We start from the raw sequence: 57,671 nt of genomic DNA on the forward strand, positions 1-57,671 counted from the left end.
CAGTTTTTTATTAGAAAAATTAGTATGCATAACTATGTCTTTAACATACTTTTTACTCGTTACACCAGCAACCAGGACAACATCTCTAAGACTATTTTTAAACTTAGATTTTTTTCTAAAATTACGAACTTGCCTTGTAACCGTATTATACAACTCAACCCCTTTGTCTCCATAAAGAATTTTTACTTCATCGAGAGCAGGTATTATAGGTTTATCATAAACATATCCTTTTTCATAAACTCGATGAAAAGGTATCTGTCTAGACCTTAATTCATCCAAATACTTTTTAGCTTCAGCATCATCTAAGCCTTTCAGTTTTTCAGCAAGCTCCTCTACTTCTATTTTAGAACCTCTAAAAACTTCTTTCCCTTCTTTTACTAAAGCATATAGATTATCTCCAACAGGCACAGGTATACCACTTGCCAAAACGGGCTGCTGAGGTACTTTTTTAATGGTAATACCTAGTTTTTCATATAATTTATAAACATCATCCGAAAAAACTCGGGTTATCTTAGCTAAACTTTCAATAAACTCATCAATCCAACCTTTTAAAGTATCAATATGCTTTGGGATGTTTTTGATAAAGTAAGCAATAACAGCAATCAATCTAGTAAAAGTATCAATACCAAATTTTACTGTTTTCCCTACCAATCTCCCTGCTTTAAAAGGCATCTGAATGAGTGCTTTGTACGATCGTAATGTTTCTTTTAAAACTTTAGCAATCGTCCCAGTTCCTCCTGTTAAGAAAATTAATTATTTTGGAGTTTTTAAAAGAAGAACCACCTTAATTCATTATTAATATGGTTCTTCTGAAGTGTTGTTATCCTATTACATACCTTGCACAGATTACAAATCCATACTATCTATAGCCTAAAGCATTCATTCTTCTCAATACTCGATGTATAAACACTATTTCAATCCTTCTATAAATTCTTCAAAAGAACCACAAACATACTGTAAACTACTCCCATCCCAGTAATGCAGATAAACGGTACCATAATCCTCATCCTTAGTAGAAATACAATAAGTTGCTCCGCCCGAATTCTGTCCAAAAGGATATAAAAATTCAGATAACTCTTTCTCTTCAATCTGATAATCGTCAATAATTTCATTAACAGTTACTAGGTCATCTAAAGCATCTAGTACATCATTGCCTTTATATTCTAGATCAATTGAATAGAAAAAATCAAAATCAAAGTCCAATCCCACTTTTTTAGAGTAAAAATTAGATTTATCAGGGTACCCTCCGTTATTTTGAAGAATAAACTCCGTGTATGAGTTTGGTAAGTTTAAATCATATACTTTTACAAATTGTCCAAACTTATCTGGTGAAATTTTTTCAATACTGTCTGTTATTTTCATTTTTTTCATATTTTACATTATTATGATTTTGACCTTGCAATACCAAAAAATAACTCTATTATACCAGGAGCTCCTTTATGAGGAAAACATGCTGTATGTATTTTTGTCTTTACTAATTGCATAGTACACTCTCCTGTAATGGGATCATAATCATCCATATGATGCCATGTATACCTATTTGGTTTATTTTTACCATTTAGCACATACTTTTTAGTAAATCCAGGCATAAACTTTTCTACCGCTTCATTACAAAGACGGAAATCATCACTGTCTATTCCTGTTACTTTTATCTTAATCTTACCAAACCTTTTATCAGCATTAAATAAATACTGCGGTGTATGTAGAAAATCTGGTACCAAACCTCTTCCTTTTTCAATTCCTCCTTTAAGCCCACTTTTTAAAATATTAATTCCTTTATTTCTATATTTTATTAATGCTTTTTTTAACGGGTTAAATCTTTTGGAATCACTCTTAACAGCTATTTTAAGTACCCTATCAAATTCGGAAATAATCTCCTCATTGCTCTTTTCCATTTTTTTAAGATATTTCTCAATATCATCTTGTTTACCTTTCATTATAATATCCCCTTCCGTATCTAGAACTGAAATATTTGTGCTAGCTCCTTTTTCCCTTACAACTTTTAAACCTCTTTCATTTAAAACATTACTATACTTAATACTCAAATCCTCTGCCAATTTATCCAGATAATGTTGAACTTTCTTCTTAGTATTTCCTCCACTAGTACGAATCTCATCAATTCGTTGTGCAAATTTCCTGATAGCATCTTCAGTACCCTCCAAAATGGTTTTCCCATTTTGTTTTACGGTATAAATTGCTCCATCGACACCTTGAACCAGTACTTCCCCTGTATTAGGATCTATTTTTTGAGCAATCACAACACCTAGGTCATATAGCAAATCAAGGGTAGCTTCTAAACCTTTGAATATCTGATTTTCAAAACCTTTTAAACTATTGATAAACTCATCAATCCAACCTTTTAAAGTATCTAAATGCTTTGGAATGTTTTTGATAAAGTCAGCAACAACATCAATCAATCTAGTAAAAGTATCAATACCAAACGTTACTGTTCTATTAAATAGTCTTACTTCATTCTAAAAAGTTTTTGAGCATAGTATTAAAAAAGCACCCTTTTTACGAGTGCTTTAGTGTTACTCTTGTTCCCAAGGACGATTTGTTGGTCGATCATCCGTCAATAACCCGAATTCTTCATTTTCCATAAAGGATTTGAAATTCATTAAATAAGAATAAACTTCGTCATTTGTAAATTTTAATTTCCCCCTTACGGGAGCATTTTCCATTATTGATTCAAAATGAAAATCTGGATGATCTTCTGCCCATTTAAGCATTTCATAAACACCTTTTCTATCATTTAACTCATCATAATCTTTTATTTTTTCACCTAACTTTTTGTCAAATCTGACATCTTCTATTTTCTTTACTTTATAAAGATATAAAATAGGTGTCATTAGATAAGCTTCTATTATTCTCATTAGTTGTAATTATTTTATAAATTAATATTTCTTATTTTAAATTCCATCTTTTATTAATACTATGTTCAACGCACAAGCACAACACACTTATTTTTTTTGGACCTCAAAAGACATCTTCTCTTTTTTCTAATATTTCTATTCACAAACTTTATCCAACTTAAAAAATATTTTTACACAAAAACTACCCTACAAAAACTTGTAGGGCAGCTTTACAATTAATACGTTATTTACAATTCTTTTAACCCTTCTAGAAACTCTGTAAAAGAATCAGTCAACTTATGCATTTCTCCATCTGAATAATAAACATGAATACTACCATAATCGTCTTTTTTCACAGACAAAGATATTGTTCCTCCCTGAACATGTCCAATAGATAAATGACCATTAGGGAAATCATCTAAACCTCCAATATTAGCTCTTTCAAGATTATATTTCCCATATTTGATTGGTAATAAATATTCAAAATACAATTCCTCTTCCCATACTTCCGGTTTAAAAAAATAAGCCCTTAACAACCTCATTCCATTATTTTCAAGCATAAAACTCTTATAACTTTCAGGCAATTCTATTGCATAAAATCTTTCGAATTCTAACACTTCTTCTAAAGTTAAATTTTCTCCTTTTGCTTCGAATTTTATATTAGTAATCTTCATCAAACCTTTTATGCTATTCGACTTCATATATCTGAGTCTTGTACTTCTATATTTTTCAAAAAGCTTTTGAAAGAACTTGCTACTTTAAATGGTAATTCATCTGAAAAATAAAAATAAATCTCTCCATAATTACCTTCTTTATACCCTAGAGCAATATATCCAATAGGCAATAAATTAGGATAAAGAAAATTATGTTTGTTGTTGAAATAATCTTTCACATTACTAGCCCCATTTTTTATAGGATAAAACCCACTCAAACAAAATTCTCGATTATCATGTCGTATAATATATTCTTTTTCAAATGAAACCTTACCCCCATTGGACTTTAACACATGTTCCCTATAATCGTTAGGTAGTTTAGCCATAATTAACTTCTCTAATTCTTCTATTTCTTCTATACCTATATCGCCATTATAATTTTTAAACTTCTTCATTTATGATAATATTTAATTGTTTGTAAACTTCATTTTACACAAAAAACTACCCTACAAAAACTTGCATGGCAGCTTTACAATTAATATATGTTATTTACAATTCTTTTAAACCTTCTAGAAACTCTGAAAAAGAACTAGCTAACTTATGCATTTCTCCATCTGAATAATAAACATAAATACTCCCGTAATCATCTTTTTTTACAGACATAGAAAAATTACCTGTTCTTGACCTCCCAATAGAAATTTTCCCTTCTGGATAATCATTTAAACAATCTTTTGTGTTATACTTTTCAAAAGTACTTGAACCGTATTTAATTGAAAAAACATTAAAAAACTCTATCTCGTCATCCCATTCTTCCGGCTTAAAGTATAAGTCAACCGTAGACGAAAAACCATTCATCTCTAATATTTTTTCTTTGTAATCTTCCGGTAATGAGATACCATATTCCAACTCTAAATTCAAAATCTCCGATTCAGAAATCAATTTTTCTTCTCTTTTTTTAAATTTCATCCTTTATTAATCAATTAATTTCAGAAGCTCCTCTATTTGTTTGTTACTTTAGAAGGCACTTTTCCTTTTTTACAACACTCTCTAAACAAACTTTATCCAACTTAAAAAACATTTCATTTTTACTCAAAAAAACTACCTCACAAAAAATTATAAGGCAGCTTTTCAAATAATATATCGTTATTTACAATTCTTTTAACCCTTCCAAAAATTCCGTAAAAGAATCCGCCAACTTATGCATTTCTCCATCTGAATAATAAACATGAATACTACCATAATCGTCTTTTTTCACAGACAAAGATATTGTTCCCCCTTGAACATGTCCAATAACTAAATTACCTTTAGGATAATCATCGATACCTCCTATGTTAGCTTCTTCTACAATATAACTACCGTATTTAATCGGTAATATATATTCTAAATATAATGTATCCTCCCATATTTCTGGTTTAAAAAAATATTCTCCTAACGGATTCATACCGTTACTTTTTAGCATAAAGTTTTTATAACTCTCAGGTAGCTTCACGGAATACAAATTTTCTAATTCAATTAATTCCTCTCTAGTTAAATCATTTCCTTCTGCTTCGAATTTTATATTATTCATAATATCAGTTATTTTACCAAATTTAAAATCTCTTTTAGTTGTTTATGACTGCCCATATGTTGGGTTGTTTGCTCATGAACCTCTCTAATAACTAATTGTAAAGAGCTTTTCAAATCAGAATCTAAGTCATCCATATGATACCATGTTAACTCTAATACACTATTTAAATCACAACCTAAAGAAGGGTTTATATCTAATTCTACCCAACTGTTTGTGAAATCAGGGATCCTATTACACGTAATATTTACCTTGACAATACCTTTTTTTTATTTTGTCAAAAGCACTATTAATATCTTCTAAACTATACCCTTTAATCTTATCATAGTCGCCATTACCCAACTTACCCGCTATTGAAAACATGCTTCCTACCTTAAAGGAAAAGTGAGAGGTAACGCTATTACCTTATCAAATCACGCAATCTTTTCAGTTCCGCCTAAAAAAAACCACTTCAGAAACTACAAATAAGGCTATCTATGAAAAGTCAAGATAGCTTCTCTCAATAATGAATCAATTTTGTTTTATAACTAAAATTAGCCTTTGCGAAGTTTTTTTTAATAGCAGAACCCTATATATCTACCTCTACTTCTTTAAGCTCACCAATAAAATCGGAAAATGAACCAGAAATCTCAAAAGGCTCTTTATCAGAAAAATAACAAAAAACTTTTCCAAAATTTTGCTCTTGATACCCTAATGCTAAAAAACCTCCCACAATTGTTCCAATAGACAATAAATTTGGAAATAAAAAATTATGTTATGAGCATAATAATCCTCAAGATTCCCCTCACCATATTTAACCTGATGAAACCCTTCTAATACTAATTCATTCTCATTGAAATTAAAAACATATTCCTTATCAAGAGGTACCGTACCTCCGTTAAATTTAAGCATATGTTTTTTATAATCAGAAGACAGCTTAGCTTTTAATAAGTTTTCTATTTTATCTAAATCCTCATGATTTATTAACTCGTAATCTATACCAAATTCCTTCATTTAATATCTTTTATTAATCTATTAATATCAGATGATTCTCTATTTCTTTGATACTTTAAAAGGCACTTTTCTTTTTTTACAACACTCTCTAAACGAACTTCATCCAACTTAAAAAATATTTTTACACAAAAAACTACCCTACAAAAACTTGTAGGGCAGCTTTACAATTAATATACGTTATTTACAATTCTTTTAACCCTTCTAGAAACTCTGTAAAAGAATCAGTCAACTTATGCATTTCTCCATCTGAATAACAAACATAAATACTTCCGTAATCATCTTTTTTCACAGACATGGATATTATTCCTCCTTGAACATGTCCAATAACTAAATTACCTTTAGGATAATCATCGATACCTCCTATATTAGCTTCTTCTACAATATAACTACCGTGTTTAATCGGTAATATATATTCTAAATATAATGCATCTTCCCATATTTCAGGTTTAAAAAAATAATCCCTTAACAACCTCATCCCATTGTTTTCAAGCATAAAATTCTTATAACTTTCAGGTAATTCTATTGCATAAAACCTTTCGAATTCTAACACTTCTTCTAAAGTTAAATTTTCTCCTTTTGCTTTAAATTTTAAGTTATTCATAGTATAAATTATTTTATTAAGTCTAAAATGACTGCTAATTGTTTATGACTTCCCATATGTTGCGTGGTTGCTAGATGAACCTTTCCAATAACTAATTGCAAAGAGCTTTTTAAATCTGAATCTAAGTCATCCATATGGTGCCATGTTAACTCTAATACACTATTTAAATCACGTCCTAAAGAAGGGTTTATACCTAATTCTATCCAACAGTTTGTGAAATCAGGGGTCCTATCACTCGTAATATTAACCTTGACAATACCTTTAGCTTTTTTTATTTTTTCAAAGGCTTTTTCAATTTCTTCCACACTAAACCCCTCGATATCATTGTAATTACCATTACCCAACTTACCCTCTAATGAAAACATACTTTCTCCCATTACAGAAAAATCAGGCGTAACACCATTACCTTTGCCTATGCCACCGGATGATGCAGGTACATCTACATTGTAACCTATCTTTCTTAACTTTGCATTGGACTCTTCTTTTTTATAGGATTTACCAACATTCTCTTCAACCTTAGCATACATTTTCTCCAATAAATCCTGTTTCTCATCAGGTGTCAATTTAGAGTATTTAATATACTTTTCAATACCTATTTCATTTTTAGTTCTAAAAAGAACAATATCTTTATCTTCATCAATTAACTCTATTTTACTCCCTCCAGGCGTCCTCCTTACTTTCCATTTTCTTGCTCCTAAGAAATCTTTAAAAATAGCATTAAATTTTTCCGCTTCAAAATCAATATCCTTTTTCATTTTTTTTAAATACCTATTAAGCTCTTTCTCATTGTTAAACTTTTTAATAGATATTCCCTTATAAACAACTTCAAACTCTTTATTTTTAATTTCTAATTTAGGGATACCTATACCAGGTGTAGCAGAGCTTAAAGGAAAGTTTGTATCGAAACTTACATTTACAGAAATCCCTTCTTTTTTTAATTCTTTTAAGATTTTATTATCAATCTTAAAAAGCAACATATTTCTTACTTCTTTGAAACGCTTAAATAGTGCCTTACGAATTTCATTTATTTTTTTTACGGATAGAATTACTGTTTTAGAACCTAATACAATATTAATAGCTATTTCTATTAATTTTGGGAAAAACTTCCCCAATTCATACGCTTGTTTGTATTGGTTTTCTTCACTCCAGAAAGCAAACAGTTTTTGAAGCTCACCTATGATAAATCCTTTAACAATTGACCAATCAAAATTTTTAACAAGCTGCTGAATAGCATTTACAAATTCTTTTAAGTTACGATAGTTAAATAACCCAATTATAAAACCGAAGCCTTCAAAAATACCAGCAAGAACATCGATACAACCGTTAATGAACCCTACTATAAAAGCATTGTTCTTTTTTATGTATTCATTTAAAGCTTTTAGAGGCTCAAGAATAACATCTTTAAAAACCTCTAAAATTTGTTTCGCTATGTTTCCGAATCTAACAACAATACTATTTACTTCGTCATATTGTGTAGATTGGATACTGAAAGAGCTTAATTGATCAAAAACCGCCGTGATCCCTTCTTCAACATTAGAAAAATCTTTAAAAATTGGATTATAATTAGATTTTCCTTCTTTGTCTTTGCTTTCTGGATTCCATTTAACTTCTTTTAATTTTAGTTTTTTAATCTCCGCAGCTAACGCATTAAAAACCTCTTCAGACAAATATTTAGCAATATCATTTATTCCAATTACCCCTAAAGAGACACAATCTTGCATCAACTTAAAAAACTCTTCATAAACTTTTTCTGGTTTAAAGATTTCAGAAGGATAATTTATCGCAAAATCTTGAATATATTTGTATAGTAAGCTATACGTTTCTTCTTCTCCAGATTTTCGAACATTTAACCAATTAAACAGATCATTTATAATAACCTCTGTATTCTTCTTTTTGTTTTCATTTTCTATAGCCTTTACTAGATTTTCTCCTAATGTAACTCCGTGAATCTTTCTAAAATCATTAAATAATATTCCAGAGTCATTTAATTTTTCATATTGTCCTTGTTGCTTTTTTATTCCTTTTTTAAGCTCTATAAAAACCCTAAATTTGTTCGGGTCGTTTTTCAGTAAACCGAATTTTTTTTTAAAGTCAACTTCATCATCAACCCAAATTATTCCGGTCTTTACTAATTTTTGATTTAAGATTATTTTTTCTTTAAAAACATCAAATTCTTGTTCTTCAAGCGTCTTAAAATCAAACGGAGGCGTAAAATCAAATTTATCAGCAAACTTAAATTTGTTACTCATGTATTTTACTTTTTTTAAATATTGTAGCTTAATACGACCCTAAGTTTATAGGGTCGTATGATTCTATAACAATAAGAATTAATGAATTATACTACTTCATTAGTTTGACCTACAATATCGAAGTCAACACCATCAGGTGATGTTTTTACCGTATCAAACAATCCATTCCCTTCACATGTTGGATTACATGGCAAACCACCTTCATTTAACGCTACAGAATCTGCCTGCAAAACAGTTAATGATGTTGGAACCCTTGTTTCCCAGGTATCTTCAACTTCTCCTTGAATAGTTTGTAATTCTTCCGCTATAGACAGATACAAGTCATCATCCATATCAGTAACCATTCCTTTACCATTCCAGATTTCGCCAGTTTTCATAAACCAGTTAACCGCATCTTCAAACCCAGAACGAACAGGAATTACAGCTCTTGCCATAGCACTTTGTAAAAAGGCTTTAAAAATAGGATCATTCCCCCCTTCAATCTTTACAGCTGTTTTCCAGTTATCTTGAGCCCCATAAAAATAAGGATAGAAGGTATACGCCATAATTTCCCAATCGAATGCTTGTTCGAAAAACTTCACGACTTCAAGATGATTCTGAAAACGTTCGCCTGTTTTTACCGTCTTATAATTCTCGTTCTCATAATGACTCTTCGCCGTTTTAATATTAAACGGTTTAGTCATCAAATCAATAGCTACGCGCTTTAACTCTCTTTTTTCAATAATTCTATTTGACAATGAACTTTTTCCTAAAGCTGAACCTTCCTTTTCCCTTTCTTGCTTTTCTTTCTCAGTTTTTTGTAAAATTAATTTAGATTCATATTCCTCAAGATCTATTTTATAATCCCGTAACATTGTGTTATAGCCATCTATTATTTTTTTATAGGCTTTCCTTTGCCATTCAATTCCGGCTTCAGAAGTAAGATTACAAGTTACCTTAAGACTCAGGTCAAAAGCACCAATATCCCATGTTCTAATAGAATAATGAAGCTCTCTTTTAATCTTATTCAGACTACCAGAATTATGAAAACTCTTATGCCCCCATTTACCAGCTCCTTCTCCACCAACTATAGCTCCCATACCACAATTTCTATCTACACCTCCTTGAGCGACACCTCCCGAAATAGCAACCTCAAAGTAATCAACCGAATACCCTTCAGGGATCTGAAGCACATAACTCGCCGATCCTCCCATTCTTTGGAAAGTACCTGTTTGCGCTGCATTTATAGTTTGTGAAGAAACATTTGGTGTATCAATATCAACATTGTAAATACTTTCGAGCAGCTGATAATTGGCATTTTTAATATCGGATGAATTAAGTATTGGATTGTTTTCTAAATCCTTTGGGTGTATTGGTTTTTTAGGAGGCTGAATAACTAACCCGTCATTCTGACCATCTTCTTTACTATTTAACAAGAACTTTGCTGGTTCAGGCAAGGCAAACTCATACATTAATCGCTTACCATAGTTTACCATTTTGTTCTTGTACACTTTATCCACCCATCGGTAAACTCCATTAATATGCCTCTCTCCTTTGCTGTTATCAAAGCCATGAGAATTATTCTCCTCAAACTCTTGAAGCATTCTAGAAGTTCTTTTAACACTAGTTTTCTGAATGACACGTTCCAATGCTCTCTCCGTAACATCCTGTGCATATGTTTTCGCTTTTAAGTTTGAATCCGAAATCGAATTATTTGAAGAACTCCCATAATTCAAACTGACACTAGCACCAAATCCAGAATATCCCGCACTTGCACCAAAAGTAGTTGCTGAATCTTTATTTACAATGGAAGTCGTTTCGTTTTGAAGTTCATTTCTTTCGGTGGAAGTTGTATCTGTTAAATTCTCCGATTCTTTTTCTGAATTTTTTTCAGTAGTACTTTCATAACTTATCAGGTTACTTGTTGATCTCTCTTTGTACTCTCTTGCCATGATATTCTCAATATGCGAGACTTCCCCAGGCACATAGCAGCAAATTTCTTGCTCAACTCGTCTAAAATCAGCAATACCTAATTGAGAAACGCCATATAACACACCTTCACCTCCTTCATTGGAGTCAGCATTACCAACCTCAATACATCTACCAAAGATTCCGCTAGATTCAAGATACCCATCATCAGCAAAAACCTTAAAATCATCAGGACCGAACTCTAAAGAAATACCATTACTAAAAGAAAAAGAAGCCTTTAATTTATACACTCCTTTATTAATAATATTGTTTTTATCTGGAAATAACTCAATAACCAAAGTAGTATCGGAAATACTTCTATTTAGTTTCACTGTAGTACCAGAAAATAAAACATCACCATTCACATTAGTCAATTCATAATTTGAAGAATTGACATCTAAAGCTAGAGAGTTTTCAACCTTCAATCTAATAAAAACACTGAAAGATTTATCTTTATTAGCATCTATATGACCTGTATAAGAATATAATGGTTTTTGATTTTCAACATTAACACTAACACTCTCTCCTAAAACATTCAAGTTTTTAACTCTCTCCGGTGTAGAATTAAAAATCGTTTTATACTGTGTTTTAATCCTTTCATTAAGCACCTCCTTAACTTCGTCAAATGTTTCGAGAGGTTTGATTTCTTCAAGATTTAAAAAATCAAGTGTTTCAGATGAGAATTGTAAATCAGCATCAGGTATATTTATTCCTCGATCAATTTCTTTAGCTTTAATATATTCGAATGCTGCAAGATCTAAATTTGGGTAGGTTTCAAAAGATTTCTCCAATCCAGACTCAACATCAAAATACCTATGCACTGTTGGTTTGGCGGCTTCCTTTACTGAGGCCACTTCGGCATTATAAGCATTTAAGGCAATTTTATACCTAGAATCTTCTTTTCTTCTGTAGATATTCTCTTTTTTCTCAATCTCCGACAATACCTGCTTATATTGATCTGCTCTTTTTTTGGCTTGCTCAACCTTTAAATCAGCTTTCATATAGTTTGTCAGACTAGTAGAAAGTGTTGGCTTTTGATTTAATGTCTGTTCCTTACTCGATAAAACAACTTCTTTCGGAATCACAACACTAGCATTAGCCCTACGTATGAAATTCTTCTCATCCTCATCAGTAAAAACAATTTCTCCCACTAATTCAGGTGAAAACCCAGCTTCAAAATCCCTGAAGGCTTTTAAAAACTGATTCGTTACTAACAACTGAATTAAATACTCTCTTATACTTACCGACGCCTTATTGATCGTTTGATAAAATAAATTATCCCAAACTAAACGCTCTTCATCAAGGGTAAGTACCTGAGCATTATTAAGGTTAGATGCGATAGCAGCATATGACAAGTCGTTTTTATGACGAACTAACCAATTTGAAAACTCATAAAGACCAGCATGCAACCCTTTTACTTCTTCTTTCTTCTCTATCGGAATAAACCCAGTATTGAATGCAGACTTCAATGCTTGTTTTCTTTCCTCTTCTTTTGATACGTTTTGAACAGCTTTAAAAGCTAAACTCTCTCCTTTTTTTGACTCAGGAAATTCAACAAACCCCTTTTCTTTGTCTTCAATAGTTTGCGCACCACGCAACGTTACAAACCTAAATAGGTTTGATTTGATTGGTTTCTTACTCATTTTTAATATTTTTTAAATTATTAACTAAGCCCTTTAGAGCAACTGTTTATTGCTTACCTAACAGCTCATTAGCGAACTTAATTCAATAAAATGTTTGAAATTTTGAGTGAGATTTTAAAAAAATGAAGAAATTCAAGTTAAAACCTCTAAAACACAATCACTAAAACTACACAAATGTTTGATTTTTACAATTTTTTCGTATATTAGCAATCAAATTACAATGCAAATATATAACATTTTACAGAAACACACAAACAAAAGTTACTCTTTTTATTGTAAAATGTTTCAACCTACTTAAACATGCAGCCGGATGGAAATCTCACAACGAATAACAGCTATCAGAGATACTTTTAACCTTAATAATTTTTCGTTTTCTAAACGCATTGGTGTCACGGGAACTACTGTAGATAGTATCATTAACGGTAGACCTCAGCCTGATGGTAGCCGAAAAAGAACAAAGCCTGGTTATGATGTTTTAACCGCTATTATTAACGAATTTGATATTAATCCTGATTATTTATTTGGAAAAAGTGATACGATGTTAAAGTCAGACACTACTCAAATTCAAACATATTCTGGAGTTCCTCAGGTGGTCGCTGTTAATCCGACTGGAAATGAAAATATAATCTATGTACCTATTCAAGCCAGAGCAGGCTATTTAAATGGATATGGTGATGCCAATTATATTGAACAACTTCCTTCTTTTCACATGCCGCACCTTAATAACGGAACCTATCGTTGTTTTGAAGTTCAAGGAAATTCAATGGTTCGTACTTTTTTCGATGGAGATTTAGTTTTTGGAAAATATGTTGAAAATCTTCATGACATTAAAGATGGCCGTGTGTATATTATCGTTACTAAAAACGATGGCATTGTTTTAAAACGTGTTATTAACCGAATTGAAGAACGTAGCAAATTAATATTAAAAAGCGATAACAAAACAGGTAATTACCCTACCTACACTATTAATGCCGAAGAAATTATGGAGGTTTGGTATGTTACTATGTTTGCATCAAAACAAATGCCTGAACCCGTTGATGTTTATGACAGGCTACATGACCTGGAAAGCAAGGTGGTTGAGTTAGAGCAACAAATTGGTAGCCCTAATTAACGATATGCGTAGTTTTAGTTGTTTTTGTTTCATTCTGGTGTGTTTTTCCTCAAACGCACAATCTAGCTGGCAACAATTTAAAAGGCTATCTGCACCAAAAAAAACTTGGGTACTCTTACACCCATTTAAAGCTAAAAGAGCTTTTCTAATATCAAACGAAGCAAAAAGAGTTGCTGATTCTATGCGGACTTCTCCACTTTTAGACAAAGACGCTTCTGGTGGACAAGTCGATGCTTTTAGACATGCTTATTGGATGGCTCGTTTACAAGTAGAAATAGGAAAGAAGGCAGCTAAATCGCTGGGTATAGCTCATGAAAAAGACAACTATCTTACCTTTAAAAAACAAGGTTTTGAAGATGGCACCGCTCCAGATGAGATTTCAAGTATAATGGATTTACACAATAATGAAATTGGATTAACTCTTACTTCACAGCGAAACAAAAAATCGAAGTCAGGTTTAATTTACAAGATTATTAATGCTATTCACCAAGGGAAGTTTAAGGTTATCAAAAAAGGAGAAAACGGGCACTTTTTAACATGTTCTGGAACCGAGATTAAACCAGATTCTCTTAAAGGCAAATGGAAAAACAACAAATGCCTAATTGCTTCTAATTTAAAATAGTAACATGACAAACGTATATTTTATTTCTGGTACCATGTGCACTGAGGATTTATGGCAATTTATTTTTCCCTATTTAAAAAATAGCACACCAATACATATTGATATTACATCTGCTTCCTCTTTTGAAGAAATAAATAACATTATTCTAAAAACTATAGAATCTCCTGCCATAATTGTGGGATTTTCGTTAGGTGGATTCTCAGCAATGAATTTTGCTTACCAATATCCAGAAAATGTAGAAAAACTGATTATTGTCGCTGCTAATTCTAAAGGATTAGATTCGCATGAGATTAACTTAAGAAAAAGTACTATTAAGTTTTTAGAGAAACATAGTTACAAAGGAATTTCGCAAGCAAGAGTTCAACAGTTTTTACACCCCAATAATCATCATAACCAAGAAATTGTATCTATTATCAAAAAAATGGATGCCAGTTTAGGTAAAAATGTACTCATCAAACAATTAAAAGCTACTTCTAAAAGAATAGACATTACACAACACTTAAGCAACTTGAACAAACCTATATTATTTGTTTCTGCAGAAAACGATTCATTGGTCAATCCTTTAGAAGTAAAACAACTATCAAATAAAATACCGAAATCCACCTATGTAAATTTAAAACAGTGTGGACATATGATTCCTTTAGAAAAACCAAAAGAATTAGTATACCTATTGTCGTCTTTTCTAAATTTATAATTGTTTTAGAAAGCATTATCTTTGCAAAAAAGCACCTTCTGAATATAATACTAGATAAGCTTGGGATATGGAGTTGAATACTATTTTTGAAACTTTAAATGAAGCACTTGAGATATCTCTATCATATTTAATTAGTCCAAAGCGAAGAACTTACTTTATATATCTCGTCACATCAGCTTTATTAGCATATTACGTTTATTTTAGGTCTAAAAACAAACAAGGCTTCTTACAATATCTGTTTCCTAAAAAAGTATGGTTAGGAAAATCGGCCTTTGTAGATTATAGTATGGTGATTTTCAATAGCCTGTTTAAGGTCATTTTTATTGGCCCTTATCTAATTCTAGGTCTATACATTGCTTTTTACACCAATGAATTTTTATTAGAAAAATTTGGTTATGCTACTGTTAACTTAGGTAAAACCGAAACTATTATTTATTACACTATTGCCTTAACTGTAATGGGTGATTTTTTCACTTACCTTATTCATCTTTTAATGCATAAAATTCCGTTTTTGTGGGAATTTCATAAGGTTCATCATTCAGCAACGGAGCTTAACCCTTTTACTCAATACAGAATTCATCCGATTGAATTACTAATTAACAATGCCAAAAGTCTTTTCGTTTTCGGTGTTCTAACAGGTATATTTGATTATCTATCAAATCATCAAATTAACAAACTTATTTTTCTTGGAGTAAATGTTTTTGGCTTTGTATTCATGTTTTTAGGAGCAAATCTAAGACATTCACATATCAAGCTCACTTATCCTACCTTTATAGAAAAACTATTAATCAGTCCGTTTCAACATCAAATTCATCATAGCAATTCGCCAGATCATTTTGACAAAAACATGGGCTCGAAACTTGCCATTTGGGATTGGATGTTCGGCACATTAGTTCTCTCCAAAACTACCAAAGACATTGAATTTGGTGTAGAAGAAAGTCATGATAAATTCAGCACATTCTGGGGGAACCTAGCAACTCCTTTCATAAACATTTATAATTCTTTCCGAAAATTGTTTAAATAATCAGACGATGTGCGTAACACCTCTTCCAATTTGAAACAACAAGTTGGTGTGAAATATGAAATTAAGATGCACAAACAATCCGTAAGACATTAGATTTCTGTATTACTAAAATATTATTTAAACCGATTCTAAATATCCAACAAAACAAATCCGAAAGTTTGTGCAAGTAAGGCGTAGCTCTTAAATTTGTAGCTATTATTTAATCAACATACAAAATAATGAGCGGATTATTAAAATCTTCTATCGGAAGAAAAATCGCCATGGCACTTTCGGCATTTTTCCTAATGTTCTTTTTGCTACAACACTTTGCGATTAACATTACTTCTATTTTCCCAGATAATGGAGCTACTTTTAACAAATTATCTCACTTTATGGGAACCAACCCTGTCATACAGTATGCGATGCAGCCTGTACTGATCTTTGGAGTTGTTTTTCACTTTGTAATGGGGTTCATTTTAGAATTAAAGAACAACAGTGCTCGTCAAATAAAATATGCTAAAAACAATGGTGGTGCTAACTCTACATGGATGAGTAGAAACATGGTGTATAGCGGTCTTGCCATTTTAGCGTTTGTGGTTTTACATTTTATTGATTTCTGGATTCCTGAATTAAACACAAAATTCATTCAAGGAGATTGGACAGGAATGCATAATGGAGAATTTAGATACTTCCATGAATTACAACACAAGTTTGTAAATCCAATAAGAGTAGCTGCTTATGTTATTGCTTTTGTTTTCTTGGCGCTGCACTTATTACACGGTTTTAATTCTGCTTTTCAATCAGTTGGATTGAATAATAAATACACTAGAAGTTTGAAAACTTTTAGTAAAATTTATGCGATTGGAATTCCTGTAGGATTCATTATTATCGCATTGTTTCACCATTTTGTTCATTAATAAAACCACTTAAATTATGGCAATTTTAGATTCAAAAGTACCAAAAGGTCCATTAAAAGATAAGTGGACAACTTATAAAGATAAAATTAACTTGGTTAACCCTGCCAATAAGCGTTCAATAGACATTATTGTTGTTGGAACTGGTTTAGCTGGTGGGTCTGCTTCTGCTACTTTGGCGGAACTAGGATATAATGTAAAAGCATTTGCTTATCAAGATTCACCTCGTAGAGCGCACTCTATTGCAGCTCAGGGAGGAATCAATGCTGCAAAAAACTATCAAGGAGATGGTGATTCAAAATACCGTTTATTTTACGATACTGTAAAAGGAGGTGATTATCGTTCTCGTGAGGCAAACGTATACCGTTTAGCAGAAGTTTCAGCAAATATTATTGACCAATGTGTTGCTCAAGGAGTTCCTTTTGCTCGTGACTATGGTGGTTTGTTAGACAACCGTTCGTTTGGTGGTGTATTAGTATCTCGTACTTTCTATGCGAAAGGACAAACAGGTCAGCAATTATTATTAGGTGCTTACTCTGCAATGAACCGTCAAATAGCTCGTGGTAAGATTGAAATGTTCAACCGTCACGAAATGTTAGATGTTGTTATCGTTGATGGAAAGGCACGTGGAATTATTGCTCGTAACATGGTAACTGGTGAAATTGAACGTCACTCAGCCCATGCTGTAGTAATCGCCTCTGGTGGATATGGAAACGTATATTTCTTATCTACGAATGCTATGGGGTCGAACGCAACAGCTGCTTGGAAAATTCATAAAAAAGGAGCATTCTTTGCAAATCCATGTTTTACACAAATTCACCCGACGTGTATCCCTCGTTCAGGTGATTATCAATCGAAACTTACGCTAATGTCTGAATCATTACGTAATGACGGTCGTATTTGGGTTCCTAAGAAAATGGAAGACGTTTTGGCTATTAGAGAAGGTAAATTAAAACCTACTGAAATTGCTGAAGAAGATAGAGATTATTACTTAGAACGTCGTTACCCTGCCTTCGGTAACCTTGTACCTCGTGATGTGGCATCTCGTGCCGCTAAAGAGCGTTGTGATGCTGGTTATGGTGTTAATGCTACGGGAGAAGCTGTTTATTTAGATTTTAAATCAGCTATTCAGCGTTATGGTAAAGAGCAAGCCAAATTGAAAGGAAATGACAATCCAACACCTGCTGAAATTTTAGCAGAAGGTGAAAAGGTTGTTGAAAATAAATATGGAAACTTATTCCAGATGTATGAAAAGATCGTAGATCAAAACCCATACAAAACTCCAATGATGATTTATCCTGCCGTTCACTACACTATGGGTGGAATATGGGTAGATTACAACTTAATGACAACTATTGAAGGTTGTTACTCGATTGGAGAAGCCAATTTCTCTGATCATGGAGCAAACCGACTAGGAGCTTCTGCATTAATGCAAGGTTTATCAGACGGTTATTTTGTTCTTCCATATACCATTGGTGATTATTTAGCCGATGATATTAGAACTGGAAAAATTTCAACAGATACTGCAGAATTTGAAGAGGCAGAAAAATCAGTTAAAGATCGTATCGATTTCTTCGTGAACAACAAAGGAAATCATTCTGTAGATTACTACCACAAGAAGCTAGGAAACATTATGTGGAATAAGTGTGGTATGTCAAGAAACGAAAAAGAGTTAAAAGAAGCCATTGCTGAAATTAAAGCTTTACGTGATGATTTCTGGAAAAACGTAACTGTTCCTGGAGGAGCCAATGAAATGAATCCGGAATTAGAAAAAGCAGGTCGTGTAGCAGATTTCTTGGAGTTAGGAGAATTGTTTGCAAGAGATGCGCTAGATAGATCAGAATCTTGTGGAGGACACTTTAGAGAGGAGTCTGTTGAATTAGATGGACCTCAAAAAGGAGAAGCTAAACGTGATGATGCTAACTTTACTTATGTTTCTGCTTGGGAATATAAAGGAGAGCCTTCTGATGCTGTTTTGCATAAAGAAAATTTAGAATTTAACGATATTGAATTAAAACAACGTTCGTACAAATAAGATAGGATTATGAATATGAATTTAACACTTAAAATTTGGCGTCAGAAAAACGCAAGTGATAAAGGAAAAATGGTCGAATATAAAGTGACCGATATTTCTGAACATATGTCCTTCTTAGAAATGCTGGATGTATTAAATGAGCAATTAATTGCAAAAGGTGACGAGCCTGTTGCTTTTGATCATGACTGTCGTGAGGGTATTTGTGGTATGTGTTCGTTATATATTAACGGAGAAGCACATGGCCCCGATAGAGCCGTAACTACTTGTCAATTACACATGCGTATGTTTAATGATGGGGATACCATATTTATTGAACCATTTAGAGCAAAAGCGTTTCCAGTTGTAAAAGATTTAGTTGTTGATCGTTCTGCTTTTGATAGAATTCAGCATGCAGGTGGTTATGTATCTGTTAATACATCTGGTAACACTCAAGATGCGAATGCGATTCCTATTAATAAAGAAAACGCGGATAACGCATTCGATGCAGCTACTTGTATTGGTTGCGGTGCCTGTGTAGCTACTTGTAAAAACTCTTCAGCAATGTTATTTGTTGGAGCAAAAGTATCTCAATATGCTTTATTACCTCAAGGACAAGTAGAAGCTACAGATCGTGTTAAAAACATGGTCGCTCAAATGGATTTAGAAGGTTTTGGTAACTGTACCAATACTGGAGCATGTGAAGTAGAATGTCCTAAAGGAATTTCTTTAGAAAACATTGCTCGTATGAATTCGGAGTATATAAAAGCAAATTTAAAAGGATAGTCTAGTCTTCTTTCCTTATAAAAATATAAAAGCTCGTTTGAAATTTCAAACGAGCTTTTTTTTCTTTGTTTTACGTTGAACACAACCTTATACGATTTATGCGAATTTTTTAATCACAAATTGTATTACTTCTTAGTGCCCTACTAGTAATAATTCTAAAGTCAAATGGCATAATTTCAATTTAAATACGGAGAAAATCAACTTGTTTTCCTCTTCAGATTAAAAAAGTATACATTCGTTCCCCGAAACCTGACGCTCGTGCTTGATTGTTTGATTGTTCATTAAATAAAAGATACATTTGTTTCAGTTGTTTGACCAAATTTACATAAAAGTCTGGGGGATTTGAGTGTGAAAACGTCAACACCTTACATTTCACAATCTCTAATGAGATATACTTAAGCCTGAGTGAAAAATCACTCAGGCTTTTGATTATCGGATAAAGTTAAGATCCTACAAAACTGTTAGTACAGTTTACCTTTCTTATTCTCATCCCACCGCAAATTGATAAATCATACGATTTATAAATAAATATTTCACATATGAACAGTTTCTTTTCACATTCTACGGCATTAAAAAAAGAAACCGTAGCTAAGGCTATGCTTTGTTTTTTTGCCTTGTATAATGAAAAAATAATTCAATTAATTTACACGAAATTTTTAATCACAAATCGTATCAATCTCTAATTAGAAACAACCGTATTATTGATTTTTTCCACAAAACCCTTAATTTTAATCACTTTTCTTTGTTCTTTAGAGTTTGAGTATACGACTAACGATTTCATAAACCCTCCTATTCTCTTGGTATCATATGCTACTTCTATATACGATTTTTTACCTGGCATAATAGGTTTCTCTGGTTTCCTAGGAACCGTACAGCCACAATTTGATTTAACTTCTTTAATAACTAAAGGTTCAGAACCTACATTTGTAAACTCAAAAACTTTGTTCCCTTCTGTGCCATAGGCAACCCTTCCAAAATCGATAATTTCTTCTTTAAATTGAATTTCCTGCGCCGATACCGTAGTTATTACGAATAGAAACACCGCCATAATTTTAATTACATTCATGATTTTTATTTTGAATTAAACTTTTCTATTATTTTTTCGATCATTCCTAAAGCATTTTTATTAGTAGGACTCAACTCTAAAACCTTGTCATAATGTTCCAATGATTCCTCAAACTTGTTTAATGTATAATACGCCTCACCCATACTATCGTAAACATTGGTTTTATAAGGATACATTTTAACGTTTAACTCAAACACAAATAAGGCCTTTTCAATCTGATTAGATCTTAACAATTTATATCCATACGTATTTAGCTCTCTACTACCCATGGTAAATTCAGCAAAGCTTGCCGCTAATTGCATTATATTGGGTTGTAATTCTTTTACACTATTCTCGTTTAACAGTTTGTTTAAATATTCCACAATTCGATAATTAGAAACATACCTCTGCCCAGTAACAATATTCAGAATATCTCTTTCAAAATCTTGCTTTGGAAACTCAACTATTCTATTTATTTCTTCTCCATTCTTATTAAAAATAAACGTAGGTACTCGATGAATATTTAAGCCCTTTTCCTCACCGTTAGGAGACTGTTTATAAGCATCCGTTTTCCTATCAACGGCAATCATTTCAAGATTACTCATATTAAAACCTGCTTGTTCAATTACTTTATAAAATTTTGGTAGTTCTCTTTTACTATCCCCACACCAAGTTCCATAAAACACTTGTATTTTATATTGATTAAGCGAATCTCTAAGCTCACTAATCACTTGATCATTGATCAGATATTCATCATAATTCAATTGAAACCAATTAAATTTCTCTGTATTTACTATCGATATATCGGTTTTTCCTAACAACATGGGCTTGCCATTTTCATCTTTAACTAAACCAATTTTACTTTGAGCCAGCAGTACCCCAGAACTTAACAAAGTGAGAATTAAAAATATTCGTATCATAATGAATTGTTATATTAGTTTTACTAAAGTATATAAGACAACATCATCTATAAAAAACAAAGGATAAACCACTTACAAACCCGTATTACTGATTATAAGCCAGTAATTCGTACTTTACAAACCGTCATTTGTACCTGAAAGGAAAAATTAATCAAGCTTTTTCATTACTTTGACACCTCTATGAACTTTATAAAAAAATACGGTACACAAATAATTATTCACTTGCTTTTTTGGGCTTTGTTTATTTTTGTGTCACTTTTTGTACTGACCAAGTATTATTGGGCCGAAAATCCGTTCTTACAATACATCTTCATACTTATAGTAATAGTTTACACCAACAACATAGTTTTATTGCCTTACTTTGTCCGTAAACGTTGGTATTTTATATACACAGCAGTGTTTTTAACCATTGCATTCTTAGCCACACAGTTATACTGCAACGTTTTTACAAGGTGCGGTTGTTCGTTTTTAAAATGCCTTAGCGATTATTTATGGCAAACCATTGTTCCGTTAACCTTCTTTTCATTTGTATGGATGCTTTTTAGATATACTGAAAGAACGCAAGAAATTGACACTATCAAACAAGAACGAACAGCGCTAGAGTTAAAACTTTTAAAGTCTCAAATAAATCCACATATTTTACTGAATAACTTAAACACTATTTATTCGTTTTCTCTTGAAAAACCGGATGAAACCCCTAATCTTATTTTAAAACTTGCAGAAAACTTAAAGCATGTACTTTATGAGAGTAACGCGGAAAAAGTGCCATTATCCAATGAAATAAAATTCATTGACAACTATATTGAATTTCAAAAATTAAGAACTGAAGGCATTAAGACGATCAATTATACACAATCAATCAGTGATACTAACTATAAAGTAGCTCCATTACTTTTAATAACACTTATAGAAAATACTTTTAAGCATAGTTTAATAGGTAGTCTTATCGACATTGAAATTAATGTTGTCAACGACTTCCTTTATTGCATTTGTAACAACAATTATGACCCCGATAAACAAGTTTCAAAAACAAGTATTGGGTTGAAAAACTTACAAAAAAGGCTCGACTTAATTTATAAAGAAAAATATGAGTTAAAAATTGATAACGAAGAGTTTTTTAATGTTGCCTTGAAGTTAAATTTATTATAGCTATGAATTGTATTATTATTGAGGATGAAATGCCCGCACAACGAATTTTAAAGAGCTATATTAAAAAAATTCCTGATTTAAATTTAAAAGGAAGCTTTCAAACCGCTTCAAGTGCTAATTTATTTTTAAAAAACAATGATGTTGAGGTAGTTCTGTTAGACATAAACCTGCCTGACATTCCTGGTATTGATTTTATAAAAACAGTTAAAAATCCACCTCAAGTCATATTTACCACAGCATATCCTCATTATGCCGTTTCGAGCTTTGAATTAGAAACCGTTGTTGATTATTTAGTCAAGCCTTTCTCTTTTGATCGGTTTTTAAAAGCAATTTCCAAGGCCGAAAAGTTAATAAACAGGCAAGCACTTTCAGAAGAAGAATCTATATTTATTAATGTCGATAAAACCATTCATAAACTTATTTTAAACGACATATTATACATTGAATCTGCTAGAAATTACATTTCTTTTGTGACGGCAGAAAAAAAACTCACTATTATAGATTCTCTTAAAAACTGGAAAGAAATATTAAGTCCCACACAATTCATTCAAATTCATAAGTCCTTTATTGTGAACTCCAGAAAGGTCGATAAGTTTAATAGTAGCTATGTTTATATTCAAAATGAAAAAATTTCGATAGGTAGAACTTATAAAGAATCTTTTCAGGCACAAATGCGTCCTAGCAATTAATCATTCCTAATAACCATCTCTAATTGTTTCTGAAAATCAACATGCTCATCAACCCAAATTGCTAATTTTGATGCCTTCTTAGAAAAACCGTAAAAACTGTTATATTTAATATCTTTTTTGAAGTTCAAAATTAAATTGTGTCCAAGTGATCGTCCTAAGAGAGCGAAGTATTTAACATCAGTTTTCTCAGGCAATTCTTTAGAGTTTAACTCTACATTTTTTATTACACTGAAAGGTATGACAGCTTTTGATAAAATTCCAAATTTAAGAATGAGCTCTTGTTTTTTCAGATCTATAAAAATTGGTCTACTAGAAAGAGACCTTAGTACTGCAATAATTTGCAACAAACTATAGCCACTTAAAACAGCTAAAATGATAGATCCCTTTGCGTTGCCATGTTTCATCATTGAATGTGTCACAAACATTTCGACCAAAACCACCAATAGGAATCCCAATATCAAACTGACCGCCGTGCTATTTTTATGATAAGAATACTCTAGTTTATTTAACTTCCTTTTTCTCCAATTGAGCAAACCATAATAAATAACTGATATTTCTGTGGCTAAAAAGGCTCCAAATTTAAATGGTAATATATCATTACACACTTCTTGAGTTTTATCAAAAAAGTCAAAGTTTTCTGAATCTAATTTTACTTTTTGTATAGATGCTCTAATCTTTGTAATAACATATCCAATAATTCCCAACTCTAGTAAAGGCATCAGAATTGATTGCGTCATTGATAAAGCTTCTCTATTCTCTTCAGGAAGTATATAATATGCTGTTAAAAAACCGATAGCAATAACGGCTACAATCGATTTTTTCGAGATTTCTCTTTTCCTTATCAATAAATAATGAATAAAAGGAATGGTTATCAATAAATCAATTGTAATAAAATAAGAAAGTAATGGGCTAAACAAAGATGATTTTACGACCATTGCCACCATCAACATCATCAACAAAGGAATTCCATAAACTAAAAGACTTCCTTTAATTTTAAGCTCGTTTAACATAAGGAGTGCGTTTAAATTTGATTCATACGATTTACAAGTAAATATCTCGTATCAATTATAAGTAGCTATAAATGATGTTATGTTACAGTAATTAAGCACATTAATTTTAAGCTGTGTAATGAAAAAAAATCATCCTTAACAACAACCATTCCCTCTTTAGATACATGATACCATTAAACAAAAAACACCTCAACATATATTAAGGTGTTATTCGCTTAAGTATAATAATCGTAATTTTTCTATTTATAAACGACACCATCTTTCATCACAAAATCAACGTTTTCCATAGTTTCAATATTTTTTAAAGGATTTTGATCTACAGCTATAATATCAGCATAAAACCCTTTTTTTATTTGACCAATTTCATTTTCCATTTTTAAAATCTTAGCATTAGTAATTGTTGCTGATTGAATGGTTTCCATAGCAGGCATTCCTGCTTCTACCATATAACCGAACTCTTTACCGTTATTACCGTGTTTAAACACTCCTGCATCCGTACCAAATGCTATTCCGACACCTTTTTTATAAGCCTTAGCAAATGTTCCCTGAATTTGAGGCCCTACAGCCAATGCTTTCGGAACAACAATTGCAGGATAGAATCCTCTAATTTTTGCTTTTTCTTCAACCTCTTTTCCAGCGGTAATTGTAGGAACTAAATAAGCATCATGCTTTTTCATCAACTCCATCGTTTCTTCACTCATATAAGTTCCGTGTTCAATAGTTTTAACACCTCCTAAAACAGCCCTTCGCATTCCTTCATCGCCATGAGCATGCGCTGCAACATGCATACCGTAATCTTTAGCCATATCACAAATTGCCTTTACTTCTTCAATCGTAAACTGAGGATTGTCACCACTTTTAGCAACACTTAGTACTCCACCAGTTGCTGTTATTTTAACACAATCTGCACCATTTTTATAACGTTGTCTTACCGCTTTTTTGGCATCCTCAACACTATTCACCACCCCCTCTTTTGGTCCTGGGTCTCCAATCAGAACTCTACTACTACCGTTGGTTGGGTCTGCATGTCCTCCTGTTGTTGCTAATGCTTTTCCCGCCGTAAACACTCTTGGCCCAGGTATCTTCCCTGCATCAATAGCGTTACGTATTGCAATATTGACTCCCGATCCTCCTAAATCTCTTACTGTTGTGAATCCTTTTAACAACGTTGTTTTAGCAAAACCAACTGAATTGAAGGCTATATCTGCTTCATTTAAAATATAGCGTTTTAAGCGTGTTTTAGCGTCAAATTCGTTTTCAATATGCACATGCATATCAATAAGTCCTGGCATAACGAATTTACCTTTTAAATCGATTAATTTATCGGTCTTATTATTTGGTTTTATAAAACCATCCAAAACATCATCAATTTTGTTAGACTTGATAACAATGGTTTTATTGTTTTCAATAGTTCCTTTTTCTGTATTTATTAATTTCCCACAGTGAACATAGGTTGTTTGGCCAACCAAAAAAACCGTGTTTAATAAAAAAACAAGTAGTAAGAATATTCTTTTCATCTGTTATATTGCTTATAATATTTAATAATAAGAAGTATCCTTTTTCGCAAGATCGAATCATATGCAAAAAGGCTCTTATTTGGGTTTAAAGTACTGTAATTGACTTTAAATATAAGACTATTAAAACAAATTCAAGAATTCCCGTTTCAGTTCAAAAGGTTAAGAACTAAATAAATATTAGAAAATAGATAGTTTGGATTCAGTAGTAAATTTCTCAAGAAATTGCATTCCTTTATAAGAATTCCCTTTTCTATTTAGTTTTGGGCTCCAAACGGAAATAACATATTCACCTGGATGAACAGCAACAATACCTCCACCGACTCCACTTTTACCTGGAAGTCCGACTTTAAATGCGAATTCACCTGACTCATCATAAAACCCGCAAGTTTGCATTAAGGCATTAATCCTTTTTGATTGACTTTTCGATAAAACTTGTTCGCTTGTATAAGGATTTACTCCTTGATTGGCTAAGAATGAAAAGGAATTTGAAAGTTCTTCGCAACTCATTTCTAAAGAACAGATATCAAAATAAAAATCTAATACTTCTTCTGGATCATTTTCAATATTTCCAAACGATTTGATAAAATTACACAGAGCAATATTTCGATAACCGACAGTTTTTTCAGAAGCAGCAATTTTAGCAGAATAATTAATGGTGTTTTCGCCCGAAAGTTTTCGAACGAACTCAAGAAAATCTTGTCTATAATTCGCAAGACAACTCATCAAAATATCAGTAATTACAATAGCCCCAGCATTTATAAATGGGTTTCTGGGTATTCCTAAATCAGTTTCTAATTGAACTAAAGAATTATAACTTGTTCCAGAAGGTTCAACACCGAGTCTACGCCAAATATCTTCATCTTTCATACTGTACGCCAAGCTCAAGGAAAAAACCTTTGAAACACTTTGAATTGAAAACCTACGTTCGTAATCTCCAATTCCATAACGAATATGATTATTAGCTGCAAAATACACTCCAAAACTATCTGGATTGACATTTAATAATTCGGGAATATAGGAAGCGACCTCTCCATTGTCTTGCACTTCCTTTACTTGACTGTAAATATCTTGAATTATTAAATCGAAACTCATTTTTTTATTTTATCATGAACCTTGGTTGGAATGTTTTCATTCCATTCAGTTAAAATATCGGTAGCCACACTAGCTCCGCTACCAGCAGCAATAGCAAACTGACTTCTCCATCCTGCAAGGGTACCACATACATATAATCCCTCTTTGATGAGGTGATTGAAATTCCTTAACTGAATTCTATCTTTCATTGCATTAGCTCTTGAATGTCTTTCTATGTATTGTTCAAGCCCAGCAATTTCAAAAGGTTTAGCATAATTTAAGGCAATCACCACAGATTTAGAATAGTACTCCTCTTTATTGGTTATTATTTTATACCCTTTTTCATCATCCAAAACTGCCACGACCTTTTCGCCACAAATTTGTGTAACTTCAGGATATAATGTTTCTAACTGCTCTCTTCCTTCATTTAGAATATCCTTACCCAAAGTTCCTTGAGCCAATCCTAATACATTGTTAAACAAGGCCTCCTGTAAATGAGAAGCCTTTTGATGCATTATTATACTCACTTTTTTCTCTTTTGCGTATTCTTTTTTTAAAGCAGACCCCAAAAGAAGAGCGCATTGCATTCCTGCAACGCCTCCACCAACAATTAACGTGTCAAACATGCAATTTATTTTTTATAAAAGCTCCTTAATATTCGCGGCAAATAGCTTCACTGCAATAGCTAATAGTATAACACCAAATACTTTTCTGATGATTTTAATACCATTTGCACCGATTAATTTCTCAATTCTTGTAGAAGTTTTTAGAACCACATAAATTAATAATACGTTCAGCAAAATAGCAACCAATATATTCTCCCAAGCATACTCCGCTCTAAGAGAAAGTAATGTAGTTAAACTACCTGGACCTGCGATTAATGGGAAAGCTATTGGAAATACGGTAGCATTAAGTGCTTCTTCGTCATCTTCTTTATAGAGTGTTATTCCCAAAATCATTTCTAAAGCTATAAAGAATAAAATAAAGGCTCCTGCTACAGCAAAAGAGTTTACGTCAATTCCTATAAAGCCAAGTAACCTTTGTCCTGCAAACAAAAAGACGACCATAATTACTCCAGCAATAATTGATGCCTTCTCTGATTGAATGTGTCCTACCTTTTTACGAAGATCAATAATAATGGGTACATTCCCAATAATATCTATTACAGCAAATAACACCATAAAAGCTGTAAAAATTTCTTTTAAATTAAAATTCATTACCTGTTGTTTTTCGAGCGCAAAATTAGATAAGTATTCTCACAATCTACTATTTTTGCAAAAATTTTACATAAATCTAATATACTATTTTAAAGATAATTCCAAGAGGTATTAAAATCTATAAGAAAAAGTATGTTAGCCAATTACGTTGAGCTTATGTTCCAATTAGGAAAAACCATTGTATCTGAAGAAATTTTAGAAAAAGAATTTGTTTGCAATTTATCTGCTTGTAAAGGAGTATGTTGTGTAGCTGGAGAAGCTGGAGCTCCTTTATTAAAAGAAGAAACCGATATTTTAGAAGAAATATACCCAAAGGTTAAACCTTTTCTTAGAAAAGAAGGAATAGAATCAATTGAAAAACAAGGAACATGGGTTACTAGTGATTTCGGTGAGCCTGAAACTCCTTTAATTAATGACGCAGAGTGCGCTTATGTAACTTTTGATAAGAAAGGTACTGCATTATGTGGAATAGAAGAGGCATATAATCAAAATATTATTGACTGGAAAAAACCTATTTCTTGTCATCTTTACCCTGTAAGAGTTCAGGATTATAGTGAGTTTTCAGCTGTAAACTATCATCAATGGGAAATTTGTGATGATGCTTGTTCGTTAGGAAAAGAGCTTCAAGTTCCTGTTTACAAGTTTTTAAAAGAAGCTTTAACCAGAAGGTTTGGTGAAAACTGGTATGAAGAGTTAACAAAAGTTGCTGAGCAAAAGCATAAGTAGCTGTATTTCTGAAATGCTTGAAAACATGAACCTAGGCAGCGAAGTAAACTATACAGTCATAACCCTATTGTTTAAAATAACTCTGAATTTAATTGATTTATTTTAAACATATAAAAGCCAATAAGAAAAAACTTATTGGCTTTTATTTTGATAATTAATTCGTTGTTTTTAAACTTTCATACCTAAAATCAAATAGTTACACTATATTCCCTGCCAACTTTTTATGCAAACGAATCGCAAAACCATCCGATAATCCGGCTACATAACTACATACAAGCATAACTCTATCATAAAGACTTTCTTTTTCGTGCTGATATTCTTCTGGTAGTAGATTTAATACCAGTTTATCATAGTTAGAAGCCGTATTGTTAAATTTATTATTGAGTGCTGTTACAAAAACATCTAACACGTCAGCAATAATTTTATATCCTGCAACTTCCTTTTCTATAACTTCTTTACTTCTATATATTTTCTCGATACTTTTATTGATAATGTCATTTATTTGAGCCTCATACTTACATTTATCCATCAAACCTCTATCGAAATCACCATTAAGTATTTCTTCTTCATTTTCTAAAAATATAGTAACTGCTTCATCAATTAATGACCCTATGGCCAATGCTCTTAAATACCCAGTCCTATCCTTTTTATGTTCTAGAGCATAGTATTTTTCTCGGTTAATATGCTTTGTTAATTTAGACATATATTCCAAAGCATATTCTTCATCTATTAGCCCTAAATTAATACCATCTTCAAAATCGATAATTGTATAACAGATATCATCAGCAGCCTCAACTAAATAGGCTAATGGATGACGATAATAAGAAATCCCTGCACTATCCTTTTTCTTTAAACCTAAATCTTCAACAATATCTAAAAAAGCTTCCTTTTCTGACTGAAAAAAACCGTATTTCTTATCTACTATATGCTTGCTAGGTTTCTTAGGTAAACTTTCCTTTGGGTATTTTATAAAAGCTCCCAGAGTAGCGTATGATAATCTTAAACCTCCTTCAATTCCTTTTCTGTTTTCGGTTAAAATTCTGAGTCCATTTGCATTTCCTTCAAAATCAATTAAATCTTGATATTCTAAATCTGTTAACTGATCTTTGAGCTGCCCTCCCTTTCCAGTTTTAAAATACTCTCCAATAGCCCTCTCACCAGAATGACCAAACGGTGGATTCCCTATATCATGCATTAGAGAGGCCGCCGCAACAATAGCTCCAAAATCATTAAAAGTATATCCTAGCTTTTCTAGCTTAGGATGTCTTTTTAACAACTCTTTCCCTACCCTTCTTCCCAAAGTCCTTCCAACTACAGAAACCTCTAAACTATGTGTTAATCTTGTATGTACAAAATCTGTTTTTGATAAAGGGATTACTTGAGTTTTATCTTGAAGACTTCTAAAAGCAGACGAAAATATAATTCTATCAAAATCCACTTCAAAACCTAACCTTGTTTCATCTTGCTCCGCTCTTAATCTTTTTTTAGTATCTCCGTATCTTTTTAATGATAATAATTGTTCCCAGTTCATTTTAATCGTTTAGATTCAACAAAAATATTTATTCTTTTTGTTTTAAGCCTATCTTTTTATTCAGCTTTATCCCGAAAAGTTTTAAAAAATAGTCAGAATATGTAATTTGCATCATCAACTTATCTTAAAATTGGTTAATTTTGTATATTATTTTTTTTATATACAAAAATTATGTATATTCTTATTTAAACTAAAAAAGTATGGGGACAACCAGTTCTGTTGCAAATGAGTTTTTAAAATTATCAGAAAACTCGAATTCTGAGCTTACTAATATGAAATTAGTTAAGATGATGTACATTGCTCAAGGGCTTTGCTTATCTATTTTGGAACGTCCTTTATTTAATGATGATACTATAGAAGCTTGGAAATACGGCCCAGTAATTCCAAGTATTTATCATGAATTTAAACATTTTAAATCTGACCCAATCACATCAAAATCGGTAGCTACTGATAGTAATTGGGAAAGTTTTTCAGAACCTACTCTTATTAATGAAGAAGACAAGAAAATAGTAAAGTTAGCTTGGAATTTGTACAAGGATACTCCTGCCAAGGAATTAGCTATGTCAACTCATAGGTCTGGAACTCCATGGAGTTTTACTTACAATCCTTATGAAAATAATGTTATTCCTAATAGCCTTATAAAAAAGTACTACGACAAATTTGTTACTAATTTAGAGAAATATTTAAAAAGTGCCTAAATCAAGATTAGACAACTTATTAGGTGAGTTAGAAGAAGATAAGGTCAATACCAATATAATTGATGAGAGTTCTTCATTAACATACCAAGAAATTCTAGACAGGAATCAAGATAGAGAAGAACGTAAAAAATACGCCTTCAGAACTTTCATTTTTTTGTGTGGATTTACAGGAATGATTTTATCGATTATTATTGCAGCAGGTTTTTCTAAACTAATTAGTTTTAATCTTGGTGACTCTGTACTAATTGCTCTCATTACGTCATCACTAGCTACTGTTGTAGGTATTTTTATTTTAGTTATGAGATATTTATTTAAATAATAAAGAAACTTCATTAAAACGTCTGTTTTTTAGTTAAAAAGAAGTGCTTCGTATATTCTACAATTAATCATTGCCTTATAAGATTTAAAAGAGGTCAAATCACGTTGTTTCCTTCTACTTATGATAATTAGTGCCTTGAATTATTTCATCATATTGTTGATTCGATTATAGTAGGCAAAATTAGGTTATATAAGTTCAAACTATCATTCACATAGACTACCAAAAGTGAATATCTACCCTTGTTTAGCTTATTTATTCGTTACTAAAATTAGAATCGGATTTTTAAAAAAGTATTCATTTGAAATGGTTTATCGCTGAAAACACACCTAACGCGAATATTTTAATAATCTCCTATACAAACGGTGAATCACTAAATGGTTTTCAAAATAAAGTGACATTAAACTTTTGTTTCCAAAAAACAAAAAGTCGGAAGAAAAATCTTCCGACCCTGGGTGTGCTCAAAGCACCTCCTATTTATTTTTCTTTTACGATCCACACATTAAACAATCGTCTGGTCCTGCATCTTTAGAAGCATCTACCATTGCCTTAAACTCTTCTGGGCTCATTGGCTCGTCTTGTTCTTCTTTCTTTTCTATATTTAAAGTAAACTGTTTTGCATTTACTGCAGATTTTGTTCTTAAGTAGTACATACCAGTTTTTAATCCTGATTTCCAAGCATAAAAATGCATTGATGTTAGCTTTCCAAAATCTGGATCTTTCATAAATAAATTCAGCGATTGAGATTGATCAATGAAGTATCCTCTATGTCTAGCCATATCAATGATATCTTTCATACTCATTTCCCAAACTGTCTTATATAAGTCTTTTAAATCTTGAGGAATCGATTCAATATGTTGAATAGAACCATTCGCTCTCATGATATCTTCTTTCATATTATTATCCCACAATCCAAGTTCTACTAAATCTTCTAGTAAATGCTTATTTACTACAATAAACTCACCTGACAATACTCTACGAGTGTAGATATTAGAAGTGTAAGGTTCGAATGCTTCATTATTACCTAAAATTTGAGAGGTAGAAGCTGTTGGCATTGGTGCAACTAATAAAGAGTTACGAACCCCATGCTCTACTACTTCTTTACGTAATCCTTTCCAATCCCATCTTCCGCTTAACTCGTCGTCTTTTACACCCCACATATTGTACTGAAATTCACCTTCAGACATTGGAGATCCTTTAAACGTAGAATATGCTCCTTTTACTTTTGCAACTTCCATTGAAGAAGTTACTGCAGCAAAATATAATGTTTCAAAAATCTCTTGATTTAATTTTTTAGCTTCATCACCTGTAAAAGGAAGACGTAACATAATAAACGCATCAGCCAAACCTTGAATTCCTAATCCAACTGGGCGGTGACGGAAATTAGAATTCTCTGCCTCCTTTACTGGGTAATAGTTACGGTCAATTACAGTATCTAAATTGCGAATCACTTTTTTAGTTACCTCAAATAATTTTTGGTGATCGAAAAACTTACTACCGTTTTCATCTTGAGCAACAAACATCGGTATTGCAATTGAAGCCAAGTTACATACAGCTACCTCATCTTCCGCAGTGTACTCCATAATTTCAGTACACAAGTTTGACGAACGAATTGTTCCTAAATTCTTTTGATTCGACTTGCGGTTTGCTGCATCTTTATACAACATATATGGTGTACCCGTTTCAATTTGAGACTCTAATATTTTCTCCCATAATTCACGAGCTTTTATTGTTTTTCTACCTTTTCCTGCAGCTTCATAACTCGTATATAAACGTTCAAATTCCTCTCCATAAGTATCATATAAATGAGGACACTCATGAGGACACATCAAGGTCCAATCAGCATCTTCTTGAACACGTTTCATGAATAAATCAGACATCCACATTGCATAGAATAAATCACGCGCACGCATTTCTTCTTTACCATGGTTTTTCTTTAAATCTAAGAAATCAAAAATATCCGCATGCCAAGGCTCTAAATACATTGCAAACGATCCTTTTCTTTTTCCACCACCTTGATCTACATATCTTGCAGTATCATTAAACACACGTAACATTGGCACAACACCGTTCGAAGTACCATTAGTTCCACTAATATAAGAACCTGTTGCACGAATATTATGAATTGATAAACCAATACCTCCAGCAGACTGTGATATTTTAGCTGTTTGCTTTAATGTATCGTAAATCCCATCGATACTATCATCTTGCATTTGTAGTAAGAAACAAGATGACATTTGTGGTTTTGGTGTTCCTGAATTAAAAAGTGTTGGCGTTGCATGAGTAAAATACTTTTTACTCATTAATTCGTATGTAGCAATAGCCTCGTCAATATCTTCTTTATGAATACCAATAGAAACACGCATTAACATTTGCTGAGGTCTTTCAACTATTTGCCCATTTAACTTTAATAGGTAAGAACGCTCTAATGTTTTAAAACCAAAATAATCATAATTAAAATCTCTACTGTAAATGATTGTAGAATCTAATTTACTTGCATTTTTCATGATGATATCATAAACATCATCTGACAATAAAGGAGCCTCCTTTTCTGTACGTGGATTTACGTAATTGTATAAATCCGTCATTGTTTCAGAAAATGACTTCTTAGTGTTTTTATGTAAGTTAGATACAGCAATTCTCGCAGCCAATTTAGCATAATCAGGATGAGCAGTAGTCAAAGTAGCTGCTATCTCCGCAGCTAAATTATCTAACTCAGAAGTGGTAACTCCATCATATAGCCCCTCAATTACTCGCATTGCTACTTTAACGGGGTCAACGATGGCATTTAAACCATAGCACATTTTACGTACTCTTTCCGTGATTTTATCAAACATTACTGGCTCTTTTCTGCCGTCTCTTTTTACTACATACATACTTTAATGGGTGTTTAACGTTGGTTATTAAGGTCGCCAAAGCCTCTGCATAAGCAACCTTGCAAATGATATATAAATATGGTTTCTATTTTTTTTGAAACTAATAATAAAATTAAGTCACATTAATTTTATTACATTACTGCGCACAGGGGATTGCAGTATAAGATCTCTTTTTTAAAAATCAGAATCGAAACTGATGCTTCCTGTCCCCCCAGATTTAACTCCGGCTTTTTGATATTCTGACACTCTTTTTTCGAAGAAATTAGTTTTTCCTTCTAAAGAGATCATTTCCATAAAGTCGAATGGGTTTGTAGATTCGTATACTTTCTCACAGCCAAACTCTAACAAAAGTCTATCTGTAACATACTCCAAATATTGAGTCATTAATTTTGAATTCATTCCAATTAAACTTGCTGGCAATGATTCTGTAATAAACTCACGTTCAATATCAAGGGCAGAAACAATAATATCAGATATTCTTTCTTTTGGCACTTTATTAATCAAGTGATGGTTGTGTAAGTGAACTGCAAAATCACAGTGCATACCTTCATCACGAGAAATTAATTCGTTAGAAAAAGTAAGTCCTGGTAGTAGTCCTCTTTTCTTTAACCAAAAAATAGAACAGAATGATCCAGAAAAGAAAATTCCTTCAACCGCTGCAAAAGCAATTAATCTTTCGGCAAAAGAGTCAGACTCTATCCATTTAAGTGCCCAATCTGCTTTCTTTTTAATAGCAGGGAAAATTTCGATTGCTTTGAAAAGTCTATTTTTTTCCTCCTCATCTTTTATATAGGTATCAATTAATAAAGAATATGTTTCAGAATGAACATTCTCCATCATAATTTGAAACCCATAAAAGAATTTTGCTTCAGAGTACTGAACTTCATTTACAAAGTTTTCGGCTAAATTTTCATTTACAATTCCATCTGATGCCGCAAAAAAGGCCAAAACATGTTTAATAAAATAACGTTCGTCATCATTTAATTTCGTATTCCAATCATTTAAATCTGAATGTAAATCAATTTCTTCAGCAGTCCAAAAACAAGCCTGTTGTTTTTTATACCAGTCCCACAAATCATTGTGTTTGATTGGAAAAATTACAAATCTGTCTTTATTCTCTTGTAAAATTGGTTCGATCGCCGCCATTTTCTAAACTAATATTTATCTGTTACTTTTTATTGGTATTAAGGGATGAACAAAGATTCAAATTTTTACTAAAAACTGAAAGCCATACTTATTCACAAATCCCTTGAAGTTTTTAACAAATTGTCTTTTTTGAAGATTCCTGCTCTTTTTTTTACTTTTTTCAAAACATTGTTTTTCAACGATTTAAAATCCTGAATTTTGCTTCCGCAGTGATTATCACAGAGTTTCTTAAAACGTCTTATTTCAAAAAAAAAGTGATGCAAAATGCACCACTTTTTAATCTTACTTTTCAACTTTTAGAACATCCTTAATTATCTGTTCAATTTGCGTTTTAGGTAAAGCTCCATGTGCCATTTGCGGTTCATCATTTTGCGGGCAAAATAACATTGAAGGGATACTTCGGATTCCAAATGCTGCCGCCAATTCTTGTTGCGCTTCCGTATCTACTTTATAAATGGACACTTTTCCTTCATATTCATTACTCAAATCTTCTATAATAGGGGCAAGAGATTTACATGGACCACACCAATCAGCATAAAAATCAATAATTGCAGGTATCTCTCCTTCGAACGTCCATTCTTTATTTTTCTCATAGTTAAATACCTTTTCGAGAAAGGTTTCTTTTGTTAAATTCTCTGTCATTTTTCTTATGTATTGTTTTCTTAATAAGGCTTTAAGCAGTTGGTCGCTCAATATTTTTATAAATTACAACATTTACTTTTTATGTTGTTATAAGTTATTTTCCGAAGTTATGAATAATTTACTTCATAACTTAACAGCAAAAATAGGGCTAATAAAAATTATTAATTTTATATTTTTAAGCTATCATTTTAATTTCAACGAATGAATAATCTCCATGAAGTTTCGAACTTTTTTAAGACATCCTACCCTTTAAATGAGCACGGGTTAGAAGAGCTTTTCGGTTTATTTAAAACCGAGTTTTTTAAAAGGGGAGACCTCTTACTAAAGTCAAATACTAAAGAAAAGAAATTAAGGTTTCTTAATAGTGGTACTGTGCGGGAGTTTTATGCTGACAAAGACAGGGAAACTAATATTAATTTTTATATAAAGCCACAATTTATCTCTGATTTATTAGCATTTAACAACAACACCATCACGAATAAAAATCAAGAGTGTTTAACAGCTGTTGAAATACTGAGTATTGAACGCAACTCCTATTTTAAAATATTAGAAAAACACGAATGTGGAAAGTCATTCGTTACCGCTTCTTTTCAGAAATTACTGCATCAAAAAGAAATCATAGAATTCAATAGAGTAACAAAATCTCCAGAAGACCTTTATAAAGATTTATTTAAAAACAAACCACAATGGTTAAAAGGTATTCCTCAATATCATATTGCATCCTATTTAAATATAACACCCGAAACACTTAGTAGAATTCGAAAACGTATTTCTTGATTTGAATCAATGTGTAAACTTTCTTTATGATTGAACTTTGCTGTATATTAAAAATTAAGTCATGTTGAAAATTCATCACCTTAGAAATGCCACCTTGATTATTGAAACGAATGATCATGCTATACTCATTGACCCAATGCTTGGAAACAAAGGAAGTCTTCCCCCTTTTGCAGTATTCAGACATAAAGCAAAAAAAAATCCAACCGTTTCATTACCACAAAACAGCGATGAACTACTCAAAAAAGTAAATTATTGTTTGATCACTCATTTACATCCTGATCACATTGACAATGAAGGTGTCAAATTTCTTAAAGCACGTAATATTCCTGTTAGCTGCAGTAATAGAGATGAAAAAGAATTAAAAAAAAGAGGGTTGAATGTCGTTCAAAGTTTGAAATACTGGAATAAACAACCTTTTTTAAAGGGTACTATTGAAGGTATTCCTGCAAAACATGGTTACGGGTTCATTTCAAAACCCATGGGAGATGTAATGGGGTATTACTTAACCTTAAAGGAAGGAAAGACTATCTACATAACTTCAGATACTATCTATACGAAAGATGTAGCTAGAGTATTAACAGAATACAAACCCGACATCAATGTTTTACCCTGTGGAGAAGCCCGTTTCGACTTATTCAAACATTTAATTATGACCAAAAAGGACATTCTTAATTTTGTAAAGAATTCATCTGGAATTACAATTGCTAATCATATGGAATCAATTAATCATTGTTCCCTTACTAGACATCAATTAAAGGCGTTATTAAAAGAAAACAACCTTCTTAAAAAGGTAATAATACCAAAAGATGGAGATACTATTTCATTAGAAAACCTTCTTTAAAAAACCTTCAATCTCACAGTATATTAGTATTTAAATTACTTTTAGTTATGCAGAAAATGTACTAGTAAGCAAAAATCAGTTTATGTACAAAGTACCTGAAAATAGATCCCGTTTTTTATAAACGCTCATTACTTAGAAAAATCAAGTTCATTTCTTGCCGTCATAAAATGCCTTTTTTGAATCAAAAAAATTACTTTTTTATGTTATTTTATGTTAAAATCCTCATAAAATGTAACATCTCTGGTTTTTTTTCATCTAACTTTGGAAGAATTTTCTAACTATTTCTACACAATGAAAAAAATTATATTTCCCGTTCTTGCTGCAAGTTTTATACTTGTGTCTTGTGAGAAACCAGTAAACAAAATAACTAAAAGAGATATCGCAGTGACATATCCAGCAACTGATAAAAAACCAATTGTCGATGACTATTTTGGAACAAAAGTTACCGACAACTATCGTTGGTTAGAAGATGATAGAAGTACCGAAACTGAAAACTGGGTAAAAGCAGAAAATGAAGTTACTTTTGATTACTTAAGTAAAATTCCATATCGTACACAATTAAAAGATCGCTTGTCTGAACTATGGAACTTCGAAAAAGTAGGAACTCCATTTGAAGAAGGAGAATATACTTACTATTTTAAAAACGATGGTTTACAAAACCAATATGTACTTTATAGGACTGATAAAAATGGAAAAGATGAAGTATTCCTCGATCCAAATACCTTTGCAGAAGATGGTACAACTTCATTAGGAAATTTAAGCTTTACCAAAGATGGAAAAACACTCGCTTATTCAATTTCAGAAGGTGGAAGTGATTGGCAAAAAGTAATTATTATGGACGCCGAAACTAGAGAAATTAAAGGTGACACTTTAGTTGACGTTAAGTTTAGTGGTATTTCATGGAAAGGAAATGAAGGTTTTTACTACTCTAGTTATGACAAACCCAAAGGGAGTGCATTATCAGCTAAAACCGACCAACATAAACTATATTTCCACTTATTAGGAACACCTCAAAGTGCTGATCAAGTTATTTTTGGTGCAACTCCGGAAGAAAAGCATCGTTACGTTGGTGGATCTTTAACTGAAGACGATAGATATCTATTAGTTTCTGCTTCTACTTCTACTTCAGGAAATAAATTATTTATTAAAGATTTATCAAATCCAAAAAGCAAATTGACTCCTATCATAAACAATTTTGATAGTGACACTTATCTTATAGAAAATAAAGGGACTAAGTTATATTTAGTTACAAACTTAAATGCTCCAAACAAGAAAATAGTTACTGTTGACGCTAACAATCCAACTCCTGAAAACTGGAAGGACTTTATCCCTGAAACTGAAAACGTATTATCGCCCTCAACTGGCGGTGGATTCTTCTTTACCAAATATATGGTAGATGCGGTTTCAAAGGTGTTACAATATGACTATGAAGGGAAACTTATTCGTGAAATTAAATTACCAGGTGTTGGAACCGCTGGAGGATTTGGTGGAAAAAAAGAAGAAAAAGAGTTATATTTTTCTTTTACAAACTATAATACTCCGGGATCATCTTACAAGTATAATGTAGAAGAAGGAAGTTATGAATTATACTGGAAGCCTTCTATTTCTTTTAACTCTGACGATTACGAAAGCAAACAAGTTTTCTTTACTTCAAAGGATGGAACAAAAGTTCCTATGATTATTACTCATAAAAAAGGACTTGAATTAAACGGTAAAAACCCAACAATTTTATATGGTTATGGAGGTTTCAACGTTAGCTTAACTCCTGGTTTTAGTATTGCAAATGCTGTTTGGATGGAGCAAGGTGGAGTTTACGCAGTACCTAACTTAAGAGGTGGTGGTGAATATGGGAAAAAATGGCATAATGCAGGAATTCAAATGAAAAAACAAAATGTTTTTGATGACTTTATAGCTGCAGGAGAATATTTAATTGAAAGTAAATATACATCATCTGATTTCTTAGCTATTAGAGGTGGTTCGAACGGAGGTTTATTAGTTGGTGCTACCATGACACAGCGACCAGATCTAATGAAAGTAGCTTTACCTGCCGTTGGTGTTTTGGACATGTTACGTTACCACACATTTACTGCTGGAGCGGGTTGGGCTTATGACTATGGAACTTCTGAACAAAGTAAAGAAATGTTTGATTACTTAAAAGGATACTCACCTGTTCATAATGTGAAATCAGAAATAGAATATCCTGCAACTTTAGTTACCACTGGAGATCATGACGATAGAGTAGTGCCTGCCCATAGTTTTAAATTTGCCGCTGAATTACAAGACAAGCAAAATGGAAATAACCCTGTCCTTATTAGAATTGAAACCAATGCTGGTCATGGTGCTGGAACACCGGTAGCCAAAACTATTGAGCAATACGCTGATATTTTTGGATTTACTTTATTTAATATGGGATTTGACAGCTTACCAAACCCACCAAAATCAAAAATCAAATCTTAATAAATATTATAAGCAAAATGAGGACTTTTAAAAAACTAATGTTTACAACTGCAATTGCATCTTTAGGTGTGATTGCTTGTAAAACAGAACAAAAACCCGACGAAAAAGTTCAGGGTATTGTTTTAGAAAACATGGATACTTCTGTAAAACCCACCGACGACTTTTTTAGGTTTGTAAACGGTAAATGGGTTGATAACACCGAAATTCCTGCGGATAGAACTTCATGGGGAGGTTTTGGTGAATTGAGAAAAAAAACAGATGCTGACGTACTTGTTATTCTAAATGAAGCTATTGAACAAGGGAATTTTCCAAAAATAAAAGATGCTAACGGTAATGAAATAGATTCTGACCAACAAAAGGCAGTGAACTATTATGAAACGATAATGGACACCGTTGCAAGAAATAAAGCTAGTAAAGAACCTGTATTACCTTTTCTTAAAAAAGTTGATGAGATAGCGAGCTTTGATGACGTTCAAGAATTTATTACCAACATGGCTCCTTATGGCGGTGTAGGTTTTTATGGTTTCGGAGTGTTCAACGATCTTAAAAACAGCAACATGAACGCTGGATACATGGGAGCTGATGGTTTAGGATTAAGCCGCGATTACTATGTAGATGAAAAGGTTAAAGACAAGCTTGAAAAGTATCAGGTTTTTGTAGCTAAAATGTTACAAGAATTTGGAGACGATGAAGCTACGGCCCAAAAGAATGCTGCTACCATTGTAGCCTTTGAAAAAAGCCTTGCAGAGCCAAGAATGACGAAAGAAGAAAGAAGAGATACTCGTAAGATTTACAACCCAATGACTGTGGAGGAATTGTCTGCTTTATCTCCTGCTATCGATTGGGAAGCTCATTTAAAAGGGTTAGGTGTTGAATCTTTAGACAAAGTTATTGTTACCGATCCTGGGTATTTTAAAGCCATGAGTGATGTTCTTAAAAATAGTTCAATTGAAGATATAAAATTACTATTACGTTGGAACGTTATTAACAGTGCCTTAGGTTTATTATCTACTGATTTAGAAAAAGCTAATTGGGAGTTTTATAGCAAAGAAATGAGAGGAGCTAAAGAACAACGTCCAAGAGATGAGCGTGCTTTAGGAAGTCTTAATGGTGCTATTGGTGAAGCTCTTGGAAAATTATATGTAGACAAGAAGTTTCCGCCAGAAGCCAAGAAGAAAGCTAAAGAAATGATTGATAATGTAATGCTTGGGTTTGAAAAACGAATCAATGCATTACCATGGATGAGCCCAGAAACAAAGAAAAAAGCCTTAGAGAAATTAAATAAACTTACGGTTAAAATTGCATACCCAGACAAATGGAAAGATTATTCTGAGTTACAAATTAAAGGCCTTAAAAAAGGAGGGACTTATTTCGAAAATTCAATTAATGTTAGCCAGTGGAATTTCAACAAAAACATTGGAAAACTAGGGAAAGAAGTAGACAGAAGTGAATGGGGAATGTCTCCTCAAACTGTAAATGCGTATTTCAATCCTGTAAATAATGAAATCGTATTCCCTGCTGCTATTTTACAACCTCCTTTCTATAATTATAAAGCCGATGAAGCTGTTAATTATGGTGGTATTGGTGCTGTAATTGGGCATGAAATTTCTCATAGTTTTGACGACTCTGGTGCACGTTTTGATGGTGATGGTAACTTAAAAAACTGGTGGACTGAAGAAGATTCAGAAAAATTTGGAAAAGCAGGTGAAAAGTTAGTCGCTCAATTTGATAATATTATTGCAATTGACAGCATGCACTTAAATGGAAAGTTTACTTTAGGTGAAAACATTGGAGATTTAGGTGGTATTCAAGCTGCATATGAAGGTCTTCAAATTTTCTTAGCGAAAAATGGCCGTCCAGAAAGCATTGATGGTTTTACTCCTGAGCAAAGGTTTTTCCTTTCATGGGGAACCATTTGGAGAACTAAAATGCGTGATGAAGCTCTTAGAAACTTAATCATGACAGACACACACTCTCCAGGGATGTATCGTGCTTATATGCCTCTTAAAAACGTAGATTCTTTTTATAAAGCTTTTGACGTTAAAGAAGGTGACAATATGTATTTAAAACCAGAAGATAGAGTTAGAATCTGGTAAACCTATATAGTTTATTTATAATAAAATGCCGGCTTATAGTCGGCATTTTGTTTAGAACTCTTTTAAACTTTTTGAGTTTAACCGAGTTCATATTAATCTGCAAGTTCTACGCAAGAAAAACCTGCCCTTTCAACCTTATTTACAATTTCTACTTCCTTTATAACATCAGTCGTTTCAATACGTAAAACTTTATCTACATCTTCAAGATCAACGGACACGTCAAGTATATTAGTATCTAAAACAAAAGTGTCATTTATAGATTTTACTTTATACTTTGTATTAATATTTGTTTTGAATATAAATAATTTCATCTTTCTAATTTTCAGAATCTATAATTATATTGATTCAATTCTTAAAAGTTTTGCCTTTAATTATTATGTTTTAAAGCAATTTTAGATACTTTAATTGTTTTCCTTATCATCATCTTGTTTTTCTACATTTCTTCGGTTTAAATAGTTTTTATAAGCCTTATTTCCCTCTTCCTCCCAGAACTCATTGTAGTGTTCCCATTCTGAAAAATTACCTTTACAATTCTTTTCATAATACGATTTAAACTTATGTTTTCTTCTTTTCTTTGATGAATGTTTGGACCTTTTGTTTCCTCCACAATCCCCTCCTCCAAAGCCGAAAATAATTTTGGCCAACACGAATAACCCAACTCCTTGCCAATAGTTCACCGCTGGCAAACCAAAAATATCTGGCATTAGAGCATTCCATAACCACATAATTAGGTATCCAAATAGAATTGCTAGTCCTGCAACAGCAATCGTAATAAAAACTATTTTTCCAATAAACATTCCTGGTGACTGTTTATCCATTTTGTCTTTAAATAAATTCATTTTATCTTATTTTTTCTTTCTTAATTTTCTTCAATAATAACCCCAAAGCTCTATGCCTTCTTGACATTAAAGTTCCTATTGGAATATTGAGTTCTTCCGCCAGTTCTTTATAAGAATACTCTTCAAAATCGATCGCAATAATAATATCACGATACATGGGTTTTAAACTTTCAATAGCCATCTTAAGTTCTTCCTTTGTCCTTTCAGAATATTCATTATCAGGTTTTCCATAAATCAATTCAGTAAGTTCAATCAATTTTGCTTCCTTAATGTCTTCATCATATTTCGAAAATTTATTTTTTCGAAAGCCATCAATAATTCTATTCTTTAAAGATCGATACACGAAACCAGCAACATTGTTTATAGAGCTATACCCACTTGCAGAAGCAAACAGTTTTAGTGCTACATCTTGAATAATGTCCTCAGGATCTTGATGGATACTTTGTTTAATTTTCGACCCAACATACGACTTAAGAACATAATATTCTTTATCAAAAAAAGCTTTAAGTTTTTTTACATTTTCCGATTCGTGGTTCATTTAGAAGCTTTTTAAATCGCTTTTCATTAATAACGACGTGTTATTCTTATTCTATTGCATTTTTTTGAAATTATTTTCATATTTTTTTTCTTAATAAAAGTACGCAGTACATATTATCAGCTTCCTCAAAGGAAACTATTTATTTTTGAATGCTAAACTAAATCTACGAAAGACATATTATAGCTATTATTGATTTCTTATTTTTGCCGAATGCTTGAGGTAAACCACATTTCATTTCAATACCCCAATCAAGAACAAACTCTTGAGAATATCAATTTCACTTTGAATAAAGGTGAGCATTTATGCATTATGGGTGAGAGCGGTTCAGGAAAATCTACGCTTCTTAAAATAATTTATGGGTTGTTAGATGTAAATCATGGAACACTTTACTGGAATGAAAAACAAATTTTGGGTCCTGCCCATCATCTTGTTCCTGGAATGGACTTTTTTAAATATGTTGCTCAAGATTTTGATTTAATGCCTTATACAAGTGTTAGCGAAAATATTGCTAAATTCTTATCTCGATTTTATCCTGAAGAAACGCTAAAACGAACAAAAGAGTTATTGGAAGTTATTGAAATGTCGGAATTTGCTCATGTTAAAGTAAAGAATTTAAGTGGGGGGCAGCAACAAAGAGTGGCTATTGCAAGAGCTTTAGCCAAAGAACCTGAACTATTATTACTCGATGAACCCTTCAGTCAAATAGATAACTTTAAGAAAAATTCACTCAGAAGGAAGTTATTTAAATATTTAAAAGAAAAGGATATTGCTTGTATTGTTGCAACTCATGATGGAAACGACGCCTTGTCTTTTGCCGATAAAATGATGGTAATAAGGAACCACATTATTATTGCCAATGACACTCCTGCCAATCTATATAAAAGTGTAAAAGAAAAATATGTTGCTGCTTTGTTCGACGACATCAATGAGGTAAGTATCGAAGGAAAAGTGCAATTATTATACCCACATCAATTTCAAGTTTCAAAAGAAGGATCGCTGAACGTATCGGTCGTAACATCTTATTTTAAAGGCTCGCATTGGTTAATTGAATCTCTATATAATAATCAACCTTTGTTTTTTACAAACCCATCGAGTATTGACGAAAAAAAAACAGTTCTGCTAAGAGTGCAAAACTGTTTATGATTAAAACAACTGATTCGATTGACATTCATCGTATATATAACAACCTTATACACAGTTACCCTACCACTCTAATAGATTAGTTTCGAAGGATAGAACTTTCGAAGCAGAAGTTTATTGGATTATTGATTAACTCTAAAGCTTGAATCCTATTCTTAAATGCAGATTTAAAGCAAGACCTCCAGAACCATTTAGTGAGTAATTTCTATTTTTAAAAACATAACCATATCCCATACCAATACCTGCTTCATAATTAATATACTTTCCTATATTTCTTCTAATTCCCCAAGTAGGTATAATGGATATTCCATCTAAAACAACAACGTTATCATAATTAGAAATGGTAAACCAGCTGGGATTGTAAGATGTTTTTATTGATAGGAAATTCCCGCTATTTCCATCAATTCTTCTCGCCTTTTCTTGTCGTCTGTCCAAATTATAATACCAACGAGGCTCTAAAGTTACAACTGGTGTTAATAAAAAACCAGTTCTCTCATAATAACTTCCACCCCAAATTCCTCCATCTAATCCTAATTCGGTTCGTAAAACGAATGAATCGTTTAGCTTGCTTTCATTGTGTACCCAAATTCCTAAGAATCCTGTTTGTACACCAAAAATTGATTTTTCAACACTTGTTTTCTGGGAAAACCCAGCAATCGAAGACATCGATAGAAAAAAAATGAGTAAGTATTTGTTCATAATAGTACGATTTAATTTTGCGAACTATTAACAAGAATCATTCCTTTTCATTTATTAATTAAAAAAGTTTCATTACTAATCAACTCCAAAACAGCATAAAAGCTAATTTTATTCAATGAAATGATTACTAATGAAACTAAGTTGTTTTCCTAAGGCTCAAAACCTTCCTAGAAACTTGGCTTTTTCCAAAGTCGAAATGCTAAGCCAACTTGAAAGTAATTGAAATCGTAATTAATAGGTTCGTTTTTGTAAGTATACCCTCGACTAGTTAAACTATGAGAATATCGAACCGTTGCTGCAATGCCTTCAGTTATATTAACTCCTGCACCAATCATAAAGTTAATTCCTGAATTTCCCATGAAGGCTCTGTCTAGAATTACATCAAACATGGGGCCCGCTTGTAAAGAAATTTTTTCTGTAATAAAAAACTTTGTAATCAAAGGAATTGCAATCGTATTAAAGCCAATACCATCACTAAAGGACATTGTATATAAAAATTCTGGTTGCACATGGAATCTTTCGCTTAACTCAATATCAGCGAAAAAACCAACCATAAAACCACTATTGTTATACTGACCAGCATCATCGCTTGGCATAGAGATTTGATAACTAGTATTGTTATAACCTATAATAATTCCTTTATCGTCAATACAGTTACATTTTCTGTATTGACCGTTTACATTAGTAATGACAGTTAAAAATAGAACTAGAAGAAAAATTTGCGTACATCTCATTTTAATGGGGGGATAAAATTTAACGCTGCGAATTTATTGGATCTAAGACCCAGTACAAATTTTGTAGTAGATTTGAAGTAGCTCTTTTTCTGTTAATCTATTCTTTCTATAACAATACTTTTATCTTTAAATTTCAAGCTGTCTTTTACCGTTTTTCCTAATAAAAGGCCTCCTATTGGAGATGAAACAGAAACGGCGAAGTAAGTATTACCAGAAAGTTTAATCTGTCCAGCGGAAATACTCAAAAAATAAGTTCCAAGATTTGTTTTAATCATACTTCCTAAACAACTTATATCTGATTTTTTTTGAACATCAATTTTCGCTAAAGTTTCTTTCATAAGCCTTATTCCTTCGAGCTGCTGTCCTGCTTTTTCCATTTCCAATTGTAACATGGCTCTTCCTGTTTCATGTTTATCGCCAGCAGAACTTTTAGTTTCAGACATCAACGCCTTCTTATTCGATTCTATCGTATTCTCAACAGTCTGTAATTGTTTATTCACAAACTCAACACATTCATTATATATTTCTTCTTTTAACTCTTCCAAATTTATTAATTTAATTATACCAATTCAGCCAATTCTTTTCCTACAATACTTCCAATCGCCACTCCCATTCCTCCTAATCTGACTCCGCAATATACATTGTTTGAAATTTGCTTTATAATCGCCTTCTTTTGAGTACCTACGCCCATAATGCCGCTCCACCTATGCGCTATTTCTATCTTTTGATTTGGTAAAATAGTTTCTTTGAGAATTTCTTCTAGTTTATTTTGTATTAATTTCGTTTGGTTGAAACTTGTGGTTTCTTCCGCCTTAAAATCGAGGTTTCTCCCACCTCCAAACAATATGCGATTATCAATATTTCTAAAATAATAATAGCCTTTGTCTAAATGAAACGTTCCTTTTATAAATAGGTTTTCAATTGGTTTTGTAATTAATACTTGTGCTCTTGCAGGTTTTACTTCTTCATTTAATAAACTTTTACTAAAACCATTTGTTGCCAGCAATAACTTTTCAGTTGTAAATTCAACTCTGCTTGTTTTTATAGAAACACCGTTTAAATTATCATCAAATTTTATAACCTCGGTAGCGTTTATAATTTGAACACCTAAACTCATCACTTTCTTCAAAAGTTCTATAACCATTTTACCAGTATCTATTTGTCCTTCAAAAATATTGGTTATATAACTATTATAGATATTAGCAAAATTGAAAATATTTTTCTCTGTTTTAAAAACTGATCGTTTAAATAATGGATTGAGTAAGCTATTTATATCATTTTTCTTTTCTAAACATTCATCAAAAAGCTTCGAGTCTAAAAACAGTTCATATCCTCCATTCTGTTGAAAATTAATCTTTTTATCACCCAGATTTTTCCTTAAAAGTTCCAATCCATTCCAACGTTTCTTCACCAGATTAAAAACCTCTTCTTCGGAATGGTTCTTCAGATCATCAATTAATTCAGAAAGGCTTCCAAAACATGCAAAACCAGCATTTTTACTACTAGCTCCTTGAGGTAACACTCCTTTTTCAAGAATTATAATCTTCGCTTTTGGATATTTCTGTTTAAGATATAAAGCACAGTTTAAACCTACTATCCCACTCCCTACAATAGTGAAGTTAACATTCGTAAACCACTCTTTTAATTCCCAATAACTATAACTCAACATTTTTTAATCAGTAATAAATTAGTATTTTGGCACACTACTTGACCAAACAATTATAATCCTCAGTTATAAAACGAGGAAAAACGGATGTGTAATTTAAATTTATTCCTGTGAAAATAATGAAACTCTTCGGTATTTTATTTTTTGCTCTTGGTTTTACCCAATGTGCAAGTCAAAAGTTTGAAAACAAACCACCATTTACCATTACAAGCGCGGTTTACACCAATATTTCTGGTGGGATGCCAGGTAATAATTCGGTAGATTTAAGGTTAACTTTTTCAACTAGTAAAGAAATTGAGTTTGATCAATTATTCTTTATAAATCGTACAACAAAAGCCGTTTTGGAAACAAAAGGTAAAGTACAATATATTATAGGAAGATATAATACATCTCCTAAAAATTCAAAATATGACTTAGAGCTTCATGGAGATTCTAAGAAAGAATATGGAAATAAGCCTTCATCAGAAAGTTTTCCTTTTAAATTAAAAGAAAATGAAGCCGTTCTAAGTTACAAAGATGGCAATAAGACTAAATACGTTAAAATAGAAAACATAAAGAAAGGAAAACGAATTTTTATGCAGTAACTCGTTTTTCTTTCAAACAAACTTAAAAAGCGGCTAAAAATTAATTTTTAGCCGCTTTTTTAATACAATTATCTATTGTATTTTATTTGTTCAGAGCAACATCTGATCTTCTGTTTTTTGCTCTTCCTTTCTTTGTTTTATTGTCTGCAATGGGCGTCGTTTCACCTTTTGAAATTGCTTTTAAACGATCTTCTAAAATTCCACTCTTCGTAAAGTAGTCTTTTAAGAAATTCGCTCTTTCTTGCCCTAAATACATATTTCTTTTTGCACTACCTGTGTTATCAGTATGTCCAGTTATTAAGCAAAAAGACTGATCAACCTTATCTAAATAAGTAGAAATGTTTACAATTTTTCTACGCTGACTAGGATCTAGCTTTATTTTAGTTTTCCCTGTTTCAAAATTTAAAACTAGTGGGTTTTCCTCAATATCTTTAATAATACTAGCTAATAGTTTTGAATAATCTTTTGATTTTCCAACACTTAATTTTAAAGGTTTTTTAATATTATCATCTTCATCTACTTCTAAATCATCTCTTAACTCACCTTTAACATCAATTAATTTTGTAGGAATTCCCTTTTTTGAAACATAATTTTTAAACGAAATGGCTCTTGCTAAACCTACATTTGGAAACACTGAGTTATTGGTTTCATCACTTGTATAATACGATATAATTGACAACGATTTTTCTTTTTCCGAAACTAAATATTCCTTTAACTGATCAAGTTTTTCGTCTAGCTCTTCCGATACTGATGAATTAAAAGTAATGCTAGATTTTTTAAACTTTACTCCTCCATTCACTGGAATAGTGATGTTGCCATCAGCATCTAAAACTCCAAAACTTATTGAAGGCTTTGGCTCTTCTTTCGGAGGTTCTGGTATTTCTACTTTGGCTTCCTTAACAACCTCATCATTACAACAAAGTTTCCAACCAAAATACGCACCAAGAAGTATAACAAGTAAAATTCCAATTAGGTAAAATATTCTCTTCATTTTCAAAAAAATTAAAATTAAATAGTTTTCATCTATTGGAAACAAATGTAAAAAAAAGTCACATCAAAACGATGTGACTTTCAATATAACTTATTCAAATACTGCATTATAGATCAAATTTTATTCCTTGAGCTAATGGTAAATCTGCTGTATAATTGATTGTATTCGTTTGGCGACGCATGTATACTTTCCAAGCATCAGAACCAGACTCTCGTCCTCCTCCAGTTTCCTTTTCTCCACCAAAAGCACCTCCAATTTCGGCTCCTGAAGTCCCAATATTTACATTAGCAATCCCACAATCAGAACCAGCATGAGATAAGAAACGTTCAGCTTCACGTAAATTATTCGTCATAATTGCCGATGATAATCCTTGAGCCACTCCATTTTGAACGGCAATTGCATTTTCAACACCTCCTGAGTACTTTAGTAGATATAATACTGGAGCAAATGTTTCATGTTGAACAATTTTAAATTCATTTGATGCTTCGGCAATAGCCGGCTTTACATAGCACCCGCTTTCATAACCTTCTCCTTCAAGTACCCCTCCTTCAACAACAATATTTCCGCCTTCATTAACAACGTTTTCCAAAGCCGCCTTGTACATTTCAACAGCATCAGTATCAATTAATGGTCCAACGTGGTTATTTTGATCTAAAGGGTTTCCTATTTTTAATTGTTTGTAAGCATCGGCTACTGCGTTTTTTACCTGATCATATACAGACTCGTGTATGATTAAACGACGTGTTGAGGTACAACGCTGTCCAGCAGTCCCTACCGCTCCAAAAACAGCTCCAATAACTGTCATTTTTATATCAGCGTCAGGAGTTACTATAATAGCATTGTTTCCACCTAGTTCAAGTAAAGATTTACCTAAACGACCTGCTACTTCTTTCGCTACTATTTTACCCATACGAGTAGAACCGGTAGCAGAAACTAAAGGAATCCTTGTATCTTTCGAAAGAAATTCACCTACTTTATAATCACCGTTTATTAAACACGAAATACCTTCAGGTAAATTATTTTCCTTTAAAACTTCCGCGATAATATTTTGACATGCTACTCCACATAAAGGCGTTTTTTCAGAAGGCTTCCAAACGCATACATCACCACAAATCCAAGCTAAAGCTGTATTCCATGCCCATACCGCCACTGGAAAATTAAAAGCCGAAATAATTCCTACAACTCCTAATGGATGGTACTGTTCATACATTCTGTGTCCTGGACGTTCAGAATGCATAGTTAAGCCATGTAATTGACGTGATAGACCAACTGCAAAATCGCAGATATCAATCATTTCTTGAACTTCTCCAAGCCCTTCTTGGTATGATTTACCCATTTCATAAGAAACAAGCTTACCTAAAGCCTCTTTTTTCTCTCTTAACTTCTCTCCAAACTGACGAACAATTTCACCTCGCAGAGGAGCTGGCATTACTTTAAATGTACTGAACGCATTTGTAGCTGCTGCCATTACTTTTTCATAATCTTCTCTAGTTGAAGCCTTAACCTTTCCTATTAACTTACCATCTACTGGTGAATATGATTCAATAACTTCACCGTTAGAAAAATTTACTGTTCCTGTAGATGTTCCTTCGTTTATTTCTTGTAAGCCTAAGTCTTGAATGGCCTTATCAATACCAAAATCAGTCATTTATTTTAAAGTTTAATTATAAATTGTACTTTTATTGAAACAAAGCTACAAATAAATTAGTTTTATAATAATTAAACAATTAAAAGAATTATGTTTGATTTTAAAACAAATTGTTTAATTAGTAAAAGTCACCTGTACTATAACATACAGATGACCCTATTAAATTTAAAAGCTTATTTAAACTTTCGCTACTTTGTTACATCAGTTTAGCATACCAAATGCCCTTCACATGAAATACCTTATGATATAAATAAGACAGCCTATCACCTTTAAATTCATTTCAAAAACTATTTAACTATCAATTTTTGAGAAATTCCATTTACATATATGATATAAACTCCTTCTTCTATTCCAGCCATGTCTACTTTTATATTTCCTGAATTAAAAGGTGATGCTTCTCTATTATTTTTCAATAAAACATTTCCTGATAAATCTAAAATTTCGATTTTTAATTGCTCTCCTTTTTCATTTTTCACATTAATATTTAACGTATTATTAGTAACAGGGTTCGGTGCCACCTTATAAGAAAAAATCGAGGAATTTGTATTTGAGCATGGCCCCAAATTAGTCCAATATCCAAATGTTGGCGACCACCATACAGTGATTTGTGCTTCCCAAATACTTCCGTTAAAAATAACTTTATCTCCTTTTTGGTAAAATACACCACTTTGATAATCAAGTATACCATTACAACCACCACCACTACTTTCAGTAGTAAAACTAATAATATTAGAGAATGGAGCCTTCTTACCATTAGAACATATATAAGTAACTCTAACATCATATTCTGTAGCTTCCTCTAAGCTATCAATAGAGTACCTTGTTCCTAATAAATTAACTGAAGTATAAGTTCCTGAAGAAGCTTTTTTGTATTGAAGTTCATATGCCTCGATTCCTGTCACTGATGACCACGTAATTTGAGCACCAGTTTTTGTTATGTTTGAAGCATGAACATTTGACACAGCATCACAACTAGGAGTGTCATCTGTTAGTGTAGTAAAAGTAATTACTTCTGAATATGGAGAATCAGTTCGCAACGAATTTACCGAACCTGAACAAGCACCTAAGTCATTCCACAAGTATGAATAAACACTTCCTGTTGGAGGGATATTATAAACTCCATCGGCATTACATTCATACTTTCTTCCATTATAAGTAACTCTATCTCCTGAATAATATATTTTTGGATATGTTTGATAAGTATCTAAACCATCACATCCTTCATCACCTCCACCTTCACAAGTATATTTTATTCTCACATTATAGGTAGTTGAGGTATTTAAATTGTTTAATACGTTACTATTTGAGCTTACATCCATAGCTGTATATGAATTACTACTCGCTGTTTTATATTCTAAAACATAAGCATTAATGTTCGCTTTAGCATTCCATGATATTGAAGCAGAAGATTTCGTAATATTGGAAGAATTAACCCCAGTTACAGCATCACAAGTTGGCGTGACCGTATCTTTTGTTTTGAAAGTAACTACATTTGAATAAGGAGCTAATTTGCCTTCGCATGTGTACGTTACTCTCACTTGATATGAAGTATCACTACTCAAACCAGCGAGTCCTGTTGACACTCCATTGACAGAAAGTTGTGTATAATTGCTCGATGAAGATTTCTTATACTCTAATCGATAGCTTGTTACTGAAGAAACAGAGCCCCAACCTATTCTTGCTCCTGATTCCGAAACATTCGTAACTGACAAACCTTTTACGGCATCACAATTATTAGTGCTACAACCTGACCCAGAATACTTGGCACCGATACCAACAGCATACATAGCATTGGTAGTAGCGACCAATTCACACGAATTTGCACCATATAAATCCGTAGCAGCACTAATTACCGCATTTCTTGCAGATACATAGTTTGAACTAGAGGTTAAATATCTTGTAAGTGCTCTATAAGCTACTTGTGCGGCCTTTTCAATTCCAATTCCTTTTACATTATATGAACTCCCTTTATCGTTAGTTCCTTGCTTACCTTGAGATAGTATATAAAACCAATGGTTTAGAACACCACTATTCACATGAACTCCTCCATTATCACCTGTGCCTGTATACCAATTTGTTCCTTGATAGGTATCGGGCTGTCTGTGTTGTTTTGGATTCGATAACGACCTTTGGAAAGAAATATTCTCACCTAAAGTCCAAACATTAGAATCTAATCTATTAAACACATAATATTCAGCATAACAGCCAAAAATATCACTAAAGCCTTCATTCATGGCTCCGGACTCATTTCTATAAACTAATCCTGCCGATGTTTGTGTTACTCCATGAGCAATTTCATGACTAACTACATCAAGAGGAGTGAATGGAGAACCACTTGAGGCATTTCCGAAATATGTCCAAGACCCTACCCAAAACGCATTATTAGTTAAATTTTGTCCAGTTGCATTTACAAAAATATTCACTTTGCCCCCTGAACCATTATATCCGTTTCTTCCGAAGTCGTCCTTAAACATATCCCAAGTTTCTTGAGCTCCCCAATAGGCAGCCATATAGTAGCCTTCGTTTCCTGATCTTCCAAATCCATTAGGAGTATTGCTCGAAATAACAGCGCCACCTGTTGGAGGTGTATTACTAAAACCAATGTTTTTCCCATTTAAATTAGTAATTGATATATTCCTGTTTCCCGTTTGAGAAGCCAAATATCTTCCTGGCGCCCCAGAAATATCGATACTTTTTGTTCCATAAAACCCTGTTTGAGTAGAACCTCCAATAAAAACCTCATCTCCTCCATTATGATGATTGTGATCTTTACAAGGCGTTGGACTACCATTTAAGAAAGCAGAATGCTTTAAATCTTCAGCAAAGACTATATTTCCATTGGAAGTATCAATATATACCTTTTTTCTATCGAATGGTTTTTTAGAGTATATATCGAACTTATAAGCCAACTTTAGCTTTGATATATCTAAATGATTTCCATCACAAACATAAACCAAAGTCTCCAACACTCCTATATTCGTTTTCTCTTTTTCTTTTTCCCATAGAAAGGCATTCCCTCCCATGAATTTCTTGGCATTTTTTAAAGCTTGTTCGGCAGAAATACTGGATCTTACCGATAGATTTCCTTTTTCTGGTGAACTATTCTGAAAAATTTCTCCATTTGCAGAATATACTATACCATTTCTCAAATGAAAAATAAAGAATGCGTTTTCCACTGGATAGCCGTTCAAATATTGCTGAACTTTCAAATGAGTAATTCCTAACTTATCTGTTTCTCTATTAACCTCCTTAAATAGAAAGGCTTCGTCAATCTTCAAAGTACCATATAAAAGTTCTCTGAAATTATTAATACTAATGTTTTTTTCAGAATCAATCTGCAAAAACCTGGGAGCTAACCCTTTTTCTCCATTTTGAATGACATTTATGCCTTCTTGGCCAAATGTTACACCAATTGTCATTGCTAAAAACACAATAACAAAAAGTCTATTTAGTTTTATTTTCATTATTAGAAAGGTTTGAATTAAACCACTAATAACATCATTAACAACATATTAAAAAAAACACCAATGTATACAATCGCGTTTTGAGACAGTTCAAAAAAAATACACACATCTTTATTTCGGCAATTTTTACTACAATTCTACTTATTTCTTATTTCGTTTATAAAGTCTAAAGGAGACACTCCTACTATTTTTTTAAAGTTTTTATAAAAAGAGGCTCTCGAGTTATATCCTACTTCGTTTGCTAAGGCTTCAATACTATATTTCAAATAACGTTTATTTAATACTAACTTCTTAAACTCTTCAATTCTGTATTCGTGAACAAAGGCATTAAAATTTTTGTTCTTTACTGCATTGATTGATTTAGAGATATGTCTATCCGATATTTTTGCACGATTTGAAACCAATTTTAAATTTAAATTGGGGTCTAAATAAAGTCTTTCCTCTACCATCAACTTTTCCACCTTTTCATATACCTCAATTAATTCCTGATTGGGTACATTCCATTTACCCGATTCAATTACATTATCAATATTGATTTGAAGTAGACTAGTAATGGTTATATAATACAATGTAAGCAGATAAAAACCCTCATTAAAAAACACGTAACTTTCACTTTTAATTAAAAAAACTCTACCCACAACTCCACATAAATTCAATAATAAGCAAAGCACACAAAAAGCAGTGAGCCAGTGTAGTGTTTTATAATTTTTGTTTTTGAAATAAACACGAACCTTTTGTTCATGCTTGAAGTTTGTAATAATTATTTTAATGCAGAAAAAAGCAATAAACATAGAAGAACTAAACATGTAAAAGTCCATAAACCCCCACATAAACAACTTTTCGAGAAGCTCTGGGTTAAACCATATGGCTGTATACAGAATACTAAATAAAAAAAACTCTATACTGCCAAAAATATAGTATCGCAACTTATTTTTAATAATAACACCTGCTGTTTCAGAGGCATAGAAGAACAAAAAGACGATAGTTAAAAAATTAAAGCTTAGTGGCAAAAAAAGAAAATGGGTATTTCTATACGTTTTAAAAAGGATAATTTTAATCATCTCAACAAACAGTGTAAGAAAAAAACACCCTAAATACTGATTGATTTTTATTTTTTTGGAACGATACAAAAAACAAATGAGAGAAATTAAAAAAGTTTGTATACCACTTAGAAGGTAATAAGATTGAAGCATGACTTTGTTTGGTTTTAGTTGACTTCTAACAAGTTAAAAATTAAAATAATTAGAAATACATAACAAACAAATAATCAACAGAAAATAAATTAAAAGTACAAAAACTAACAATTATTTTAAATTAAAAGACACTATCCTAAAAAGTGTGTAAGTTCAAAATATCAGGGTTAGGTTATTTATAGCCTAATCCTTTTTTCAAATATAGCTAAAAATTGATTTAGAATTATGCCCCAATTTCTAATGGGCATTGTCCACTTTTTAGTACTTTCTCTTAAAGCTAAATATACCGATTTGATAACAGCGTCATCTGTCGGGAAAGAGAGTTTGTTTTTAGTGTATTTGCGTATTTTCCCATTAAGATTTTCAATAAGATTAGTGGTGTAAATAATAGTTCTTATTTCAATTGGAAAATCGAAGAAAACAGTGAGTTCATCCCAGTTGTTTTCCCAACTTTTAATAGCATACGAATATTTAGCTTCCCATTTATTTTTAAAATCTTTTAAAGCAGCCTTTGCGGCTTCTTTAGTTGGAGCTGTATAGATTTGCTTCATATCTTTAGTAAACTCTTTTTTATCTTTCCAAACCACGTATCTACAAGAGTTTCTAATCTGATGTACTACACATATTTGTGTGGTAGAATTAGGAAACACTGTCTTTATAGTATCTGTAAATCCGTTTAAATTATCGGTTGCAGTAATCAGTATATCTTGCGTTCCTCTGGCCTTAATATCAGTCAAAACACTCATCCAAAAAGCAGCTGATTCATTTTTACCTAACCACAAACCTAGTACTTCCTTTTTACCGTCGGATCTAAGGCCTACAGCTATGTATATAGTTTTGTTAATAACCTTAGAGTTCTCTCTAACCTTGAAAACAATTCCATCCATCCAAACGATTAAATAAGTAGCTTCTAAAGGTCTATTTTTCCATGCTACAATGTCATTAGTAATGCTATCTGTGATTCTTGAAATCGTTGAAGTAGAGATGTTAAAGTCATATAGCTCTCGGATTTGCTCCTCTATATCAGAAGCACTCATTCCCTTAGCATACAAAGAGATGATAAGATTTTCAACACCATCTGTAGTACTTTCTCTTTTCTTTACCAACATAGGATTAAAAGATCCTTCACGGTCTCTTGGGACTTCTATTTCTGTTTCTCCTAAAGTTGTTTTTAACTTCTTCTTTGAATAGCCATTTCGAGAATTAGAGTTAGTGCTCTTTTGATGTTTCTCGTAATCTAAATGAGCTGATAACTCTCCTTCTAAAATCTTTTCAACTCCTCGTTTGTGAAGTTGTTCTATAAAGCTAGTTAACTCTGAGCCATCTTTAAATTGTTTTAGAAATTCGCCGTTTAATAAATCTTCTGGTTTCATAAATGTGTAAAAATTAAAGTTAATGAATAAAAAAATCTCGGGGTTGAATTCAACCCCGAGATTTTAAAACTTACACAGTTTATGAAATACTGCCAATTAAAACAAAAAAAGCTCCCTGAGCAATGAAAACCCAGAGAGCTAAAGTTTAATTTAAAACCCTTCTTAAATCAAACCAATATTCGTCAACTATTTATTGAGAAATAAACTCTAAAGCCACTGTCGCTTGACCTCCAAAGAAACTGTTTGAAGTTTCCTGAAGACCTACTCTTCTTTCCCCATTTGGACCTGTGTGCTCTATCCAGTATTTAATCTTGCCTAATTCAGTTAGTATATTTCTAACTAATTCATCTCTATTGTCCGCACATAGCATACGAGTAGAAAGATAATCGTCAGTATTACTAAAAGCAATCTCACCTCCATCATTGTTACCATTAT

Annotated in this window: 57 protein-coding genes (2 of these 57 only partly in view); 19 read left to right on the forward strand and 38 right to left on the reverse strand. The window is 32.2% G+C overall.

The window, feature by feature from the left end:
* Window positions 1-672, reverse strand: partial view of a hypothetical protein gene (locus BLW23_RS13770; RefSeq protein ID WP_093670802.1) — the 5' portion only. 414 nt of this gene lie to the left of the window's left edge; only the first 672 of its 1,086 coding nucleotides appear in the window; the start codon lies at window positions 670-672; the stop codon falls past the left edge of the window.
* Window positions 673-676: 4 nt separating this feature from the next.
* Between BLW23_RS13770 and BLW23_RS23695 the strand changes: the two genes are divergently transcribed.
* Entirely contained in the window at window positions 677-799 is a 123-nt protein-coding gene (locus tag BLW23_RS23695) for a hypothetical protein (RefSeq protein ID WP_255362798.1), read from the forward strand.
* Window positions 800-909: 110 nt separating this feature from the next.
* Here the strand turns inward: BLW23_RS23695 and BLW23_RS13775 are convergent, their stop codons facing one another.
* The 13 genes from BLW23_RS13775 to BLW23_RS13825 all read right to left on the reverse strand — a co-directional run bounded on the left by BLW23_RS13775 (window position 910) and on the right by BLW23_RS13825 (window position 12,502).
* On the reverse strand, window positions 910-1,362 hold the full coding sequence (locus BLW23_RS13775; RefSeq protein ID WP_176829829.1) for an SMI1/KNR4 family protein: 453 nt from the start codon (window positions 1,360-1,362) through the stop codon (window positions 910-912).
* A gap of 20 nt (window positions 1,363-1,382) precedes the next feature.
* Window positions 1,383-2,417 (reverse strand): HNH endonuclease signature motif containing protein, encoded by a 1,035-nt coding sequence (locus BLW23_RS23505; RefSeq protein ID WP_218134055.1) that lies wholly within the window; start codon window positions 2,415-2,417, stop codon window positions 1,383-1,385.
* Window positions 2,418-2,531: 114 nt separating this feature from the next.
* Window positions 2,532-2,873, reverse strand: a complete 342-nt coding sequence (locus BLW23_RS13785; RefSeq protein WP_255362799.1) for a hypothetical protein — start codon at window positions 2,871-2,873, stop codon at window positions 2,532-2,534.
* A 227-nt stretch (window positions 2,874-3,100) separates the two neighbouring features.
* Window positions 3,101-3,526, reverse strand: a complete 426-nt coding sequence (locus BLW23_RS13790; protein WP_176829830.1) for an SMI1/KNR4 family protein — start codon at window positions 3,524-3,526, stop codon at window positions 3,101-3,103.
* A 23-nt stretch (window positions 3,527-3,549) separates the two neighbouring features.
* On the reverse strand, window positions 3,550-3,960 hold the full coding sequence (locus tag BLW23_RS13795) for an SMI1/KNR4 family protein (RefSeq protein ID WP_093670808.1): 411 nt from the start codon (window positions 3,958-3,960) through the stop codon (window positions 3,550-3,552).
* Between the two features lie 94 nt (window positions 3,961-4,054).
* A complete protein-coding gene (locus BLW23_RS13800; protein WP_093670810.1) occupies window positions 4,055-4,471 on the reverse strand; it encodes an SMI1/KNR4 family protein in 417 nt (138 codons plus the stop codon).
* A 181-nt stretch (window positions 4,472-4,652) separates the two neighbouring features.
* Window positions 4,653-5,072, reverse strand: a complete 420-nt coding sequence (locus BLW23_RS13805) for an SMI1/KNR4 family protein (protein ID WP_093670812.1) — start codon at window positions 5,070-5,072, stop codon at window positions 4,653-4,655.
* Between the two features lie 8 nt (window positions 5,073-5,080).
* Entirely contained in the window at window positions 5,081-5,206 is a 126-nt protein-coding gene (locus BLW23_RS23045; protein WP_143032181.1) for a hypothetical protein, read from the reverse strand.
* 97 nt (window positions 5,207-5,303) lie between these two features.
* Window positions 5,304-5,432, reverse strand: coding sequence for a hypothetical protein (locus tag BLW23_RS23700; protein ID WP_255362800.1), 129 nt, complete (start codon window positions 5,430-5,432; stop codon window positions 5,304-5,306).
* Window positions 5,433-5,765: 333 nt separating this feature from the next.
* Window positions 5,766-6,062 carry an SMI1/KNR4 family protein gene (locus BLW23_RS13810; protein ID WP_093670814.1) on the reverse strand — a complete coding sequence of 99 codons (297 nt, stop codon included), beginning with the start codon at window positions 6,060-6,062 and terminating at the stop codon, window positions 5,766-5,768.
* A 181-nt stretch (window positions 6,063-6,243) separates the two neighbouring features.
* Window positions 6,244-6,663 carry an SMI1/KNR4 family protein gene (locus tag BLW23_RS13815; RefSeq protein ID WP_093670816.1) on the reverse strand — a complete coding sequence of 140 codons (420 nt, stop codon included), beginning with the start codon at window positions 6,661-6,663 and terminating at the stop codon, window positions 6,244-6,246.
* Between the two features lie 8 nt (window positions 6,664-6,671).
* Window positions 6,672-8,912, reverse strand: a complete 2,241-nt coding sequence (locus BLW23_RS13820; RefSeq protein WP_093670818.1) for a hypothetical protein — start codon at window positions 8,910-8,912, stop codon at window positions 6,672-6,674.
* Window positions 8,913-8,998: 86 nt separating this feature from the next.
* On the reverse strand, window positions 8,999-12,502 hold the full coding sequence (locus tag BLW23_RS13825) for a hypothetical protein (RefSeq protein ID WP_093670820.1): 3,504 nt from the start codon (window positions 12,500-12,502) through the stop codon (window positions 8,999-9,001).
* A gap of 310 nt (window positions 12,503-12,812) precedes the next feature.
* Here BLW23_RS13825 and BLW23_RS13830 point away from each other — a divergent pair, with 310 nt between their 5' ends.
* The 7 genes from BLW23_RS13830 to BLW23_RS13860 all read left to right on the forward strand — a co-directional run bounded on the left by BLW23_RS13830 (window position 12,813) and on the right by BLW23_RS13860 (window position 19,643).
* Window positions 12,813-13,613: an XRE family transcriptional regulator gene (locus BLW23_RS13830; protein ID WP_093670822.1), complete on the forward strand. Its 801-nt coding sequence runs from the start codon at window positions 12,813-12,815 to the stop codon at window positions 13,611-13,613.
* A 4-nt stretch (window positions 13,614-13,617) separates the two neighbouring features.
* Entirely contained in the window at window positions 13,618-14,235 is a 618-nt protein-coding gene (locus tag BLW23_RS13835; protein ID WP_093670824.1) for a DUF6973 domain-containing protein, read from the forward strand.
* Window positions 14,236-14,239: 4 nt separating this feature from the next.
* Window positions 14,240-14,929, forward strand: a complete 690-nt coding sequence (locus BLW23_RS13840; protein ID WP_093670826.1) for an alpha/beta fold hydrolase — start codon at window positions 14,240-14,242, stop codon at window positions 14,927-14,929.
* A 67-nt stretch (window positions 14,930-14,996) separates the two neighbouring features.
* On the forward strand, window positions 14,997-15,953 hold the full coding sequence (locus BLW23_RS13845; protein WP_093670828.1) for a sterol desaturase family protein: 957 nt from the start codon (window positions 14,997-14,999) through the stop codon (window positions 15,951-15,953).
* A gap of 218 nt (window positions 15,954-16,171) precedes the next feature.
* The gene (locus BLW23_RS13850) at window positions 16,172-16,849 is read left to right on the forward strand and encodes a succinate dehydrogenase cytochrome b subunit (protein WP_093670830.1); all 678 of its coding nucleotides are present in this window, start codon (window positions 16,172-16,174) and stop codon (window positions 16,847-16,849) included.
* A 16-nt stretch (window positions 16,850-16,865) separates the two neighbouring features.
* The gene (locus BLW23_RS13855; protein ID WP_093670832.1) at window positions 16,866-18,881 is read left to right on the forward strand and encodes a fumarate reductase/succinate dehydrogenase flavoprotein subunit; all 2,016 of its coding nucleotides are present in this window, start codon (window positions 16,866-16,868) and stop codon (window positions 18,879-18,881) included.
* A gap of 15 nt (window positions 18,882-18,896) precedes the next feature.
* Window positions 18,897-19,643, forward strand: a complete 747-nt coding sequence (locus BLW23_RS13860) for a succinate dehydrogenase/fumarate reductase iron-sulfur subunit (protein ID WP_093671814.1) — start codon at window positions 18,897-18,899, stop codon at window positions 19,641-19,643.
* Window positions 19,644-20,322: 679 nt separating this feature from the next.
* Here BLW23_RS13860 and BLW23_RS13865 read toward each other — a convergent pair.
* Together BLW23_RS13865 and BLW23_RS13870 are read right to left on the reverse strand one after the other, a co-directional pair.
* The gene (locus BLW23_RS13865) at window positions 20,323-20,709 is read right to left on the reverse strand and encodes a DUF1573 domain-containing protein (protein ID WP_093670834.1); all 387 of its coding nucleotides are present in this window, start codon (window positions 20,707-20,709) and stop codon (window positions 20,323-20,325) included.
* Between the two features lie 5 nt (window positions 20,710-20,714).
* Window positions 20,715-21,608 (reverse strand): tetratricopeptide repeat protein, encoded by an 894-nt coding sequence (locus BLW23_RS13870; RefSeq protein ID WP_093670836.1) that lies wholly within the window; start codon window positions 21,606-21,608, stop codon window positions 20,715-20,717.
* 534 nt (window positions 21,609-22,142) lie between these two features.
* Here BLW23_RS13870 and BLW23_RS23705 point away from each other — a divergent pair.
* Together BLW23_RS23705 and BLW23_RS13880 are read left to right on the forward strand one after the other, a co-directional pair.
* Entirely contained in the window at window positions 22,143-22,757 is a 615-nt protein-coding gene (locus tag BLW23_RS23705) for a sensor histidine kinase (RefSeq protein ID WP_255362802.1), read from the forward strand.
* 2 nt (window positions 22,758-22,759) lie between these two features.
* A complete protein-coding gene (locus tag BLW23_RS13880) occupies window positions 22,760-23,446 on the forward strand; it encodes a LytR/AlgR family response regulator transcription factor (RefSeq protein ID WP_093670840.1) in 687 nt (228 codons plus the stop codon).
* On the opposite strand, the gene BLW23_RS13885 is transcribed toward BLW23_RS13880, so the two are convergent.
* From BLW23_RS13885 to BLW23_RS13905, 5 genes are all read right to left on the reverse strand, one after another.
* Window positions 23,443-24,456 carry a hypothetical protein gene (locus BLW23_RS13885; protein ID WP_093670842.1) on the reverse strand — a complete coding sequence of 338 codons (1,014 nt, stop codon included), beginning with the start codon at window positions 24,454-24,456 and terminating at the stop codon, window positions 23,443-23,445. The two genes, BLW23_RS13880 and BLW23_RS13885, sit on opposite strands and share 4 nt — an antisense overlap.
* A 239-nt stretch (window positions 24,457-24,695) precedes the next feature.
* Window positions 24,696-25,973, reverse strand: coding sequence for a metal-dependent hydrolase family protein (locus BLW23_RS13890; RefSeq protein WP_093670844.1), 1,278 nt, complete (start codon window positions 25,971-25,973; stop codon window positions 24,696-24,698).
* Between the two features lie 177 nt (window positions 25,974-26,150).
* Window positions 26,151-27,065 (reverse strand): glutaminase, encoded by a 915-nt coding sequence (locus BLW23_RS13895; protein ID WP_093670846.1) that lies wholly within the window; start codon window positions 27,063-27,065, stop codon window positions 26,151-26,153.
* On the reverse strand, window positions 27,062-27,670 hold the full coding sequence (locus BLW23_RS13900) for an FAD-dependent oxidoreductase (RefSeq protein ID WP_093670848.1): 609 nt from the start codon (window positions 27,668-27,670) through the stop codon (window positions 27,062-27,064). The genes BLW23_RS13895 and BLW23_RS13900 overlap by 4 nt, the downstream gene beginning before the upstream one ends.
* 12 nt (window positions 27,671-27,682) lie before the next feature.
* A complete protein-coding gene (locus tag BLW23_RS13905; protein WP_093670850.1) occupies window positions 27,683-28,261 on the reverse strand; it encodes a MarC family protein in 579 nt (192 codons plus the stop codon).
* 156 nt (window positions 28,262-28,417) lie between these two features.
* On the opposite strand from BLW23_RS13905, the gene BLW23_RS13910 reads away from it, so the two are divergent.
* Window positions 28,418-28,987 (forward strand): DUF3109 family protein, encoded by a 570-nt coding sequence (locus BLW23_RS13910; protein WP_093671816.1) that lies wholly within the window; start codon window positions 28,418-28,420, stop codon window positions 28,985-28,987.
* 196 nt (window positions 28,988-29,183) lie between these two features.
* Here BLW23_RS13910 and BLW23_RS13915 read toward each other — a convergent pair whose 3' ends face one another.
* Window positions 29,184-30,518: a deoxyguanosinetriphosphate triphosphohydrolase gene (locus BLW23_RS13915; protein ID WP_093670852.1), complete on the reverse strand. Its 1,335-nt coding sequence runs from the start codon at window positions 30,516-30,518 to the stop codon at window positions 29,184-29,186.
* A 200-nt stretch (window positions 30,519-30,718) separates the two neighbouring features.
* Between BLW23_RS13915 and BLW23_RS13920 the strand changes: the two genes are divergently transcribed.
* Both BLW23_RS13920 and BLW23_RS13925 read left to right on the forward strand, forming a co-directional pair.
* Window positions 30,719-31,216, forward strand: coding sequence for a Panacea domain-containing protein (locus BLW23_RS13920; protein ID WP_093670854.1), 498 nt, complete (start codon window positions 30,719-30,721; stop codon window positions 31,214-31,216).
* A complete protein-coding gene (locus BLW23_RS13925) occupies window positions 31,209-31,535 on the forward strand; it encodes a hypothetical protein (protein WP_093670856.1) in 327 nt (108 codons plus the stop codon). Before BLW23_RS13920 ends, BLW23_RS13925 begins: the two co-directional genes overlap by 8 nt.
* A 485-nt stretch (window positions 31,536-32,020) precedes the next feature.
* Here BLW23_RS13925 and BLW23_RS13930 read toward each other — a convergent pair whose 3' ends face one another.
* The 3 genes from BLW23_RS13930 to trxA all read right to left on the reverse strand — a co-directional run bounded on the left by BLW23_RS13930 (window position 32,021) and on the right by trxA (window position 36,196).
* The gene (locus BLW23_RS13930; RefSeq protein WP_093670858.1) at window positions 32,021-34,408 is read right to left on the reverse strand and encodes a ribonucleoside-diphosphate reductase subunit alpha; all 2,388 of its coding nucleotides are present in this window, start codon (window positions 34,406-34,408) and stop codon (window positions 32,021-32,023) included.
* A gap of 174 nt (window positions 34,409-34,582) precedes the next feature.
* Window positions 34,583-35,554 carry a ribonucleotide-diphosphate reductase subunit beta gene (locus tag BLW23_RS13935; protein ID WP_093670860.1) on the reverse strand — a complete coding sequence of 324 codons (972 nt, stop codon included), beginning with the start codon at window positions 35,552-35,554 and terminating at the stop codon, window positions 34,583-34,585.
* Window positions 35,555-35,836: 282 nt separating this feature from the next.
* Window positions 35,837-36,196, reverse strand: a complete 360-nt coding sequence (gene trxA / locus BLW23_RS13940; protein ID WP_093670862.1) for a thioredoxin — start codon at window positions 36,194-36,196, stop codon at window positions 35,837-35,839.
* Between the two features lie 201 nt (window positions 36,197-36,397).
* Here trxA and BLW23_RS13945 point away from each other — a divergent pair, with 201 nt between their 5' ends.
* The 4 genes from BLW23_RS13945 to BLW23_RS13960 all read left to right on the forward strand — a co-directional run bounded on the left by BLW23_RS13945 (window position 36,398) and on the right by BLW23_RS13960 (window position 42,367).
* Window positions 36,398-36,973 carry a Crp/Fnr family transcriptional regulator gene (locus BLW23_RS13945; protein WP_093670864.1) on the forward strand — a complete coding sequence of 192 codons (576 nt, stop codon included), beginning with the start codon at window positions 36,398-36,400 and terminating at the stop codon, window positions 36,971-36,973.
* A gap of 61 nt (window positions 36,974-37,034) precedes the next feature.
* Window positions 37,035-37,814, forward strand: a complete 780-nt coding sequence (locus BLW23_RS13950; RefSeq protein ID WP_093670866.1) for an MBL fold metallo-hydrolase — start codon at window positions 37,035-37,037, stop codon at window positions 37,812-37,814.
* 291 nt (window positions 37,815-38,105) lie between these two features.
* On the forward strand, window positions 38,106-40,271 hold the full coding sequence (locus BLW23_RS13955; RefSeq protein WP_093670868.1) for a prolyl oligopeptidase family serine peptidase: 2,166 nt from the start codon (window positions 38,106-38,108) through the stop codon (window positions 40,269-40,271).
* A 38-nt stretch (window positions 40,272-40,309) separates the two neighbouring features.
* A complete protein-coding gene (locus tag BLW23_RS13960; protein WP_410529755.1) occupies window positions 40,310-42,367 on the forward strand; it encodes a M13 family metallopeptidase in 2,058 nt (685 codons plus the stop codon).
* Window positions 42,368-42,459: 92 nt separating this feature from the next.
* Here the strand turns inward: BLW23_RS13960 and BLW23_RS13965 are convergent, their stop codons facing one another.
* The 3 genes from BLW23_RS13965 to BLW23_RS13975 form a co-directional block, all read right to left on the reverse strand.
* Window positions 42,460-42,678, reverse strand: a complete 219-nt coding sequence (locus BLW23_RS13965; RefSeq protein WP_093670872.1) for a hypothetical protein — start codon at window positions 42,676-42,678, stop codon at window positions 42,460-42,462.
* 90 nt (window positions 42,679-42,768) lie between these two features.
* Window positions 42,769-43,206, reverse strand: coding sequence for a hypothetical protein (locus BLW23_RS13970; protein WP_093670874.1), 438 nt, complete (start codon window positions 43,204-43,206; stop codon window positions 42,769-42,771).
* Window position 43,207: 1 nt separating this feature from the next.
* Window positions 43,208-43,744, reverse strand: a complete 537-nt coding sequence (locus BLW23_RS13975) for an RNA polymerase sigma factor (RefSeq protein ID WP_093670876.1) — start codon at window positions 43,742-43,744, stop codon at window positions 43,208-43,210.
* A gap of 210 nt (window positions 43,745-43,954) precedes the next feature.
* Between BLW23_RS13975 and BLW23_RS13980 the strand changes: the two genes are divergently transcribed.
* Complete coding sequence (locus BLW23_RS13980) at window positions 43,955-44,887, forward strand: ABC transporter ATP-binding protein (protein ID WP_093670878.1); 933 nt, start codon at window positions 43,955-43,957, stop codon at window positions 44,885-44,887.
* A 132-nt stretch (window positions 44,888-45,019) separates the two neighbouring features.
* On the opposite strand, the gene BLW23_RS13985 is transcribed toward BLW23_RS13980, so the two are convergent.
* The 4 genes from BLW23_RS13985 to BLW23_RS14000 all read right to left on the reverse strand — a co-directional run bounded on the left by BLW23_RS13985 (window position 45,020) and on the right by BLW23_RS14000 (window position 47,983).
* Window positions 45,020-45,583, reverse strand: a complete 564-nt coding sequence (locus BLW23_RS13985) for a hypothetical protein (RefSeq protein WP_093670880.1) — start codon at window positions 45,581-45,583, stop codon at window positions 45,020-45,022.
* 167 nt (window positions 45,584-45,750) lie between these two features.
* A complete protein-coding gene (locus BLW23_RS13990; RefSeq protein WP_093670882.1) occupies window positions 45,751-46,317 on the reverse strand; it encodes an outer membrane beta-barrel protein in 567 nt (188 codons plus the stop codon).
* A gap of 92 nt (window positions 46,318-46,409) precedes the next feature.
* On the reverse strand, window positions 46,410-46,862 hold the full coding sequence (locus tag BLW23_RS13995; protein WP_317039327.1) for a 3-oxoacyl-ACP synthase: 453 nt from the start codon (window positions 46,860-46,862) through the stop codon (window positions 46,410-46,412).
* A 14-nt stretch (window positions 46,863-46,876) separates the two neighbouring features.
* The gene (locus tag BLW23_RS14000) at window positions 46,877-47,983 is read right to left on the reverse strand and encodes an NAD(P)/FAD-dependent oxidoreductase (protein ID WP_093671818.1); all 1,107 of its coding nucleotides are present in this window, start codon (window positions 47,981-47,983) and stop codon (window positions 46,877-46,879) included.
* A gap of 110 nt (window positions 47,984-48,093) precedes the next feature.
* Between BLW23_RS14000 and BLW23_RS14005 the strand changes: the two genes are divergently transcribed.
* Window positions 48,094-48,567 (forward strand): hypothetical protein, encoded by a 474-nt coding sequence (locus BLW23_RS14005; RefSeq protein ID WP_143032182.1) that lies wholly within the window; start codon window positions 48,094-48,096, stop codon window positions 48,565-48,567.
* 82 nt (window positions 48,568-48,649) lie between these two features.
* On the opposite strand, the gene BLW23_RS14010 is transcribed toward BLW23_RS14005, so the two are convergent.
* The 6 genes from BLW23_RS14010 to BLW23_RS14035 all read right to left on the reverse strand — a co-directional run.
* A complete protein-coding gene (locus BLW23_RS14010) occupies window positions 48,650-49,558 on the reverse strand; it encodes an OmpA family protein (protein WP_143032183.1) in 909 nt (302 codons plus the stop codon).
* A gap of 106 nt (window positions 49,559-49,664) precedes the next feature.
* On the reverse strand, window positions 49,665-51,206 hold the full coding sequence (locus tag BLW23_RS14015; RefSeq protein ID WP_093670890.1) for an L-piperidine-6-carboxylate dehydrogenase: 1,542 nt from the start codon (window positions 51,204-51,206) through the stop codon (window positions 49,665-49,667).
* Window positions 51,207-51,493: 287 nt separating this feature from the next.
* Window positions 51,494-54,670, reverse strand: a complete 3,177-nt coding sequence (locus BLW23_RS14020; RefSeq protein WP_093670892.1) for a M4 family metallopeptidase — start codon at window positions 54,668-54,670, stop codon at window positions 51,494-51,496.
* Between the two features lie 137 nt (window positions 54,671-54,807).
* Window positions 54,808-55,272 (reverse strand): helix-turn-helix domain-containing protein, encoded by a 465-nt coding sequence (locus BLW23_RS23275; protein ID WP_176829831.1) that lies wholly within the window; start codon window positions 55,270-55,272, stop codon window positions 54,808-54,810.
* 767 nt (window positions 55,273-56,039) lie between these two features.
* Complete coding sequence (locus BLW23_RS14030) at window positions 56,040-57,236, reverse strand: IS256 family transposase (protein WP_093667472.1); 1,197 nt, start codon at window positions 57,234-57,236, stop codon at window positions 56,040-56,042.
* 190 nt (window positions 57,237-57,426) lie between these two features.
* A protein-coding gene (locus tag BLW23_RS14035; RefSeq protein ID WP_093670896.1) for an META domain-containing protein crosses the window boundary here: on the reverse strand, window positions 57,427-57,671 show its 3' portion. It continues 565 nt past the right edge of the window; the window shows 245 of its 810 coding nt (coding positions 566-810); its start codon lies beyond the right edge, outside the window; the stop codon is at window positions 57,427-57,429.

This window comes from Tenacibaculum sp. MAR_2009_124 (assembly GCF_900105455.1).
Classification (GTDB): Bacteria; Bacteroidota; Bacteroidia; order Flavobacteriales; family Flavobacteriaceae; genus Polaribacter.

Bases quoted from the DNA above. Each gene is read 5' to 3' on its own strand.
- BLW23_RS14020 (WP_093670892.1), bottom strand. From the start codon at position 54,670: ATGAAAATAAAACTAAATAGACTTTTTGTTATTGTGTTTTTAGCAATG.
- BLW23_RS13950 (WP_093670866.1), top strand. From the start codon at position 37,035: ATGTTGAAAATTCATCACCTTAGAAATGCCACCTTGATTATTGAAACG.
- BLW23_RS13860 (WP_093671814.1), top strand. From the start codon at position 18,897: ATGAATTTAACACTTAAAATTTGGCGTCAGAAAAACGCAAGTGATAAA.
- BLW23_RS23700 (WP_255362800.1), bottom strand. From the start codon at position 5,432: ATGTTTTCAATAGCGGGTAAGTTGGGTAATGGCGACTATGATAAGATT.
- BLW23_RS13915 (WP_093670852.1), bottom strand. From the start codon at position 30,518: ATGAACTGGGAACAATTATTATCATTAAAAAGATACGGAGATACTAAA.
- BLW23_RS13980 (WP_093670878.1), top strand. From the start codon at position 43,955: ATGCTTGAGGTAAACCACATTTCATTTCAATACCCCAATCAAGAACAA.
- BLW23_RS13975 (WP_093670876.1), bottom strand. From the start codon at position 43,744: ATGAACCACGAATCGGAAAATGTAAAAAAACTTAAAGCTTTTTTTGAT.
- BLW23_RS13775 (WP_176829829.1), bottom strand. From the start codon at position 1,362: ATGAAAATAACAGACAGTATTGAAAAAATTTCACCAGATAAGTTTGGA.
- BLW23_RS13835 (WP_093670824.1), top strand. From the start codon at position 13,618: ATGCGTAGTTTTAGTTGTTTTTGTTTCATTCTGGTGTGTTTTTCCTCA.
- BLW23_RS13790 (WP_176829830.1), bottom strand. From the start codon at position 3,526: ATGAAGATTACTAATATAAAATTCGAAGCAAAAGGAGAAAATTTAACT.
- BLW23_RS13830 (WP_093670822.1), top strand. From the start codon at position 12,813: ATGGAAATCTCACAACGAATAACAGCTATCAGAGATACTTTTAACCTT.
- trxA (WP_093670862.1), bottom strand. From the start codon at position 36,196: ATGACAGAGAATTTAACAAAAGAAACCTTTCTCGAAAAGGTATTTAAC.
- BLW23_RS13820 (WP_093670818.1), bottom strand. From the start codon at position 8,912: ATGAGTAACAAATTTAAGTTTGCTGATAAATTTGATTTTACGCCTCCG.
- BLW23_RS13800 (WP_093670810.1), bottom strand. From the start codon at position 4,471: ATGAAATTTAAAAAAAGAGAAGAAAAATTGATTTCTGAATCGGAGATT.
- BLW23_RS13805 (WP_093670812.1), bottom strand. From the start codon at position 5,072: ATGAATAATATAAAATTCGAAGCAGAAGGAAATGATTTAACTAGAGAG.
- BLW23_RS13795 (WP_093670808.1), bottom strand. From the start codon at position 3,960: ATGAAGAAGTTTAAAAATTATAATGGCGATATAGGTATAGAAGAAATA.
- BLW23_RS13990 (WP_093670882.1), bottom strand. From the start codon at position 46,317: ATGAGATGTACGCAAATTTTTCTTCTAGTTCTATTTTTAACTGTCATT.
- BLW23_RS23045 (WP_143032181.1), bottom strand. From the start codon at position 5,206: ATGGATGACTTAGATTCTGATTTGAAAAGCTCTTTACAATTAGTTATT.
- BLW23_RS13960 (WP_410529755.1), top strand. From the start codon at position 40,310: ATGTTTACAACTGCAATTGCATCTTTAGGTGTGATTGCTTGTAAAACA.
- BLW23_RS13785 (WP_255362799.1), bottom strand. From the start codon at position 2,873: ATGAGAATAATAGAAGCTTATCTAATGACACCTATTTTATATCTTTAT.
- BLW23_RS13815 (WP_093670816.1), bottom strand. From the start codon at position 6,663: ATGAATAACTTAAAATTTAAAGCAAAAGGAGAAAATTTAACTTTAGAA.
- BLW23_RS13930 (WP_093670858.1), bottom strand. From the start codon at position 34,408: ATGTATGTAGTAAAAAGAGACGGCAGAAAAGAGCCAGTAATGTTTGAT.
- BLW23_RS13855 (WP_093670832.1), top strand. From the start codon at position 16,866: ATGGCAATTTTAGATTCAAAAGTACCAAAAGGTCCATTAAAAGATAAG.
- BLW23_RS13985 (WP_093670880.1), bottom strand. From the start codon at position 45,583: ATGAACAAATACTTACTCATTTTTTTTCTATCGATGTCTTCGATTGCT.
- BLW23_RS13885 (WP_093670842.1), bottom strand. From the start codon at position 24,456: ATGTTAAACGAGCTTAAAATTAAAGGAAGTCTTTTAGTTTATGGAATT.
- BLW23_RS13970 (WP_093670874.1), bottom strand. From the start codon at position 43,206: ATGAATTTATTTAAAGACAAAATGGATAAACAGTCACCAGGAATGTTT.
- BLW23_RS13955 (WP_093670868.1), top strand. From the start codon at position 38,106: ATGAAAAAAATTATATTTCCCGTTCTTGCTGCAAGTTTTATACTTGTG.
- BLW23_RS13935 (WP_093670860.1), bottom strand. From the start codon at position 35,554: ATGGCGGCGATCGAACCAATTTTACAAGAGAATAAAGACAGATTTGTA.
- BLW23_RS13825 (WP_093670820.1), bottom strand. From the start codon at position 12,502: ATGAGTAAGAAACCAATCAAATCAAACCTATTTAGGTTTGTAACGTTG.
- BLW23_RS13870 (WP_093670836.1), bottom strand. From the start codon at position 21,608: ATGATACGAATATTTTTAATTCTCACTTTGTTAAGTTCTGGGGTACTG.
- BLW23_RS13840 (WP_093670826.1), top strand. From the start codon at position 14,240: ATGACAAACGTATATTTTATTTCTGGTACCATGTGCACTGAGGATTTA.
- BLW23_RS13900 (WP_093670848.1), bottom strand. From the start codon at position 27,670: ATGTTTGACACGTTAATTGTTGGTGGAGGCGTTGCAGGAATGCAATGC.
- BLW23_RS13945 (WP_093670864.1), top strand. From the start codon at position 36,398: ATGAATAATCTCCATGAAGTTTCGAACTTTTTTAAGACATCCTACCCT.
- BLW23_RS13890 (WP_093670844.1), bottom strand. From the start codon at position 25,973: ATGAAAAGAATATTCTTACTACTTGTTTTTTTATTAAACACGGTTTTT.
- BLW23_RS13920 (WP_093670854.1), top strand. From the start codon at position 30,719: ATGGGGACAACCAGTTCTGTTGCAAATGAGTTTTTAAAATTATCAGAA.
- BLW23_RS13810 (WP_093670814.1), bottom strand. From the start codon at position 6,062: ATGAAGGAATTTGGTATAGATTACGAGTTAATAAATCATGAGGATTTA.
- BLW23_RS14015 (WP_093670890.1), bottom strand. From the start codon at position 51,206: ATGACTGATTTTGGTATTGATAAGGCCATTCAAGACTTAGGCTTACAA.
- BLW23_RS13880 (WP_093670840.1), top strand. From the start codon at position 22,760: ATGAATTGTATTATTATTGAGGATGAAATGCCCGCACAACGAATTTTA.
- BLW23_RS13845 (WP_093670828.1), top strand. From the start codon at position 14,997: ATGGAGTTGAATACTATTTTTGAAACTTTAAATGAAGCACTTGAGATA.
- BLW23_RS14030 (WP_093667472.1), bottom strand. From the start codon at position 57,236: ATGAAACCAGAAGATTTATTAAACGGCGAATTTCTAAAACAATTTAAA.
- BLW23_RS14010 (WP_143032183.1), bottom strand. From the start codon at position 49,558: ATGAAGAGAATATTTTACCTAATTGGAATTTTACTTGTTATACTTCTT.
- BLW23_RS23705 (WP_255362802.1), top strand. From the start codon at position 22,143: ATGCTTTTTAGATATACTGAAAGAACGCAAGAAATTGACACTATCAAA.
- BLW23_RS13865 (WP_093670834.1), bottom strand. From the start codon at position 20,709: ATGAATGTAATTAAAATTATGGCGGTGTTTCTATTCGTAATAACTACG.
- BLW23_RS23695 (WP_255362798.1), top strand. From the start codon at position 677: ATGAGTGCTTTGTACGATCGTAATGTTTCTTTTAAAACTTTAGCAATC.
- BLW23_RS13910 (WP_093671816.1), top strand. From the start codon at position 28,418: ATGTTCCAATTAGGAAAAACCATTGTATCTGAAGAAATTTTAGAAAAA.
- BLW23_RS13905 (WP_093670850.1), bottom strand. From the start codon at position 28,261: ATGAATTTTAATTTAAAAGAAATTTTTACAGCTTTTATGGTGTTATTT.
- BLW23_RS13965 (WP_093670872.1), bottom strand. From the start codon at position 42,678: ATGAAATTATTTATATTCAAAACAAATATTAATACAAAGTATAAAGTA.
- BLW23_RS13850 (WP_093670830.1), top strand. From the start codon at position 16,172: ATGAGCGGATTATTAAAATCTTCTATCGGAAGAAAAATCGCCATGGCA.
- BLW23_RS13895 (WP_093670846.1), bottom strand. From the start codon at position 27,065: ATGAGTTTCGATTTAATAATTCAAGATATTTACAGTCAAGTAAAGGAA.